The 40,672-nt window shown below is 70.7% G+C and carries 32 protein-coding genes and 5 pseudogenes; 21 read left to right on the top strand and 16 right to left on the bottom strand.

Annotation, left to right across the window (positions count from 1 at the left end; genetic code table 11):
• From ACFWN1_RS10605 to ACFWN1_RS10595, 3 genes and pseudogenes are all read left to right on the top strand, one after another.
• Positions 1-479, top strand: a pseudogene (locus tag ACFWN1_RS10605) (hypothetical protein); the annotation flags it as partial.
• Positions 480-761: 282 nt separating this feature from the next.
• Positions 762-2,252, top strand: coding sequence for a CHAT domain-containing protein (locus tag ACFWN1_RS10600; protein WP_384359739.1), 1,491 nt, complete (start codon positions 762-764; stop codon positions 2,250-2,252).
• A 66-nt stretch (positions 2,253-2,318) separates the two neighbouring features.
• A complete protein-coding gene (locus tag ACFWN1_RS10595; protein WP_384359738.1) occupies positions 2,319-3,269 on the top strand; it encodes a hypothetical protein in 951 nt (316 codons plus the stop codon).
• A gap of 216 nt (positions 3,270-3,485) precedes the next feature.
• Here ACFWN1_RS10595 and ACFWN1_RS10590 read toward each other — a convergent pair whose 3' ends face one another.
• The 7 genes from ACFWN1_RS10590 to ACFWN1_RS10560 form a co-directional block, all read right to left on the bottom strand.
• The gene (locus ACFWN1_RS10590) at positions 3,486-4,328 is read right to left on the bottom strand and encodes a tyrosine-type recombinase/integrase (protein ID WP_384359737.1); all 843 of its coding nucleotides are present in this window, start codon (positions 4,326-4,328) and stop codon (positions 3,486-3,488) included.
• Positions 4,329-4,402: 74 nt separating this feature from the next.
• Positions 4,403-5,206 carry a phosphotransferase gene (locus ACFWN1_RS10585; protein WP_384359736.1) on the bottom strand — a complete coding sequence of 268 codons (804 nt, stop codon included), beginning with the start codon at positions 5,204-5,206 and terminating at the stop codon, positions 4,403-4,405.
• Entirely contained in the window at positions 5,203-6,090 is an 888-nt protein-coding gene (locus tag ACFWN1_RS10580) for a glycosyltransferase family 8 protein (RefSeq protein WP_384359735.1), read from the bottom strand. Before ACFWN1_RS10580 ends, ACFWN1_RS10585 begins: the two co-directional genes overlap by 4 nt.
• Positions 6,091-6,155: 65 nt before the next feature.
• Positions 6,156-6,350, bottom strand: a complete 195-nt coding sequence (locus tag ACFWN1_RS10575; RefSeq protein ID WP_384359734.1) for a hypothetical protein — start codon at positions 6,348-6,350, stop codon at positions 6,156-6,158.
• The gene (locus tag ACFWN1_RS10570) at positions 6,347-6,793 is read right to left on the bottom strand and encodes a hypothetical protein (RefSeq protein ID WP_384359733.1); all 447 of its coding nucleotides are present in this window, start codon (positions 6,791-6,793) and stop codon (positions 6,347-6,349) included. The genes ACFWN1_RS10575 and ACFWN1_RS10570 overlap by 4 nt, the downstream gene beginning before the upstream one ends.
• A 194-nt stretch (positions 6,794-6,987) precedes the next feature.
• On the bottom strand, positions 6,988-8,190 hold the full coding sequence (locus ACFWN1_RS10565) for a helix-turn-helix domain-containing protein (RefSeq protein WP_384359732.1): 1,203 nt from the start codon (positions 8,188-8,190) through the stop codon (positions 6,988-6,990).
• Between the two features lie 72 nt (positions 8,191-8,262).
• Complete coding sequence (locus ACFWN1_RS10560) at positions 8,263-8,937, bottom strand: HAD-IA family hydrolase (RefSeq protein WP_384359731.1); 675 nt, start codon at positions 8,935-8,937, stop codon at positions 8,263-8,265.
• A 290-nt stretch (positions 8,938-9,227) separates the two neighbouring features.
• Between ACFWN1_RS10560 and ACFWN1_RS10555 the strand changes: the two genes are divergently transcribed.
• The 5 genes from ACFWN1_RS10555 to ACFWN1_RS10535 all read left to right on the top strand — a co-directional run bounded on the left by ACFWN1_RS10555 (position 9,228) and on the right by ACFWN1_RS10535 (position 15,985).
• A complete protein-coding gene (locus tag ACFWN1_RS10555; protein WP_384359730.1) occupies positions 9,228-11,450 on the top strand; it encodes an ATP-binding protein in 2,223 nt (740 codons plus the stop codon).
• A 76-nt stretch (positions 11,451-11,526) separates the two neighbouring features.
• Complete coding sequence (locus ACFWN1_RS10550) at positions 11,527-12,177, top strand: response regulator (RefSeq protein WP_384359729.1); 651 nt, start codon at positions 11,527-11,529, stop codon at positions 12,175-12,177.
• A complete protein-coding gene (locus ACFWN1_RS10545; RefSeq protein WP_384359728.1) occupies positions 12,174-13,289 on the top strand; it encodes a ComEC/Rec2 family competence protein in 1,116 nt (371 codons plus the stop codon). The genes ACFWN1_RS10550 and ACFWN1_RS10545 overlap by 4 nt, the downstream gene beginning before the upstream one ends.
• 153 nt (positions 13,290-13,442) lie before the next feature.
• Positions 13,443-14,786: a hypothetical protein gene (locus ACFWN1_RS10540; protein WP_384359727.1), complete on the top strand. Its 1,344-nt coding sequence runs from the start codon at positions 13,443-13,445 to the stop codon at positions 14,784-14,786.
• 632 nt (positions 14,787-15,418) lie between these two features.
• A complete protein-coding gene (locus ACFWN1_RS10535; protein ID WP_384359726.1) occupies positions 15,419-15,985 on the top strand; it encodes a Uma2 family endonuclease in 567 nt (188 codons plus the stop codon).
• A 151-nt stretch (positions 15,986-16,136) separates the two neighbouring features.
• Here the strand turns inward: ACFWN1_RS10535 and ACFWN1_RS10530 are convergent, their stop codons facing one another.
• On the bottom strand, positions 16,137-16,337 hold the full coding sequence (locus ACFWN1_RS10530; protein WP_384359725.1) for a TraR/DksA family transcriptional regulator: 201 nt from the start codon (positions 16,335-16,337) through the stop codon (positions 16,137-16,139).
• A gap of 235 nt (positions 16,338-16,572) precedes the next feature.
• Positions 16,573-17,765 (bottom strand): annotated as a pseudogene (locus tag ACFWN1_RS10525) (MFS transporter).
• Between the two features lie 70 nt (positions 17,766-17,835).
• Between ACFWN1_RS10525 and ACFWN1_RS10520 the strand changes: the two are divergent.
• The 3 genes and pseudogenes from ACFWN1_RS10520 to ACFWN1_RS10510 all read left to right on the top strand — a co-directional run bounded on the left by ACFWN1_RS10520 (position 17,836) and on the right by ACFWN1_RS10510 (position 19,954).
• Positions 17,836-18,810: pseudogene (locus ACFWN1_RS10520) on the top strand (ArsR/SmtB family transcription factor).
• Between the two features lie 10 nt (positions 18,811-18,820).
• The gene (locus tag ACFWN1_RS10515) at positions 18,821-19,327 is read left to right on the top strand and encodes a glutathione peroxidase (RefSeq protein ID WP_384359724.1); all 507 of its coding nucleotides are present in this window, start codon (positions 18,821-18,823) and stop codon (positions 19,325-19,327) included.
• Positions 19,328-19,349: 22 nt separating this feature from the next.
• Positions 19,350-19,954: pseudogene (locus ACFWN1_RS10510) on the top strand (MerR family transcriptional regulator).
• Positions 19,955-20,079: 125 nt separating this feature from the next.
• Here the strand turns inward: ACFWN1_RS10510 and ACFWN1_RS10505 are convergent.
• The 3 genes from ACFWN1_RS10505 to ACFWN1_RS10495 form a co-directional block, all read right to left on the bottom strand.
• On the bottom strand, positions 20,080-20,268 hold the full coding sequence (locus ACFWN1_RS10505) for a DUF397 domain-containing protein (protein WP_384359723.1): 189 nt from the start codon (positions 20,266-20,268) through the stop codon (positions 20,080-20,082).
• A gap of 190 nt (positions 20,269-20,458) precedes the next feature.
• Complete coding sequence (locus ACFWN1_RS10500; protein WP_384359722.1) at positions 20,459-21,316, bottom strand: helix-turn-helix domain-containing protein; 858 nt, start codon at positions 21,314-21,316, stop codon at positions 20,459-20,461.
• Positions 21,317-21,570: 254 nt separating this feature from the next.
• Positions 21,571-22,317: a GPP34 family phosphoprotein gene (locus tag ACFWN1_RS10495; protein WP_384359721.1), complete on the bottom strand. Its 747-nt coding sequence runs from the start codon at positions 22,315-22,317 to the stop codon at positions 21,571-21,573.
• A gap of 448 nt (positions 22,318-22,765) precedes the next feature.
• Between ACFWN1_RS10495 and ACFWN1_RS10490 the strand changes: the two genes are divergently transcribed.
• Both ACFWN1_RS10490 and ACFWN1_RS10485 read left to right on the top strand, forming a co-directional pair.
• Positions 22,766-25,606, top strand: coding sequence for a D-alanyl-D-alanine carboxypeptidase (locus ACFWN1_RS10490; protein ID WP_384359720.1), 2,841 nt, complete (start codon positions 22,766-22,768; stop codon positions 25,604-25,606).
• 166 nt (positions 25,607-25,772) lie between these two features.
• Positions 25,773-27,743 (top strand): MFS transporter, encoded by a 1,971-nt coding sequence (locus ACFWN1_RS10485; RefSeq protein WP_384359719.1) that lies wholly within the window; start codon positions 25,773-25,775, stop codon positions 27,741-27,743.
• A 29-nt stretch (positions 27,744-27,772) separates the two neighbouring features.
• Here ACFWN1_RS10485 and ACFWN1_RS10480 read toward each other — a convergent pair whose 3' ends face one another.
• Together ACFWN1_RS10480 and ACFWN1_RS10475 are read right to left on the bottom strand one after the other, a co-directional pair.
• On the bottom strand, positions 27,773-28,885 hold the full coding sequence (locus ACFWN1_RS10480; protein WP_384359718.1) for an ADP-ribosylglycohydrolase family protein: 1,113 nt from the start codon (positions 28,883-28,885) through the stop codon (positions 27,773-27,775).
• Positions 28,886-28,922: 37 nt separating this feature from the next.
• Complete coding sequence (locus ACFWN1_RS10475) at positions 28,923-29,390, bottom strand: ATP-binding protein (protein ID WP_384359717.1); 468 nt, start codon at positions 29,388-29,390, stop codon at positions 28,923-28,925.
• 200 nt (positions 29,391-29,590) lie between these two features.
• Here ACFWN1_RS10475 and ACFWN1_RS10470 point away from each other — a divergent pair.
• Positions 29,591-29,818, top strand: a pseudogene (locus ACFWN1_RS10470) (Scr1 family TA system antitoxin-like transcriptional regulator); the annotation flags it as partial.
• Positions 29,806-29,997, top strand: coding sequence for a DUF397 domain-containing protein (locus ACFWN1_RS10465; RefSeq protein WP_384359716.1), 192 nt, complete (start codon positions 29,806-29,808; stop codon positions 29,995-29,997). The pseudogene ACFWN1_RS10470 and the gene ACFWN1_RS10465, both read left to right, overlap by 13 nt.
• 336 nt (positions 29,998-30,333) lie before the next feature.
• Here ACFWN1_RS10465 and ACFWN1_RS10460 read toward each other — a convergent pair whose 3' ends face one another.
• Positions 30,334-30,900 carry a hypothetical protein gene (locus ACFWN1_RS10460; RefSeq protein WP_384359715.1) on the bottom strand — a complete coding sequence of 189 codons (567 nt, stop codon included), beginning with the start codon at positions 30,898-30,900 and terminating at the stop codon, positions 30,334-30,336.
• A gap of 60 nt (positions 30,901-30,960) precedes the next feature.
• A complete protein-coding gene (locus ACFWN1_RS10455; RefSeq protein WP_384359714.1) occupies positions 30,961-33,546 on the bottom strand; it encodes a bifunctional FO biosynthesis protein CofGH in 2,586 nt (861 codons plus the stop codon).
• A gap of 215 nt (positions 33,547-33,761) precedes the next feature.
• Between ACFWN1_RS10455 and ACFWN1_RS10450 the strand changes: the two genes are divergently transcribed.
• The 6 genes from ACFWN1_RS10450 to ACFWN1_RS10425 form a co-directional block, all read left to right on the top strand.
• The gene (locus tag ACFWN1_RS10450; protein WP_384359713.1) at positions 33,762-34,271 is read left to right on the top strand and encodes a hypothetical protein; all 510 of its coding nucleotides are present in this window, start codon (positions 33,762-33,764) and stop codon (positions 34,269-34,271) included.
• Positions 34,272-34,379: 108 nt separating this feature from the next.
• A complete protein-coding gene (locus ACFWN1_RS10445) occupies positions 34,380-35,267 on the top strand; it encodes a DUF4097 domain-containing protein (RefSeq protein ID WP_384359712.1) in 888 nt (295 codons plus the stop codon).
• Between the two features lie 46 nt (positions 35,268-35,313).
• Positions 35,314-36,414, top strand: a complete 1,101-nt coding sequence (locus ACFWN1_RS10440; RefSeq protein ID WP_384359711.1) for an ATP-binding cassette domain-containing protein — start codon at positions 35,314-35,316, stop codon at positions 36,412-36,414.
• Positions 36,411-37,196: an ABC transporter permease gene (locus ACFWN1_RS10435; RefSeq protein ID WP_384359710.1), complete on the top strand. Its 786-nt coding sequence runs from the start codon at positions 36,411-36,413 to the stop codon at positions 37,194-37,196. The genes ACFWN1_RS10440 and ACFWN1_RS10435 overlap by 4 nt, the downstream gene beginning before the upstream one ends.
• A gap of 125 nt (positions 37,197-37,321) precedes the next feature.
• Complete coding sequence (locus tag ACFWN1_RS10430) at positions 37,322-40,273, top strand: BTAD domain-containing putative transcriptional regulator (protein WP_384359709.1); 2,952 nt, start codon at positions 37,322-37,324, stop codon at positions 40,271-40,273.
• Positions 40,274-40,482: 209 nt separating this feature from the next.
• Positions 40,483-40,672 (top strand): hypothetical protein (locus tag ACFWN1_RS10425; RefSeq protein ID WP_384359708.1); only part of this gene is annotated, 190 nt, incomplete at its 3' end.

Genomic DNA, 40,672 nt, shown 5'->3' with positions numbered 1-40,672 from the left:
TGAACACCGCGGGCGTCACCACCAACCCCGACACCCCGACCCGGCTGGACAACCTGGCATCACACCTCAGGCCCGGAGACTTCTCCCGGCGCGCCCGCGGGATCGGAGCGAAAGGATTCCGTACCTACGACTGGGCCGTGATCACCGGACCGGAGGGGCGCCAGTACGTCGTCCGCCGCAGCATCGCGGACGGGGAGACCGCCTACTTCCACTGCTACAACCCGCGCGGGGAATCACTGTCGGACCTGGTGGCGGTCATCGGACCGCGCTGGCCGGTCGAGGAGTGTTTCGAGGCGGCCAAGCAGCAGGCCGGGCTGGACAACTACCAGGTACGCACATACAACGCCTGGTATCGCCATATCACCATGGCCATGCTGGCACTGGCGTTCCTGGCCGCGATGGCCCGAACCCCGCAAAAGGGGGCTCTCCCGGCCTGGGCGGTGACCGCGAGCCGCGAACGCGGCGGCTCGCGGCCCTGACCGTCGCCGAGGTCCGGCGGCTGTTCAACCTGATCGGCCTGACACACACCGCCATCGACCAGGGACTTCACTGGTCGACCTGGCGGCGTGCACATCAGGCGGAAGCACGACGGCACCACATCCGAAGGCGGCTACAGCTCCAGATGATCCAGATCTAGCCCTGTAGTACTAGACACCGAACTAACGGTTTACTCAGACGGGAGTGCCTCGGGGTCCAGCGTCCCTTACCGCCAACTGGCCGAGATCGTCAGGGAACAGCGCCTCCTGCCCTTGCCTGAAGGCATGCGAGAATCCTTGCGCGATGTCTTCAACGACGTTGCCTCCGTACCGACCCCGGGAGACATCTCCGAGTGGTGCGGTTCCCTCGGCATTGATGCCGTGGTGCACCTCCTGGCAGGTCGGCACTGCGGATGGGCTCTGATCGTCCACCGGAATGGGCATATCACCTCGCTGCGGCTGCCCCTCCTTCTGCTGCACGCACCCGAGTTGCTGAGCTTCACCGCAGCGCACAATGAGCAGCTACGCGTTGGCGAAGCGGTCAATCCACCGGCCGATTCGTCCTGGCGGAAGGCGCTTCACGGCGTCTGCGATTGGGCCTGGAAGGCAGCAATCAGGGAGCTCTACGAACATCTCACCGCGGTGGGGATTGAGGACACTCCACGTGTCGTTGTTATTCCGTCTGGAACCCTCGGCCTCGTCCCCTGGCACGCGGCCCGGCACCGTGCGAAGACGCCCGGAGGGTGGGAGCACCGCTTCGCGATCGAATCAGTAGCGTTCAGCTACGCGCCTTCGGCGCACGCTCTTTCCTGGTACACATTGCGCGCATTCCTGCCGCTCACGGGAAGCGGCGTGGTGGTCGTCGACCCAACCATGGATCTGCCGCATGCCCGACAGGAGGGCGAGGATCTATACCGCTGGTACTACTCAAAAGGACGGCGGTTCGGCGGGTCCGGCGAGCCCGGATCGGTCCCCGCCACACCCCGAGCGGTGCTGTCGGCACTGAGCGACCCGGTCGGTAGCCCCGCGCCCGCCTACCCCGTGGCCCACTTCGCCTGCCATGCGCGCAGTCGTGCTCTGGCCGCCGAGTCGCACCTCGTGCTGGCAAACGGACAACGTCTCAGCGTGTCCTCGGTCCTCGACCGGCTCCGCTGGGCGAGCCAGGGGCCGAGCCTCGGCCCGCTGGTCGTCCTGTCGGCCTGTGCCACGGCAGTACCTGGCGCTCACTATGACGGCGCGTTGAGTATGGCTACAGCGTTCGGATCGGCGGGCGCGGCGGCCGTGGTGGGGTCGCTGTGGGCGGTGGACGATGCCGCGACCGCCGCACTAATGCGGGACTTCCACACGCTGCTCAACTTGGAGGGGCTGCCGCCCGCCGAGGCACTGCGCACAGCGCAGCTGCGCGCTCTGAGGGAGGCCCGGGCGGGGACCCGAGGGAAGAAGACCAGGGCCAAAGCCCCGGCTGGAGACCCTTCGTACTGGGCGGCGTTTGTCCACCAGGGCCTTGGATACACAGCGCCGCCCGAGGACTCCGTGTCCTCGGCTGTCTCTACGCTGCCGGAACGCTGGGGCACGAGCTCGGACACAGAGGCGTCAACCGACGGCCCAGGGCTTCGGCTGCCGATTTTCGCGAGCCTCCCCGGTCCGGATCCATCCGCCCTCGTCTGGACGTGCCCGGTGGCCGATTGCTCCGAAGAGGCAAACGGTGACATGGACTCCCCCTTTGACGCCGACTGCTGCCCGGTCCACCCCGGCAACGCTTTCGTCCTGGGTTAGGCGGCAAAGTTGGGCGACCTGGTCAAAGGACTACTCGAGCCCATCGCGAAGCGATGGAGCGCAGTCATGGGCGGCCCTCTCCTCCTGTTCTGGCTGGCGGGCGTACTGATCATGCTGTGGATGCGCGGCTCAGGCACTCGCCTGTGCCGCACACCTGACTTCGCCGCCGACGTGCCGTGCACGATCGCCGCGCAGCGACCGTGGGGGCCTGTCGTCCTCACGGCGGCGGCAACCGCGGTCGTGGTGATGTCCGCGTGGGCGCTGACGGCATCGGCCGGCTTCGTGCTCGAGGTGCTCGCTGGCCGATGGGGCACCTCACGGATCGCGCTCGCGTACACCCGGCACCGCATGGCCCATCATCACGCCCGCCGCAGTGACCTGGCCGCCTGGCGTCATGCCCCACCAGCTGGTCTGGCCGACGAAGACCTGGATGCCTGGAACAGCCAGAACGGTTGGCGCGTCACACGAAGGCGGGCCGCGTACGCGCGGTACCCACGGGTGAGCGACCCCCAGCACCTGCTCCCTACGGCTATGGGCAACGCGCTCGTCTCGGTGTCGGCCGAAGTACGCCGCATGTACGGACTCGACCTCGCCGTCTGCTGGGACCCATTCGTCAAGGCCCTGGAGACACCCGTCCGAGACGAACTCACCGCCGCTGCAACCCGGGTGTTTGCCCGGGTGCAGGGTCTGGTGTGTGCGGCTACCGCCGCCCTCTGGGCGATCGTGATCCCGGGCGTGCTGCCACGGCTGCTGTGGGTGGCGACGTGCGCACTGCTTGTCTGGGCCTCCCATCGTTCTCTTCGGGCCGGCGTCGACACGTACTGCCGTCACGTGACTGGCCTTTTCGTTGTTCACCGTGTTCGGCTCTACCGGGCTCTGGGACTCGCCCCGCCCGCTACGGCGCAGGACGAGGTGACCTGCGGAACAACCCTGAGCGCCGTGCTGTCCCGTAGCCTCCGCGCCAGCTCGGCATCGGTGCCGTACGAGTGGGTATCTCCAGGCGACTCGGCCGCCTAGCAGAACGGATTCAGCACACATGAGGTCGGGAAACCCCGCGAACACGTGAGAACTACGGAGAGGTGTTTGCCCAGGCAGACGCCCCACAGTCGACATTTCCGCAGGTCAAGGGCCCGCCCAAGGAAAACTCCTAAAGCGGGTGTCACAGGTTCGAATCCTGCCGGGGGCACTATGCAGTAGGCCGCTGACCTGGGGTTTCCTCCCCAGGGAGGCGCTCTATTCGGCCTCGGACTCCTCGTCCGGGGCCGTTTGCGTGAGCGGTGCGTGAGCGGACGGAGAGTGGATCTCCCGAATACCGCCCAACGGATCAGCATCATCCGGCACGGACTCCGGGTCGGGATGCTTCGGGTCGTCGGGCTCTTCCGCCGCTTCGGAGGCGGTATTTTCGGAGGTCGCGCGGGCGCGCGGGACGAGCCGGGCTGCGGCCTCGGCGATCGCCAGGTCCGCTTCGGAAAGCAGGCTCGTGTACGTGTCGGCCGTGATGGTGATCGAGGAGTGGCCGAGCATCTCCTGGATGTCCTTCAGGTCGGCCCCGGCCGCATGGGCGAGGGTCGCGGCACCGTGGCGGAGGTCGTGGAGCCGGACCGGCGGGAGGCCGATCTCCTCGTACAGCTCGATGAACCGCCTTGTGACGTTGGCGGGGTGGAGCAGCTCGCCGTTTTCCTTGGTGAAGACGCGTCCGGTCTCCACCCAGGCGCTTTCCCACTCCTCACGGTCCTTGTCCTGCTGTGCCCGGTGTCGCCGCAGGGCCTGGACCGTGTCGGAGTCCAGCGCGATGGTGCGTGCGCCGGCGTCGGTCTTGGGGTCGTCCTCGTACACCTCCCAGCCGTCCACGACGAGTTGCTTGGCGACGGACTCGGTGACGATGCGAACGCCGAAGGAAGAGGCCATGTCGGCGGTGGCGTCGGTGCTGGCGTTGTCGACGACGATCACCTCTCCCGTACGGCCGGTGATCTCCTCCCAGCGGGTGAGTGAGGCGATGACCGAGGGCAGGTAGCGGGGCAGGTAGGCGGCCTCGTTGAAGGCCCGAATCACTACCGACAGGGCGGAGGTGCTCATCAGCGCGTCCTTTCCGGGCGGCGCGTACGGAAGAGGTGCGGGGTCCGTCGGCTGAGGTCGTCCAGGCGGCGGGCCTACAAGACGCGGTCGTCGCCAGGGGAGGAATGCGCCCAGGAGCGCAGGGTGTGGAAGACGACCCAGGCGCCCACCAGGTGGTGATCGAGCGCAAGGGGGTAGGCATCGGTGACCGTGCGGGCCCGGAGAGTCGAGAGGGCGTCGGTCATGACGAGCGTCTGGGCGACGTCGGATTCGCGGGAACCGGCTGCGGCGTCGGTGAAGTCGACCAGGTGGCGGATGGCTTGGGGGCCGGCGATCACTACGTTGTCGCCGTGCAGGTCGCCGAGGCACCACACGGGCGCCGTGTGGACGGCGTCGGCGATGGCGGCCAGCGCGGGCGCGATGCGGTCGAGGCTGCTGGCCGGGCAGCGGCGGCCCAGTGAAGTGACCTGCTCGTGGAGCGGCCGGCGCGGGACCCACGACCGGACGGGCGCCCGGTGCAGGCGGCCGAGCAGGCCGGCCAGGTCTTTCAGAGCTCGCTCGTCGGAGATGCGGCCGGAGCGCATGACGCTGCCGAGAGTGAGCGGGCCAAGGTCGGCGGTGACAAGGGCGGTCGCCTCGTGGCCTGGAACGTGCCCATATCCGATGAGGGCCGGTACGGAGACGTGGTCGGCCACGGCCCGGATAGCAGCGCTCTCCGTCATCGCGTTGCGGCGTGCGGTCGCCGCGTACAGCTTGATCACGACACTACGCCCGTCGGCCAGGCCCGCCCGGTACACGACGGTGCGCGTACGTGCGGACAGTCGGCGAGCGGTGCGGGCCGGTACCCCGGTCAGGGCGAGGGCAGCGCGCGAGACCGCGGGCGGTACCCCCGCGCTCACCGCACACCCGCCGGTTCCACGCCGACTGCACCCAGACGCCTGACGTGACGCATGGCCCCTTCCAGGTGCCGCCTGTATTCGACGACCTCCTCCGTGACAGGGCAGTCGGCCTGCCACGGCTTCTCAGGACCGACGAAGTGCACGAGAGCGGCAGTCGGATCGGGCTTCGGCGACCGCGTGACGACCCGACGCACCCAGTTCCCGCGTTCCAGGAATCGGCCGACCTCGAACCGGTTGAAACCACCGGCCACCGGGCGCACTCGGCCGGATCGCAGACGCCACAGGTTCAGGGCGTCCTGGTCGTTGTGGAGGATGTGGCGCCGGGCATGGGTCAGGGCCCGCTCGACGCCCCGGCGGATGCGGGGCATGTGGACGGTGTGGGTCCAGAGCACGCCCGCGTTGAAGTACGGGCGTCCGCGCAGGTGGGGCCAGCGCTCGACGGCTCCGGGCAGCGCCGGGCACTCGCCGACGGCCGGGTTGAACTCGTCCCGCACGGCACCGGTCTCGTCCGACGCGAGGGAGCCGAGCGGCTCGCTCACGTCTCCTCGTACGAGCACGTCGGCGTCCACGTAGATCAGGTAGGGACGGCGGACGAAGCTCGGCGTGAACTCGAACCTCAGATAGGTGGTGACGGTGATGTACGAGGCGTCGGCCATTCGCGAGAAGCGCAGAGGGGCGCATCGGCGAAGGTCGAAGGAGCCGAAACCGGCCCGCTTGGCGAGGTCAGCGAGGAGGAGGGCCTGCGACGGGGCCAGGTCGAGGGTGAGCACCCGTACGGCAGCTTCGCGGCGGGCCGCCGGGGTGATGCTGTCGGCCAAGCCGACGAGGGCGGCGAGGCCGGGGACGAGGTACTGCTGGTCGATGCAGAGGCCGAACGCGTACACGGGGACTTCGCCTTTCGGGCGTGGTGCGCGAGCGTGACGGAAGGGTCGGCAGCGAGCGCGGTCGCTCACTGCGTATCCCTGGCTTCGGAGCGGGCGACGATTTCGAGGCTGTCGGGGTCGTCGGTCTCCCAGTGGGGGCCACCGCCGGTCGGCGGCCGCAGCACCCACACGGTGCCGCCGGCGCGGACGTCGGTGACGATCGCCCGCCGTCCGTCGCCGTCCCGCACGAGGTCACCGACCCAGGCACGTTGAGCGCTCACGAGGCGCCCTCCTCGTACGTGTCCGGCTGCGTGAACCGGCCGGAGGCCACGTCCGCGATGTCGCGACGGCGCCGGGCCTGGCCGGGGGTTCGACGGGTCGGGGTAGCGCTCGACGCGTCCGCGAGGAACCCTCCCCGGTCGCGGAGGAGAACACCGAGAGCCGCAAACTGGGCGGCGTCGGCGGCGACTTGCGTCAGGCCGCTGACAACGACACCCCGGATCATCCCGGCGGACAGGGCACCCGTGACGGCCTGCCAGCCCGGCCGCTCCATGAGCGGCAGTGACGGGGCGGAGTCGGACCAGACGCCGGCGACGTGCCAGTGCCGGGCGTCGGCGTAACAGCGGCCACGCTCCTCGCTCTCACCGAGGGCAATGGAGGTGGTGGCGCAGGAGTAGACGGCGACGGGTACGTGCCCGAGGCCGCCGGGCGGGTTGATCGGCATGCCCACAAGGCTGCTGGGCTGCGGAGTTGGGGCCCAGGCACGGCCCGTCGCAGTGGAGAGACTCCGCATCCGGTCGGACCACCACGCCTCGTGGCAGTGGAAGCAAGGTCGCCCGAAGGTGTGCCACGCCCCGTAGCTGTCGAGCTGATGGCGCGCCCCTACCTACTACGGGCTGTGGTACTTCGGCTCGTAGGTCAACGCACTCCGAGGGGTACGCCCGCGGAGTTCGCCAGTCCTCGCCGCCGGTTGACGGACATCCCGGCGAGTCGACTGATGATGACGCCGGGAAGCATCTGGTGGCGCACCCATCCCGGGGCCATCGCGCAGACGGTCTGGAGGGTGTCGGCTGCGGCCTCCCACCGTCGGCATTCGACCTGGGTCAGCGCTACGTCCAGGCCGTAGCGGGCTCGAGTGGCCAGGGGCACGGTGTCGTCCAGGCGAACGGTGTCCACGAGCCGCAGCGCTCCAGCCGTATCACCGAGGGCCACGGCGATACTCATGGCCTGCGTTGCGGCGTACATCGGTCCGTACGGCTGGGCGTGCGCACCACGGGCATGTTCGTCCCCGATGCGGGCGGCGACGGCGTGCGCCTGGGAGAGGTATTCGCGGGCGTTGTCCGAGTTCGCACCGCCCCGGGAGGCAGCGACGGCGGCGTTCGTGACGAGCTGCCCGTACACGCTCAGCCGGTCCGGGTCGTGCTCGCTCATCCTGGGCTCGATCCGGTCGGCTTGTGCTGCAGCCAGGAGGAAGCCCTGCTTGGTCCGGCCGTCGCGGAGATTGACCCACGCGGTGGTGGCGGCAAGGTGCGCGTCACGGAGATCATCCCCGACCTGCACGGCGATCTGGCGTCCGTACGTCAGCGAAGCGTAGGCCAGATCTCGTGATCCGAGCACATTGGCGGCCATGCCCGCCGTCTGAAAGGTGTCGATCAAGACGCCGGCGGCGGCCTCCCGCTCGTCGGGGCCAACCATGTCGAACCTCGCCCGCGCCTCGGGAAGGAGCCGCCCGAGGAGAGTGCCGAGCTCGGTGTACCGGCCTCCCCAATACGCGGCGTCCGCACGGCGGACGACGGCGCGGAGCTCTTCGACGGTGCCCGGCTCGACCTCGGCGGGGATGCCGATGGCCGCGTCATGGGTAGCCGCGGAGACCAGACGCAATGCGGCCCGCTCGTCGCGGTCCATGGACCGCCGTGGCGCCTGCTGGCCGAGGAGCACGGCGATGTCCGTACCGAGCGCGTCGGCAATCGACAGCAGGGACGGCAGGGAAGCCGTTCCACCGCGTTCGAGCTTGCGGACCACGCCGACGGATACGCCGGCCGCCTCCGCCAACTGCTCCTGTGTCATGCCGCCGCGCAGCGCCTTCAAGCGCTCAGAGGTGGTGTACTCCGACCATTGCATGCTCCAGAACCTCCGCGTGATGGGCCCCACACGGACAGTACTGGCTGGAGCGGTGGAGTCGACAGCCTTTGATCAGACCGCAGTTGAGTTCATGCGGCGAGCAACCACCGCTGTGACGTCGAGGAGGGCCTCCAACTCGGTTACGGCCTCATCCTCGTCAGTGACGTGGACCGTGGCGATGCCCAGATCGACGGCCGGTGGAAGGTTCATCGCGTGATCGTCCACGAACACGCACCGTTCGGCGGGCAGCCCGATCAGCTCCAGGGCGAGTTCGTAGATCGCCGGATCGGGCTTCGCGATGCCCACCAGCTCGGAGACGACATGCACGTCGAACAAGTCCCAGATGCCGACGTGTTCGTACGGGTTGAACGGGTCGAGGCCGAAGCTGTTGGACAGCAGGGCAAGCCGGTGACCGGCGGCACGCGCAGCACGCGCGAGCGCGACCATCCGATGGGCTGCGGGCACCCCGGCCCAGGCCCGTCCCATCAGGTTCACCGGATCCACATGCGCACCCAACAGTGGCGCCGTGCCCTCGTTCCACTCGGCCTGCCCGATCTCCCCGATCTCCAGAGCCGCGTACAGACGCCGGCCCTCGGGGTGATCGTTGAGAGTGCTGCGCCATGCCCCCGGAGCCAGCCCTTCTGAGACGCACCAGGCGCGGTGGATGTCGATCGGGCTGGCGGTAAGCACCCCGGCGAAGTCGAGGATCAGGCCGCGCCTGTCGGCGACATCAGTCCTGTGCGGCATCCGGTGATCGTTCCTTCCCTGATGGGTTCTCTCGGCGACGCTACCGCGCACTCGGGGCCCAGCCTCGGTGCGCGTCCGGCGGAACGTGACGGCTACGGTGCATTTAGGCATGCAGGGACGGCTCGGCGCCCACGATCCCCGGCACATACGGCGCCGGTGAGGTCAGAGCCGCATCAAGGGAGGCATCGTCGGCCTACTGCTCGTACGCCATCAATACCAGCCCGCCGGGCTACCATGCGGGCCAGGGGTAGTGGACTGGCCCCAGCATCGTTTATACCGGGGAGGCTCGCTTGATCGACCATCGACTCCGCTTCGCCCCAGAGATCCTTGCCCGTCTCGGAGAAGAGCTGGTTCCACACCCTGATTTGGGGATCATGGAGCTGGTCCGCAATGCCTACGATGCTGACGCGACACTGTGCACGATCAAGCTGAGTGGCGCTTCCAAAGCTGGCGGCACACTGACCGTTTCCGACAATGGCGACGGGATGACGGAGGCAGAACTAGCGTCAGGTTTCCTCCTGATCGGAAAATCCGGCAAGGCGTCATCCACACACTCCCGCCTCAAAAGACGCAAGGTTGGCGAGAAGGGTCTTGGTCGACTCGCCGCGCTACGGCTCGGGACCACGATGACAGTGACTACGCGATCCCGGACCGAGCCCGGTATCGAGCATGTCCTGAGCATTGAATGGGATCGGATCGACGCCGCCCAGGCTGTCGAGGATGTGCCCCTGCGGATAGTGACCCGGGAATTTGACCCGACAGCCTCCGACGGGCCCGTCGAATGGCGACAGGGGACTACAGTCGCTGTCACGGGTCTCCGGCACAGCATCTCCGAGCATGCGGCGGAGCAGCTGGCGCGATCGCTGCTGCTGCTCAGCGGGCCGTTTGCCGACAGTACGGCCTTTCAAGTGGAGTGTGATGCACCGGAGTTCGCAGAGCTCTCACGGTTGGTGAACTCCAAACTGTTGCGGCACTTCGAATATCGACTCGTAGCGGAACTGGACGGCGACGGGCAGGCATCGGCGACGCTGTATAACTGGCGTGACGAACCGGAATTCACGGGCGGTCACACTGATGTGGGTCATCGCCAGGGAACCCGTCGCAGAAAGAAGAACCCCACTCCACCGATGGCTTTCGACGCACCTGCGGCGACCTTCGAGCTCTGGATGTTCAACCTAAATCCTTCAGCAACCAAGAAGGAGGTCAGGCTGGCAGAGCAGCCAACGCGGGAGATTCGCGACTGGCTTCGACAAGTCGGCGGGGTTCATCTCTACCATCGGGGACTGCGAGTGCAGCCCTATGGCGACAAGGGAAATGACTGGCTGAACATCAACCTTCGCCGCGCTGGCAACCCCGAGTTGCGGCCGTCGACGGCTACTGCGCTGGGCCGACTTCTGGTTGCCGACAAGAAAGACATTCTGCGTCCTAAGACCGACCGAAGCGGCTTTGTCGAGACGTTCCAGTTCAGCCAGCTTCAGGAGTTCGCCAAGTGCGCCATGGACTGGGCCGCTGACCAGCGTCTCGGTAAGCGCGAGCAGGCCCGGGTGGGAGCTGCAACCAAAGCCCATGACGAGGCGGAGGAAGCCGGAGCCCGCTTCCAGCAGATCCTCGCCGCCATAGCACCTCCCGATGAGGGGATGCTTCCCATCGGTCCTCCCAGCGACCAGGCCACTTTGCAGTCGCTCGCCGACAGCGCGACCCGTGTGGTCGACATCCAGAAGCAGGAGATCGAAGCCCTTCGCGAAGACCTGCTGCTTTATCGGTCTCTGGCCACGGTCGGGACAAGTACTGCGGTCTTCGCTCATGAAGCACTTCGTCCAGCTGCAAGGATCGGTAGCGAGCTGAAGACCCTGCGGCGCAGGATCGAACCACGTGTGAGTGCTGAAGTCTACGAGGAGTCGTTCAAGAGCCCCATCGAGTCGTCTATCGACAGTGCGAAGACCCTGGAGACATTCGCCCGGCTCCCGCTCAGCCTGCTGGAGAAGGGCAAGCGCGAGGTCGGGGATATCGACATCGATACCACCTGTCGTTCGGTGGTGAAGCTGTTCGAGGGCTACCTCGATGAGCGGAACATCAAGGTCCTCTTCGATCTGCAGGCCGGGAATGCGGCGATCCGCACCACGACGGCCGACATCGAGTCCGTCCTGTCCAACCTGCTGGCCAATGCCGCTCATGCGTTCACCCGCACAGACGCCCCGATGGGACCCGAGCGCATCGTCCGCATCCAGACTCGGCTGGTGGCCCGAGAGGACGCGACCGGCCATGACGTTGTGCTCTGCGTTGACGACTCGGGGCCTGGCATCGTCGGCATCGCGCTGAAGTCGATCTGGCTGCCTGGAAAGACGACCTTTGATAACGGCACTGGGCTCGGCCTGACCATTGTCCGTGACATCGTCGGGGACCTGAAGGGACGGCAGGAGGCACGCAAAAATGGGGAGTTGGGCGGAGCGCGTATCCTGGTGCAACTGCCGGCTCGCACGGGCGCGGTCACTGACGTTGGGCAGTTTGACTGATGGGGGCTGTAGGGGAGTGCTAACGCTATCCAGGGGGGCCTCGGTCGTTATCGCTGATGACGACCGAAGAGACGCCATGGCGGTGGAGAACCGGCTCAAGGACGCCGGGTACCAGACCACCATCATCACCGAGTTCGATCCGGACTCGGATGCGGACGCCTTCCTGGCGTCTCTGATCGGGCAGTACGACGCCTTCATCTGCGACCACGTCCTGAGCGGTCACGGCCGGGTCGGCTTCACTGGGGCCGAAGTGGTCAGCAAGGCCAACCTGCAGACCGTTGCCCCACTTCCGGCCGTGCTGATCAGTAGCCATATCAACACTGCTCAACAAGGCTCGATCAGCCGCTGGCGTATGGGCATCCCCCAGGTTGTTGGGAAGTCTGATCTCGACGAAGAGATCCTGCCGGCTATGGCCTGCGCGGTGGCTGAGTGGAACGGCGACTTCGCCCGAGAACGCCGTGCCTTCCCTACCCCGATCGAGGTACTCGGAGTCGAGCCCAAGGGGGAGGTGCGTCGGGCCCAGGTCGTTGTCGTTGGGTGGGACATCAAGTCTCCGATCTGGATGCCGTTGGATCCGATCGTGGAGGCAACCGGCCGACGACCCGAGAGCCTGGTCGGACAGTGGTTGGAGGCTGAGGTCAACTGCTACGCGCAGAAGCCCGAGGACCTCTACTACCGCAATATCGTGCTGTCGCCCGATCAGCCGAGCGAGTGGACGTTTGCGTGAGTGACAATCCCACCGTCGGTGGCCGCGTACCGGGCAGCGGCACTGACTCTCTCGGCATCACCATCCTCGATGTTGGCCACGGCAACTCGGCAGTGGTCCACGACGGAACTCTGTGCGCGGTCATCGACGCCGGGCGTTCAGGCACGGTTCCGCAGGCGGAGCTGGAGCGTCGGAAAGTCACAAGGATGGTCCACCTGGTGCTCTCCCACGGAGATGAGGACCACATCGGCGGATCACCTGCTCTCCTGCTCGACGACGCGTTCACCATCGGCACCGTCTGGGTCAATCCGGACTGGCGCAAGGACACAGAGATCTGGAAGCGCCTACAGATGGCCGTCAGGATGCGCAAGCGTCGGGGCGGGTTGGACGGTCAGCAGATGATCACCACTGAGACAGGCCAAGTACTTCGCTGCGGACGGGCCAGGCTTGAGGTGCTGCACCCAGACTTCACTATGGTGATCGGTGGTAGTGCGAGTCAGCCGTCCCAGCACGGTCCCTTGACCAGCAATTCGACTTCCGTGGTGATCCGAGTCCACCTAGACGAGCAGCCGGTCGCCCTGCTCGCCGCTGACGTCGATGCTGCCGGGCTGGCGCACATCGTGGGTTCCGAGCAGGAATTGTCGGCACCGGTCCTGGTCTTCCCGCATCACGGTGGCCTGCCCGGGAGCAGCCGTGCGCCACGAGAGTTCGCCAGAGCGCTCACGCAGCTGGTCTCACCGGATCTTGTGATCTTCTCCATCGGTGGAGGTCTTCGGCCTCGAAACCCCAACGAGGAGATTCTGGCCGGCGTCCGGGAGGCTGCCCCCGAGGCACATGTCGCCTGCACGCAGCTGTCCGCTCAGTGCCACGACAAGGACCAGCGGGTTACGGGTCACCACTTGGCCGAGCGGCCCGCTGCCGGTCGGGGCGGTGGGCGCTGTTGCGCTGGAACAATCTCTGTCACCGCGAACGCCGGTGAGTTGTCCTTCGACCCGCCGCTGAAGAATCACCGTGATTTCGTGACGGCATCGGTGACCTCGGCGCAGTGTCGCGTCGTACTGCCATTGCCGCGCCAACGGCCCGCCGTACGTGCGGTGACGTGGCCCATCTCTTCAAAGGCACCCAAGACGTAGGGTCCTCATCAGGCTAGTAGCAGCAGGAAGACCGATCGGCTGTCGCCATCCTTCATCCTGCTGCAGAATGCTGTTGACCTTGGAGCGTTGAAGCACACTGATTCCCGGAACTTCACCTCCTGGATCACGAGGAGGGGGAGCGCTGTGGGAGCCATGCCGTACGACACCTACGCCCGTCAGCTCGGGCTGCTGGCTGCCGAGGCGTCGCGTGGCCGCTGGGAGCGGATCGCCGACGACGTCCATGCGGCGCTTAACGGCCAGGCCGCGTCAATGTTGCGGACGCTGGTGCCCAGGCAGGTTCGACGGGAGACTGGGTCCTTCTTCACCACCGGTGCGGTCCGTGAAGCTTTCGAGCAGTCGTTGCTGCCGATCGGTGCCCAACGGTACAGGCAGACGTTCTGGGACCCTACCTGCGGCGCCGGTGACCTACTCCTCGCCGCCGCCGCCCGACTGCCTCTAGCGGCAACGCCTGCCAGAACCCTAACCGATTGGAGCAGGCGACTGCGAGGCCACGACCTACAGGAGCCGTACGTTGCGGCGGCCCGAATGCGGTTGCTTCTCGCTCTGTTGGAGCGGCACCGGCAGGCCGGAAGTGATGCTCCGATCGCACCAGGCCGAGTAGTCGGGGCGTTTCCACTGATCCAAGGTGGAAACGGTTTGCAGGAGCTGCAATCCCGTGGGACCTCGGCACGGTTCCGCGGCCACATCCTGCTCAACCCTCCCTACGGTACGGCCGAAGTCGCTCCCTCGTGTCATTGGTCCTCCGGCAGCACCTCCCTGGCGGCGACGTTCACCGCCGCGGCAGCAGCAGCACTGCGCGGCGGCGGCAGGCTCACGGCGGTCCTGCCCGATGTGCTGCGCAGCGGAAGTAGGTACCGTGCGTGGCGCGAGGAGCTAACCGGACTTCTCGCAGTGGAGCAGATCAAGCCGCACGGCATGTTCGACATTCACACCGATGTGGACGTCTTCCTATTCTCCGCCGTACGACGCCACCGGGGGCATGCGGGCGCAGTCTCCTGGTGGCCGGAGCCGCAGGCAACCACAGAGCGAACCTTGGAGGATCTCTTCGACATCCGGGTCGGCCCCGTCGTCGACAATCGTGACCCTCGAACAGGGCCGCAGGTCCCTTACCTCACCGCTCGGGATCTCCCCGCTGAGGGCGAGATGGGTCTACCTCAACGTGTCCGGAACTTTCCCAAGCGGCTGATCGTGCCTCCTTTCGTCGTCATGCGTCGTACCTCACGCCCCGGTCAGGGCAGTAAGGGCGGGAGCAGAGGGGCAGGGGTGCTCGTGGTCGGCGACGAGCCCGTGGCCGTGGACAACCATCTGATCGTGGCCAGCCCCAAGTCCGCAGGCATTGATAGCTGCCGGGAACTGCTCAAGGTTCTGGAACGACCCGAGACAGCGAAGTGGTTGGACGAGCGCATCCGTTGCCGGCATCTCACCGTCACGGCCATCCGGGCGTTGCCGTGGGGCCCCAAGGACGATCCGAGATGACCGAGCTGTGCCACATCTGGGGCCGGCGGCGGCCACGCGGTCGGCGCGGATCATCGTGACGTCCAGGTTGAGGGGAACCGCCCCGGTCGGCATGGACCCATGAACGAGAGCGCGCCGGGCGACGGCCGCCATAGATCTGCCACCTGTGTGGAACGAAGTGGGCGGGAGGCCGCACCCTTCTCGTGCCTCACGAGGACCTGCGGAAGCGCTGAGCGCTCGGGCTTGCGTCGCGTGAGCGATGCGTGAGCGGACGGGTCAGCATGAGGTAGATCCGGCCATCATGTTCGAGAGGGCAATAACTGCCTGAACAGGCAGAATGGCACCACGCAGAACACCCAGTCATCCCCCGGCAAGGATCCAATCCCACTCCTAAAGCGGGTGTCGCAGGTTCGAATCCTGCCGGGGGCACAACGCGTTACCGCTCTGACCTGGGGTTTCTACTCCGGGCAGGCACGCCATTCGGCCTCGGACTCCGCGTCCGGGGCCGCTTCGCGTGAGTGACGGGCACCACTCACCGGCCAGACCGGCCGGCCGAGAGGGAGGGGGTGTGAATCAGCGTGCCGGACATACGGCGGACAGTACGCTGAATCCAGCGGGATCGGGCCCGCGGCACAGTGTCCGGGAGGTGCTTCGTGACAGCCGAGATGGTGGCCCCGGCATGGATGCATGAGCAGATCACGGCGGAGGAGTACGAGTCCTGGTCCGAGGAGCAGTGCGCCGGTATCGAGATCGTGGACGGGATGGTGGTCGTGAGTCCGAGTGCGTCCAAGCGGTACAACCGGCTGGCACGGATCGTGGCGAACGCCCTGGATGCCGCCGCGGGCCCGGAGTGGAACGCTGACACGGACTTCGACGTCCGGCTTCAGGACGTCCCGCTCACCAATCGCCGCCCAGACGTCGCCGTGTACCGCGCAGACACGGTCGACATCACCCCCACCCGCCCCGAGCACATGCTGCTGGTCGTGGAAGTGGTGTCGCCGGGCTCGGAGACCACTGACCGGATCGTGAAGGTCGACCAGTACGCCAAGGCAGGCATCGGCTTCTACTGGCGGATCGAGCAAGCCGCGACAGGCGTTCCTCTCGTGTACACCTACGTTCTCGACCCCGCGACGAAGACTTACCGGGACGGAGATATGTTCACGGGCGTCCTCAAAGCAGCGGCCCCTTTCCCGGTGGAGATCGACCTCGGCCAGATCTGACCACGCGCCGCTCAGCAGTCGGCGGCGCGTGAGCGATGCGCGAGCGGACGGTCCGACACCGGGCGGCACGAGCCGGGTCAAGCGGCTCGCCGTGCCGTCCCGATATGGATTCCACATCCCCGGCGGCCGGAAGGGCGGTCAGGGGCGAAGGTCATGGCACGGCTCGCGGCGGGGTCGAGCCGGGCGGCTTCTTAGCATGATCGACGGGCCCCCGCCGGACCGCCTGGTGGGCGCCGGCCTCCGCGCATCCCACGCACTGTGTGGTCGTCGGCCGTATCTCCAGCCGTTCCGGGGGGATCGTCGCGCCGCAGGTCTCGCAGATGCCGTAGCCGCCCTTCGCGAGCCGGGCCAAGGCCTCGTCCAGGTTCTCCAGATGCGCTCGGGCCTGGGTGAGAGGGAAGCGACGTGGGCGCGTTCGAAGGCGGTGCCGGAGCCGTCGGGGTCGTGTTCGTCGTCAACGGCGACGAGGGTGTTCGCGTCGACGATGGACTGGAATTCACTGGTCAGGGCATCGATCTGGGTCAGGGTGGCAGGGCGCGCCGCCGCGAGGCGTTGCTCGACGGCGGCTTTTCTGGCATGTCTGTCATCTATGCCTCAGCGTCCACCTGGACGGCCCTGCTCCGGGCCGGGGCGCGGCAGGCCAGCGCCAGCCACAAGGTCACGCCCACCGACGCCCCGGCCATCACCGTCATCCCCGTCGCCGGAGACGTGACCTGGGCCAGCGACCCCGCCAGCCCCGCACTCACCCCCTGCAGGGTCAGCATGCCCGCCGAGTGCAGCCCCAGGGCGTGCCCCGACAGGGCGTCCGGGGTCAAGGACATCAGCCGCTCTGCTGGACCAGACTCGCGCCGAACCCCACAGAGGCGATCGTCACGCACAGTAGCGAAACCGGCAGCGGAGGATGGGCCGCGAAGACGAGGTACGGCACGGCCAGCAGAAGCAGCAGCGATGTGGCCAGGCGGGCGCGGACCGGCGGAGGGAGGAGGCGGCCCACCGTCACGTCGCCCGCCAGCATCCCCACCGCCCCGCAGGCGAACAGCGTGCCCGCCCAGTCGGGCGCGTACGAGACGTACAGCGACTCGCAGCCGACGACCAGGCCGTTGGGTACCCACAGGCCCAGGTAGGTGAGGCGGCGGGGGCGGGAGGACCACAGGACGGCGTTGGTGTGCCAGGTCGCCGCCACGGAGGGGCGGCCGGTGGTGCGGGGCGGGCGGGCGGTGAGGCCGAGGCGGAGGGTGAGGGCGGCGGTCAGGTACAGGGCGGCGGCGAGCAGCAGGCACACACGCGGGGAGATCGCGGCCAGGAGCAGCCCGCCGGTGGCGTAACCGGCAGTCTGTGTCAGGCCGTTCATGATGTTGAAGAGGGAACGCCCGGACAGATAGCCGTCCTTGGTGAGGATCTCGTTCAGCAGGCCCCAGCGGACGCCGCCGCCCAGCGCGGCGACCAGGCCCGACAGAACGACCACGGCGAGGAGTGCGCCGGGCGGCAGGCCCGGTACCGCCAGGAAAGCCGTGGCCACCGCGAAGGCAGCCGCGATGGCGGACAGTGCCGTGCGCGGGGGCAGGCGGTCGGAGCCGGAGAGGAGGAGGGTCGCGCCGACGACCTGGGCCAGGGCGGGGCCGAACATGCTCAGCGCCGAGAGCAGCGGGGAGCCGGTGGCCCGGTAGACGAGGGTGCCGAGCGCGAGTCCGCCCATCGTCTGGGCGGCGGTCTGCGCGGCGGCGGCGAGGAAGAGCGGGGTGAACTCCGGGGTGCGGAACAGGGATCGGTAGCTGGGCATGCGGAGAGTCTCGGCCGCACACCAGGGGGCTCGTTATTGTTTCGCCGGGCGGCGAAAGGTGGGGCGGGGCATGGGCTGGTGGCTGCTCGACGCGGACACGCTGGCCCGCAGCCGGTTCGTCATCTCCCCGCTCGCCGAGACCTTCGCGGGCCTGAAGCTGCTGCACGCGGCCACGGCCGCGCACGCCGGTGAGCGGGACTGGCTGCGGGCCCATCTGCCCGCCTACCGGGCCCGGTTGGCGGCGGACCCCGTCACCGCCCGGCTGGTCCGCGCCGGGCTCGGCCGCGACTGGATCGCCGACTTCCTCACGCCCACCCCGCGCGACGGCGAGACCTTCGCCGAGGAGATCGGCCGGGTACGGGCCGCCCGCGCCGCCGACGCCCGTGCCCACCTGCTGCGCTCCCTCGCCGGCCCGCTGCCCGCCGTGCTGGAGCGGGACGACCTGCCCGAGCGGGCGGCCATGCTGCTGGAGTGGGTGTGGGAGGAGACGGTACGGCCGTACTGGGCGCGGCGCAGGCGGGTGCTGGAGGCGGACGTGCTGGCGCGGACCGCGCGGATGGGGCGGGGCGGGTGAGCCGGGGTGCTGGACTCGCTGCGGCCGGGGACTCGGTGGCTCGGGGAGAGCCGGTTACAGGTGAACCCGCACACCTATCCGCCCCGCGAGATCTCCGGCGCCGAACTCGTCCTCGTCCCGGTGACCCCGCAGCGGCAGGGCTGGGTGGCGTGGGAGGGGCGGGAGCGGTACGCGGTGGTCTACCCGTGCGCCGGTGCCCTCACCGGGTCGGCCGAGCGTCCGGTGCCCGCGAGCCTGGGCGCGCTGCTCGGGCCGGCCCGCGCGGCCGTGCTCACCCTGCTGGACACCCCCTTGAGCACCACCCAGCTCACCGCCCTCACCGGCCAGACACTCGGTTCGGTCGGGCGCCATCTGAGGGTGCTGCGTGAGTCCGCCCTGATCACCCGGCGCCGCGCGGGCCGCTCGGTGCTGTACACGCGTACGGCGGCTGGGGAGGTACTGGTGGAGGCCGCCCGGTCGGGCCCTGGTTAGGCTGCCCTCCATGACGACCAGCGAATACACCCCTTCCCCCCTCGACATCGAGATCGGTGCCCTCAAGGGCGGTTCCGCCGAGCTCTCCCGGTACGCCGGGCAGGCCGTGCTCGTCGTGAACGTGGCCTCCAAGTGCGGGCTGACCCCGCAGTACACGGGCCTGGAGCGGCTCCAGGAGCGGTTCGGCCCGCGCGGCTTCACCGTGCTCGGCGTGCCGTGCAACCAGTTCATGGGCCAGGAGCCGGGTTCCGCCGACGAGATCGCGGAGTTCTGCTCGGCGACGTACGGCGTGACCTTCCCGCTGACCGAGAAGGTCGACGTGAACGGCGACGGCCGTCACCCCCTCTACGACCGCCTCACCGGCTTCGCCGACGCCGAGGGCCACACCGGCGACATCCGCTGGAACTTCGAGAAGTTCCTGATCGGCCGCGACGGCCAGGTCGTCGCCCGCTTCGCCCCGCAGACCGAGCCGGACTCGGCGGAGGTCGTCTCCGCGATCGAGGCACAGCTCGGCTGACCTTGCCCCTGGGGCAGGCCCCGTGGAACCCCGGCCCCTGCTGACCATCGGCGCGTTCGCCGTCCGGTCCCGGCTCTCACCGAAGGCACTGCGCCTGTACGACCGCCTCGGCCCGCTCACCCCGGCCGAGGTGGACGGGGCCGGCGGCTACCGGTACTACCGGGCCGACCAGGTGGAGCGGGCCCGGCTGGTGGCCCTGCTGCGGCAGCTGGACATGCCGCTGGCGCGGATCGCCGGGGTGGTCGGGGCCGGGGGCGCGGCGGCGGCCGGGCTGCTGGACGCCTACTGGGCGGACGTGGAGGCCCGGATCGCCTTGCAGCGCACCCTCGCCGCCCACCTCCGTGGACGACTTTCGGGAAGGACTTCCGAGATGGACGAGATGTTCGCGGTGGACGTGGTGGAGGTGCCCGGACAGGTGGTGCTCACCGAGTCCCGGCACACGCCGGCCGACGGGCTGCCCGCCTGGACCGGCGCCTCGCTGGACCGGCGCCTCGCTGGACCGCCGCCTCGCTGGACCGCCGCCGAGGGGCTGACGGTGACCGGTCCCTGCCGCGAGGTGCACTTCGCCGACTCGGCGGCCGCCGTCCCGGTGACCCGGTGTGCGACGTGTCGCTGCCCGTGCGCTGACACGACGAAGCCCCCTCGGCAAGGACGGCGACCGGTCGAGGGGGCTTCAGGCGTGGTGCTTGTGCGGTTGTGTGCGGCGAAGCATCGGTCAGGTGCTTCCGCGCGGTGGGACCGGGACCGGTCCCTTACTTGACCGAGGCCACGAAGGTGTTCCACGCCGTGGCGGGGAACGCCAGGACGGGGCCCTCGATGTCCTTGGAGTCGCGTACGGCGAGTGCGGCGGCGGTCGGCGACTTGACCTCGACGCAGGCGCCGTTGCCCGCGGAATAGGAGGACTTCATCCACGTCTCCGTCGCGCCCTGAATCAGTGCCATGTCCACTCCTGTTGCGAGTTGCGATGGTGCGGTTCGCGCCGACCCAGGTGATCGGTCGGCGTGATCGACGCTAGCCGGTCCACCGGCCTGTCCGCAGGGCCCGTTCACTCGCGAGAGTGGCATGTTCCCAGTGAGCCACCATGGGGTGGGGCGACGGTGTATCCTTCTCCGCCCCACATACCACCGGGTGCTACTGGGCGAACTTCTTGGCCGCGTCCTGGATGAACTGCTGGGACCGCTCCACCGGGAGTGCCTGGGCGCGCAGGTGCTCGTACATCACGGCGTACTTCTGCACGTCAGGCGCCTTCTCCAGGTAGAGGTCGCTGGTGACGCCCTCCAGGTAGACCACGCTGGAGTCGGCGGCGTCGGCGAACTCCAGGATGGCGTACTGGCCGTTGAGCCCCGGATGCGCGCCGACCTCGAAGGGGAGCACCTGCACGGTGACGTGCGGGAGCTGGGACAGCTCGATCAGGTGCTCCAGCTGCTCGCGCATGATGAGCTTGCTGCCGACGACCCGGTGCAGCGCTGCCTCGTCGAGCACGACCCACAGACGCAGCGGGTTGCCGGCGTCGGTGACGCGATCCTGGCGGCGCATCCGGACCTTGACGCGCTTCTCGATCTCGGCGGTCGAGGTCTCCGGCAGCGCGCCCCGCACCAGCGCCTCGGCGTACGCGCGGGTCTGCAACAGGCCGGTCACCAGCTGGGGTTCGTACACCCGCAGCGACTGCGCGTCGGTCTCCAGGCCGATGTAGACGCTGTACGGGATGTCGCCGAAGGTGTGCCACCAGCCCTGCTGGCGGGAGTCGCGGGCCATCTCCATCAGCGAGTCCACCACCCTCTGGTCCTCGACCTCGTACACCCCGCACAGATCGCGGACGTCGCGCTGGCTGATGCTGCGACGGCCGTTCTCCAGCCTGCTGATCTTCGACTGCGACACCAGCAGGCGGTCGGCGACCTCTTCGGCCGTCATGCCTTTGAGCTCACGGAGCTTGCGCAGCTCCTGGCCCAGTCGACGCCGCCTGACGGTGGGATTGACATTGGACGCCACGGGACGCGCACCTCCGGCTGGCTGCCTGTATCTGACACTTTGTGTATCTGCTGTTGAGCAGACTGCCACCAAGGGGGTTTCTACCGCTGGGAAACGTCAGATATGCGGCGGCTACCCGGCAGTTCGGGGGACGGACCGGTCGGCTGCCTGGTATACGCGCAAAGCGGTGGAGCGGGGCGGGGGACTCCGTCGGTCCGCCCGTCCCGCTCCTCAACTCGTCTTCGGCCGATGAGGGTTGCTCCCGGCCGGGCCGTTCAGTGGGCCGCCACCCGGGCCATCGGGCCGTGCTGCGGCTGCATCGGGACCCCGCGCGCGGGTTCCCCGGCTCCCGGTCCGGCCGGCCGGCCGGGGGCGGCCTGACCGCGCCTCGGCTGCGCGGCCACGCCGTTCTGCACGTCCATAACGGCGTGCGCGACCATGCCGCCCATCGGGTCGTGCCGGATCAGGTCCCTGAGCCGGGACCGGGACGAGCGTCCCTCGTTCCCCGGGTACAGGTGCTTGCCCAGGCCGACCGCGTGGGCCAGCGCGGCGAGCGCGGCGGTCCGCGGGTCCGGTGGCACGCCGGTGCGGATCGCGGAGTCGAGCCTCCCGCGGATCTCCCGGCTGATGGTGGTGTCCGACGCCTGGTACCGCGTGGTCGGCAGCACGCCGCACATCTGGCCCGGTACGGCGGCCACCATGCCGCACCTTTCCAGGTGCGACAGATAGGTCTGGCGCAGGCCCAGCCGGGGCCCGCCTATCCAGTGGACGGCCCGTACCGGAGCGCCGCGCCTTCGCAGCAACTCCAACGCGCAGTCCAGAGTCGGATCTCCTGTCGGCCGTGGCACCACCACGGCGATACGATCCCCGTCTGGGGCTATCCGTCCGGCCAGCGCCAGCTCCACAAGCTGCGCGCCGGCCAGACCGAGGTCGAGCGACTGCGGCTGCGCGGTGGTACCCGTGGCCGGGTCCAGTGCGAGCATCAGAAGCTCTTCCGGAAGTGTTCTGCGGCTCATGCCCATCCATGCCTCCCCGCGTGGATGAATGACAGGGTGACGCCTCTCACATTCATCTGTCGAGGGCGCCTGCCCGGTTCATGGGGGAACCGGCAAGTATGTCGTTCTCGTCTACCACTGAGGGCGAACCCCCACACAGGACACTGGTACATGGTTCGGACAGGGCGCGCGAGTGCGCGTGCGGCGCATGGAGGAGGCATCGGTGGCGGGCGAGTCCCCCGACAGGTCGAAGCAGCACGAAGACTCCGTCGGTTCAGCGGGTTCCGTGGAGGACGAGGAACTCCGCGAGGCGGTCTCAGCGTGGGTACGGCCTCCCGCCGGGGGTTCGGCGAGGGCCAAGTCTGCTTTCTCCGGGACGGGTTCGGCCGGCGCCGGGACTTCCCGTGCGTCGGGGGAGGGCGCCACGAAGGAGGGTGCTGGCACCGCCGAGGGTGCCGAGGGTGCTGCCGCCGTCGTGCCTGACGACACGTTCCAGGACTCCCGCGCGGACGGCACTGGCGATGCGTCCGAGAACCCCGAGGGGGATGCCCCCGCCGAGGACTCCGCCGGGCACCCGGAAGGGGGCGACGCCCCGGCCGCGAAGGAAGGCCCCGACTCGCCCGACGACGCCCCCGCGGGTGCCCCGGGCTTCGCCGAGGGCGCCGAGAAGGCTTCCTCCGGCTCCTCGGACGGCTCCGGAGCGGGCACCGGCACGCCTGCCGCCGAGACCGACGACACCCCGGGGGCGCCCGGGGCGGACGCCCCTGCCGCTGAGGGCACCGCCGAGGGCGCGGGCAAGACCGCCGCCGAGGGGGCCGCCGACGGGGCCGCCGGGGACACCCCGGGTCCCGCCGGGGACGCCGAGGGAGACACTTCCCTCCCGCCGACGGGCGCCGATGCCCCCTCCGAGGGTGCCTCCGACGCGGACTCCAACGGCACTCCCGGCCCCGCCCGGGACGCCGAGGAAGACACCTCCGTCCCGGCCACCGAGGCCACCGCTGAGGGCACGGGCGAGACCGCCGCCGAGGGCTACGCCGACGCGGCCACCAAGGACACCCCGGGTCCCGCCCGGGACGCCGAGGGAGACACTTTCCGCCTGTCCGCCGACGACGATGCCGAGGCCGCCGCCCGGGAGGGCGCGGGCAAGGGCACCGCCGACGAGGCCGCCGAGGTTGATGCCGGGGCCGCCGCTGAGGGCGCGGCCGTCACAGCCGCCAAGGACAGCCCGGGTCCCGCCGGGGACGCCCACGGAGGCGCCTCCGTACCGGCCGCCGACGACAAGGCAGAGTCGGCCCCAGAGGGCGCCGCCGGCGCGGACCCCAAGGGCACTCCCGGCCCCGCCGGAGGCACCTCCGTCCCGGCCACCGCCGACGAGGCCGAGGCAGCCCACAAGAGCGCGGGCAAGGCATCCGCCGAGGGCACCGGCGGCGTGGCCGCCAAGGACACCCCGGCCCCCTCTCGGGACGCCCAGGGAGACGCCTCCGTACCGGCCGCCGACGGTGACGCCGAAGCCACCGCCAAGGGCGCGGGCAAGGACGCCCCTGGAGGCGCCGCCGTCAAGGAGACCCCGGGCCCCGCCCGGGAAGCCGAGGGAGACACCTTCGTCCCGCCCGCCGAGGACGATGCCGAGTCGGCCTCCGAGGGCGCGGGCAAGGGCGCTGCGGCAGGCGCCGTAGTCGCGGCCGCCAAGGACACCCCCGGCTCGACCGAGGACACCTCCGGCTCCGCCGAGGACACCTCCCGCACCCCCGAGGACACCTCCGGCTCCGCCAAGGACACCCCCACCACCGCTCTCAAGGCGCCCGGCGCCGAGAAGCCGCAGCCGGAGCCGGAGGTGGACCAGCCGACGACCATGCTCAAGGTGGGCGGCAAGGGCAAGGCCGCTCCCGTCGAGCGGGAGGCCGAGCGGACCAGCAAGTTCGTCGCGCTGAAGCCCGACCTCAAGGGGCTGTCGCCGAGGGTCGAGGAGACGCGGGCCGTCCCGCGGGTCGGGCCGGAGCGGACGACGCAGCAGCCGTTGCCGCCGAGGCCCCCGCTTGACCTGCTGGCGGAGCTGACGAACACGCCTCCCCCGCCGGAGACCTCGGTCCGCACGCTGGTGCGGCGGGTGAAGGTCTGGACGCCGCTGGTGATCCTGCTGGTGGTGATCCTGGGCGTCGTCCAGGCGAAGCGCCCGCTGCCGCAGCCCACCCTCGCGCTGACCGCGCGGAACAGCTTCACCTTCGACGGCGGCAAGCCGGACATCCCGTGGCCCGCCGACGGCCAGGCGGCGCTGGACGTGCAGGGCATCGGCTCGTTCGGCTCGTCCGGCTCCGGCAAGCCCGTGCCGATCGCCAGTGTGGCGAAGGTGATGACCGCGTACCTGATCCTGCGCGACCACCCGCTGGACAGCGGCGCCAAGGGCCCGGAGATCCCGATCGACAGGGCGGCGCAGGACCAGTCGAAGGCGGGCCAGGAGTCGACCGTCAATGTGACGGAGGGCGACAAGATCACCCAGCGGGAGGCCCTGGAGGGCGTGCTGATCGCGTCCGCGAACAACGTGGCGCGCCTGCTCGCCCGCTGGGACGCCGGCTCGGAGAAGGCGTTCGTGGCGAAGATGAACGCCGCCGCCAAGGGCCTCGGCATGACCGGGACGACGTACACCGACCCCTCGGGGCTGACGAACTCCACCGTGAGCACCGCCGTGGACCAGGTGAAGCTGGCGAAGGCGGCGATGCGGCAGCCCGCGTTCCGGGAGGTCGCGGCGATGATGTCGTACACCGACTACAAGGACACGAACCACTCCAACTGGAACCATCTCGTCGGGCACAACAACGTCGTCGGCATCAAGACCGGCACCACCACCTCCGCGCTCGGCAACCTGGTCTTCGCCGCGAAGCAGGACGTCGGCGGCGAGACCCGGATGATCATCGGCGCGGTGCTGCGGCAACCGCCGAGCAAGCGGGACAACAGCATTCTCACCGCCGCCATGGACAGCAGCGACGTGCTGATCCGGGCCGCGCAGGGCACGCTGAAGCAGGAGACGGTGCTGAAGAAGGGCACGGTCGTCGGGTACGTGGACGACGGGCTCGGCGGCAGGACCCCGGTCGAGGTCACCAGGGACGTGAAGGCGGCCGGCTGGGCGGGGCTGAAGGTCAGGCTCTCCTTCTCCAAGGACGCGCCGGGCACGATCCCGCACACCGCGAAGGCCGGTACCGAGGTCGGTTCGCTGACCGTGGGCGACGGCTCGTCGGCCGGTGCCGTGAAGGTGCCGGTGGCGCTGCGCGCCGGCCTGGCCGAGCCGGGCCTCGGGGCCAGGCTGACCCGCGTCGGCTGACGTCCGCGCCCCGCGCCGCGTCCGCACCCCGGCGTCCGCGCTCCCACCACGGGAGCCGGGCGGCGGGGTGCGTGCTAGCGTCACGAAACGGGGCAGGTCACCGACGGACCGCACCCGGCCGCGCAGGGGGCCGAGAACGGAAGACGGGACACGGGGAGTGCCTGAGGTGGCGACAACGGAGCCGAAGCGAGCCGAGAACGCCGATCCGGGCCCGGCGTCCGGCCCCCGGATACCCGGCCCGCGCGCCGGAAGCGCCCCGGACTCCTTGCTCACGCGGGTGCGCGAGCACCCCGTGCTGTCGGTGACGCTGCTCGCCGGCGTCCTGCACATCATCTGGTTCTTCACGTTCGCCAACAGCGGCGGCGACCTCGCGGCGCAGGACGCGTGGGCGGAGTTCGTCGGCCGGCACCCCGGCTCGGCGTACAACCTCGCCTGGTACGGCGGCATGCACCCGGTGTCGTACAGCGTGGTCTCGCCGTATCTGATGTCCGTGCTCGGGGTGCGGACGACGATGATGATCGTCGGTACCGGCTCGGCGGCCCTGCTGACGGTGATCCTGGTGCGCAGCCGCGCGGTGCGCAATCCGCTCATGGCGGCGCTGGCCGGGCTGCTGGCGCTGTTCGCCAACGCGGTGTCGGGGCGGGTGACGTTCGGGCTCGGCATGCTGTTCGCGCTGAGCGCGGTCGCGACGGTGTTCTGCTGGCCGTACGACGGGCGGTACGCGCGCTGGGCGACGCCGCTGGCCGCAGCGCCGCTGGCCGCGCTCGCCGGGATCTTCGCGCTGCTCGGCGGGGTCGCCGGGTGGGTGGCGTACGGGCTCGCGGGGCTGTTCGCGGCGGGCGCGGTGGCGGTGGGCCTCCGCTGGCCGTACCGGGGGCGGTACAAGCGCTGGGCGAAGGCGCTGACGGCGGCGCCGCTGGCCGCGCTGGCCACGATGGGGTCGCCGGTGGCGGGGCTGTTCGTGGGGCTGGTCGCGGTCGCGCTGTTCCTGCAGAAGCGGCGGCCGGGCGCGTACGCGCTGGGGATGGCGCCGGCGGTGGTGGTGGCCGCTTCGGCGTGGCTGTTCCCGTTCTCCGGGACGCAGCCGATGACGTTCGGCTCGGTGGTCATGCCGCTGCTGTACGGGCTGCTGTGCCTGTTCCTGGTGCCCAAGGAGTGGGTCACGGTACGGCTGACGGCGGGTGTGTACAGCCTGGGCGTGGTCATGGTGTGGCTGATCAGTTCACAGATCGGCTCGAACATCTCGCGGCTGCCCATGCTGTTCGCGGGGGTGGCGCTGGTGGCCGCGCTGCCGTTCACGGCGCCGCGCTCGCGCCGCTGGTACGTGACGGTGCTGGCGTTCGCCGGGTTCGTGGGCTGGATCGGTTTCAAGTCGGTGGACGACGTGATCCACACGACCCCGGCCGCGTCCTGGGCGCGGGAGCTGGCGCCGCTGGTGCACCAGTTGCAGCGCGGGGACGCGGAGAAGGGCCGGGTGGAGGTCATCCCGGTGCGCTCCCACCGGGAGGCGTCCGCGCTCGCGCCGTACGTGAACCTGGCGCGCGGCTGGAACCGGCAGGCCGACATCGAGCGCAACCCGCTCTTCTACGACGACTCGCTCAACTCGGCCAACTACCACGAGTGGCTCCGGCGGTGGGCGGTGCGCTACGTGGTGCTGCCAGCGGTGGACGACCCGGACGGGGACGGCGGGGTGCGCGAGCGGCAGCTGGTGCTGCGCGGCATGCCGTATCTGGAGCGGGTCTGGACCGACTCCAACTGGCAGCTGTACCGGGTGACGGACCCGGCGCCGATGGCCGGGCCGGACGCGGTGGTGCGGCGGGCGGAGCAGGGCGAGATGACGCTGGACGTACGGAAGCCGGGCCGGGTCCTGGTCCGGGTGCCGTACTCGCCGTGGCTGAGCGTGGTGGACGGGCGCGGCAAGAGCCTGGCGCCGCCGCGGGAGACCGAGGAGTCCAAGCGCCGGCCGGACGGTTCGCCTAAGTCGTACGTGAACGTCAACGGCTGTCTGCGGGAGACCCCGGTGGACGCGGCGGGCGACCGCTGGACGGTGCTGCTGGCGCCCAGGGCGGGCACGTACCACCTGGCGGCGCCGTACCAGCTGCCGCGCGGGACGCCCTGCCCGGACGAGCTGAAGTGAAGCCGGGCGGCGTCGCGTAGGGCGCGCGCCTACCGGGGGTAGCGGGCCAGCCAGCCCGGGGCCGAGCCCGCCGGGGTGTGCAGGGAGGGGCCCTGGGTCATCTCCATGGCGAAGTCGTCGGCGAGTTCGAGGATGGTGGGGCGGCCCTGCAGTTCCGGGAGCCAGGCCGGGGGCAGGGCGGTCTCGCCGTGCAGGGCGCCGAGGAGGCCGCCGGTGAGGGCGCCCGCGGCGGCGGAGGGGCCGGGCTGGTTGACGGCGAGGCAGAGTCCGTGGCGTACGTCCTCGCCGGCCAGGGCGCAGTACACGGCGGCGGACAGCAGGCCGTCGGCCGTGCCCTGACCGGTCAGTTCCGCCACGCGCGCCGGACTCGGCAGCCCCTGCCCCACGGCGTCCAGGGCACGCTGGAGGGCTCCGGTGACGGGCTCGTGGCCGGGGCGGGCGGTCAGCAGCCCGAGGGCGCTCTGTACGGCGCCGTCGAGGCTCTCGCCGCGCGCGAGGGCGTGCACGACGACCGCGTACGCGCCCGCCGAGAGGACCGCCACCGGGTGGCCGTGGGTCTGCGCGGCGCACTCCAGCGCCAGCTGGACGACGAGCTGCGGCTCCCAGCCGACCAGCAGGCCGAAGGGCGCCGACCGGGCTACGGCCTCCGGGCCCGCCTCGCCGGGGTTCTTGGGGTGCTCCAGTGTGCCCATCACGTCGTCGCCGAGGCCCAGCAGCAGGGCCCGGGTGGGGGCCCGGCGGGCGTACAGCCACTCCTCGCGGGCCAGCCAGCCGTCCTCCGCCCGGCGCTCGTCCGGACCCCAGTCCCGCTGGGTCGCCGCCCAGCGCAGGTACGCCCGGTGCAGGTCGGTCGGCGGGTGCCAGGCGCCGGTGTCGCGGCGGACCTGGGCGCGGATCAGGCCGTCCACGGTGAAGAGGGTGAGCTGGGTGTGGTGGGAGACGGTGCCGCGTCCGCCCTGGCCGGGCGCGAGGTCGGTCAGGCCCTCGGGGCCGTGCGCGGTACGGATCGCGTCCAGGTCCAGCGAGTCGACCGGTGCGCCGAGGGCGTCCCCGATCGCGGCACCCAGCAGGGTCCCGCGTACCCGGCCGCGGAAGTCCTGCTGCTCGGCACGACCCCAGACGGCGCCGCTCGCCGCACCCATCCAGCCCTCCTCGCGCCACCGTCCGCCCGCACGACGGTCAGCACTGTAATGGACCCGGAACGGCCGGATCAGCACGCCGAACGATCTCCACCGGGCCGGTACCGGTCAGATACGGACGCTTCAGCTCGGCCCACACGGTCTTGGCCCCGGCGGGCGCGTCGACCACGCCCCACCGGTGCGCGTAGGCGGCGACGATGCGCAACCCTCCTCCGCCGTCGCTGAGTTCAGCCGCCTCCTCCGGCACCCGGGGGCTCCGCTCACCGCGCGCGTCGGTCACCTCGACACGCAGGGTGCCGTCGTCCTCCCGCCCCAACTCCAGCCGGAAGTCCCGCCCGGGGACCCGCCCGTGCAGCACGGCATTGGCCGCCAGCTCGGCCACGACCTGCGTAGCCGCCTCGAACGGCAGCCCCCACTCGTCGAGTTGCCGCTCGGTGAGCAGCCGGGCGAGCCGCGCACCCCTCCGCGTCGCGGACAGCTGAATCCGCAGCTGTGATTTCTCGTTCATGTCACCCAGCGTGGCCGCCTGAACCTACTCCGAACAGCGACGCCCATGGTACGCAGGGTGACTGTACGGGTGGTTGGGGCGGCGGTACGGCTGGTACGAGGCGGAGAGGGGCGCGGATGGAGGACGAGGAGGCGGAGGCCGTCCTGAGGGCGGTCGGCCGGCAGATCAAGGCGTGGCGTGAAGCGGCGGGCATGACCCATCCCACGGACTGCGACGACCGCGCGGCGATGATGGGCTCGTTCCGGATACTGAAACTCCGGGACGGCAAGACCCTTGGCCACACAGAAGGACAGCTCTACAGCCGAGTGATCAGCGACCCCAGGGAGGCCCAAATCCTTGAGATGCGCTATGGAATGATCCGGTCGCAGGCCCTCAGACCCCGAGAGTCACTGGCCTTCATCGAGAAAGTGCTGAAATGCGAGACATGAGCACCCTGGATTGGTTCAAGAGCAGCTACAGCGGCAACGACGGCCCTGACTGCGTCGAAGTCGCCCTTACACCGGATGAGATCCACATCCGCGACTCCAAGACCGCCGACGGCGCTCAACTGACCCTCTCCACCGACACTTGGACCACCTTCCTCAGCCACGCATTGCCCCTCGCCTGAGAGACGTCGCCCGGCCGGCCCGCGAAGAGCGGTAACTGGCGACCCTGGCGTCGGCCCAGGGACCGTGCGATGGACGTAGGACGATGTCCCGGCCTCAACTGTCCAGCGAGCAGGCTGCCCGCGAAGCGCGTGGTGCCGGGCACGCGACGCGCAGACCGAGGCCGCCGACCTGATCGCTGCCTCGCGCACCGCGGACTCGATGTACCGGGAGTGGAGGCGCGTTCACCGCGAGGGCCCTCCACGTTCACCTCGACAAGATCGACCTGGGCGACCTCGTCCCCGTCCTGCGCGAGACCGCGAGAACCGAGTTGGAGTACCGGACTCAGAGCCGCCCCGCTACTGGACCACCGACACCTTCGTCCCCAGGTCACCGAAGGACCACAGCGCCGCTCCGTCCTGCTTGGGGAGGCGGATGCCGCCGGTCTGGGTGCCGTTGGCGGGCGGGGGCGGGGAGGAGCCGTCGAGGGCGTTGGAGAAGCCTATGTTCGTGCCCGACACGGCCGTGAAGTACATGATGTGCTCGACCTGCACCCCGTCCGAGCCGGTCGTGGCGTCCGTCCGCTTGATGATCGAGTACCGGCCCGGCTGCGGGTCCAGCGTGCCCGGCCATACCGTGAACGTCCGGGAAGACGTCCCCGTCGCGTCCACCAGCCACACCCGCCGCGCCTGGACCGAGTAGACGATCCGCCGCCCCACCCCCGACGCCTCCGGCAGCGCGGGCGGGCCGGAGGGGGTCGGGGCGGTGGACGGGGTCGGGGAGGCCGTGGCCGTGGGGCGGGCGTGGGCCGCCGGGGCCGCGGGGCGCGGGCCGTGGTCGGCCTGGACGGCGAGGGCGACGACGGCGGCGGTCGCCGCGGCCGTCAGTCCGGAGACCCAGGCCCAGGAGGGCAGTAGGGCAGCCACGGGTACGCATCTCCTCCGCTGTGGGACCCCCTTCTCAGAGCCGGGGTCGGATCATCGTACTCAGTCCACGAGGGGGAGCAGTTCCGGCAGGTGCCCGTCCGAGGCGCGGGCCGCCGACACCCGCTCCTCCGGCACCTCGCCGTACAGCGTGGTACGCGGTTTCGCCGGGCGCCCGGCCGCCTCCGCGACCGCCTCCAGGTCCCGTACGGACTTGTACGAGCCGTACGACGAGCCCGCCATCCGGGAGATCGTCTCCTCCATCAGCGTGCCGCCCACGTCGTTCGCGCCGGAGCGCAGCATCTCGGCCGCGCCCTCGGTGCCGAGCTTGACCCAGCTGGTCTGGATGTTGGGGATCAGGCCGTGCAACAACAGCCTGGCCATCGCCGTCACCGCGCGGTTGTCCCGCATGGTCGGGCCGGGGCGTGCGATGCCCGCGAGGTAGACCGGCGCGTTGGTGTGGATGAAGGGGAGGGTCACGAACTCCGTGAAGCCGCCCGTCCGTTCCTGGATTCCGGCCAGAGTGCGCAGGTGGCCGAGCCAGTGCCGGGGCTGGTCGACATGGCCGTACATCATCGTGGACGAGGAGCGGATGCCCAGCTCGTGGGCGGTGGTGATGACCTCGGTCCAGGTGGCCGTGGGCAGCTTGCCCTTGGTCAGCACCCAGCGGACCTCGTCGTCCAGGATCTCCGCCGCCGTGCCCGGTACCGAGTCGAGCCCGGCCTCCTTGGCCGCCGTCAGCCACTCGCGGACGGACAGCCCCGTACGGGTCGCCCCGTTGACGACCTCCATCGGGGAGAAGGCGTGCACATGCATGCCGGGGACACGTTCCTTGACCGCCTTCGCGATGTCGAAGTACGCGGTGCCGGGCAGGTCCGGGTGGATGCCGCCCTGCATGCAGACCTCCACCGCGCCCACGTCCCACGCCTGCTGGGCGCGGTCGGCGACCTGGTCCAGGGAGAGGGTGTAGGCGTCGGCGTCGGTGCGCCGCTGGGCGAAGGCGCAGAAACGGCAGCCGGTGTAGCAGACGTTGGTGAAGTTGATGTTGCGCGTGACGATGTACGTGACGTCGTCCCCGACCACCGACCTGCGCACGTCGTCCGCGATCCGGCACACCGCGTCCAGCGCCGGGCCGTCCGCGTGGAGCAGGGCGAGGGCCTCGGCGTCGGTGAGCTTCGTCGGGTCGTCGGCGGCGGTGCGCAGGGCCGCGCGGACGTCGGTGTCGATGCGCTCGGGTGCCATGCCGGGGGCGGCGGCCTCGCGCAGGGCGGCCCAGTCGCCGTACACCTCGTCGAAGTCGTCGCGCCGGTCGGAGGTGCGGCCCTCGGTGTCGATGGCGGTGTGCAGGTCGGTGCGGCCGGTGGCGGTGAAGACCTCCTCGGGCTCCTGCCAGGGCAGGCCCACGGGGAGCACTCCGGGGCGGGCGAGGCCGGTCTCCGGGTCGGCCAGGGCGGCGACGTGCGGGCGCAGCCGGGGGTCCAGCCAGGGTTCTCCCCTACGGACGAACTCCGGGTACACACAGAGCCGTTCACGCAGCTCGAAGCCGGCCGCGCGGGACCGTTCGGTCAGCTCCTCGATCTGCGGCCAGGGGCGCTCGGGGTTGACGTGGTCGATGGTGAGCGGCGAGACCCCGCCCCAGTCGTCGATCCCGGCGCCGATCAGCCGCTCGTACTCGCTGTCGACCAGGTTGGGCGGGGCCTGGAGGCAGGCGGCGGGGCCCATGATGTGCCGGGCGACGGCGACGGTGGCGATCAGCTCGTCCAGTTCGGCGTCGGGCATGCCGCGCATCGCGGTGTCCGGCTTGGCGCGGAAGTTCTGGATGATCAGCTCTTGCACGCCGTGGTAGGCGCGCGCGACCTTCCGCAGCGCGAACAGGGACTCCGCGCGCTCCTGGTGGTTCTCCCCGATGCCGATGAGGAGTCCGGAGGTGAAGGGCACGGAGGAGCGGCCGGCGTCCTCCAGCACCCGCAGCCGTACGGCGGGTTCCTTGTCCGGGGAGCCGTGGTGCGGGCCGCCGGGCTCGGACCAGAGGCGCTCGGCGGTGGTCTCCAGCATCATGCCCATGCTCGGCGCGACCGGCTTGAGCCGCTGGAAGTCGGTCCAGCTCATGACGCCGGGGTTGAGGTGGGGCAGCAGGCCGGTCTCCTCCAGGACGCGGATGGAGATGGCGCGTACGTAGGCGATCGTGTCGTCGTAGCCGTGCGCGTCCAGCCATTCGCGCGCCTCGGGCCAGCGGTCCTCGGGTTTGTCGCCGAGGGTGATGAGGGCTTCCTTGCAGCCGAGCGCGGCTCCCTTGCGGGCGATGTCCAGCACCTCGTCCGGCGACATGAACATCCCCCGGCCCGCGCGGCGCAGCTTGCCGGGGACGGTGACGAAGGTGCAGTAGTGGCACTTGTCGCGGCACAGCCGGGTCAGCGGGATGAAGACGCTTTTCGAGTACGTGATGACTCCGGGCCGCCCCGCCGCGTCGAGTCCCGCGTCCCGTACGCGTGCCGCGGACGCGGTGAGGTCGTCGAGGGCCTCGCCGCGGGCCTGGAGCAGCACCGCCGCCTCGGACACGTCGAGGGCGACACCGTCGCGGGCACGTTTGAGGGCGCGACGCATGGAGTTCTCGGTGGGGCCGGTTCCGGGGGTCGCGGAAGTCGTCATTCCCAGAGCATACGTTCGGCGTGATCGTGAGCTACGGGCGCTTTTCGGGCGGGTGGCCGGCACCGGACCGGACCGACGGGAGACCGACGTGACACCACGTGCGCCATCCGAGTGGCGCCATGTGCGCCACCCTATTGGCACCACATGACGCCACTCAGCGCCATTCGGTGCCAATAGGGGTTGCCATGGCGCCACAATGGTGCCAAGCTAATGCCATGGACCTCACCCCGTATGTCGACACCCTCCGCCGGGAACTCGCGGTGGCCGCCGAGGCCGGCGGCGAGGAGGCGCGCGAGCTGGCGGAGCGGCTGACCGCCCCGCTGGAGTCGGCGACCCGCCTGACCATGCTCCACGTGCTCTCCGCCGCGATGGACGAGATCACCCGCGAGCTGGCCCCCGGCTCGGTCGACGTACGGCTGCGGGGACTCGACCCCGAGTTCGTGGTCACGGCAGCACCGGCCGAGTCCGCTCCGGCGGAGGCGGCCCCCGCGCCGGCCGCGCCCCAGCCGGCCGCCGAGGCCGACGAGGGCGGCACCGCCCGCGTCAACCTCCGGCTCCCGGCGCACCTCAAGACGCGCGCCGAGGAGGCGGCGGGCCGCGAGGGGCTTTCGGTCAACGCCTGGCTGGTGCGCGCCGTCTCGGCCGCGGTGGACGGCGGCGGCCGGCCGCGCCCGGCGGAGAAGACCCGCACGATCGGCCAGAGCTTCACGGGCTGGGTGCGCTAGCCCCAGCGCCCCGCGCCCCAGCGCCACCTCTCCACCTCTCCACCTCTCACCCACCTTCACGCCCCCACCTGCGGGGACGACCTGACGAGCCAAGAGGACGGGACAGCCATGCCTTCTTTCGACACCCCTCAGCCCATCGCGGTCACCGCACACGTCGGCGCCGGTTCGCTCCGGTTCGTCGCGGACGACCGCACGGACACCGTGGTCGAGGTCGCGCCGCACGACCCGAAGCGGGACAAGGACGTACGGGCCGCCGAGCAGACCGAGGTCGGCTTCGCCGCCGGCACCCTGACCGTCCGGACGCGGGAGCGCCTGCTCATCGGCCCCTCCGGCCTGGTGGACGTGACGGTCCACCTGCCCGCCGGCTCCTCCGCCGAGGTCACCGGCTCCTGGACCCAGATCCTCGGCGAGGGCCGCCTGGGCGAGGTCCGGGTCAAGACCTCCACCGGCGACGTACGCCTGGACGCCACCGGCCCGCTGAGGCTGACCGTGGCACACGGCTCGGTCACCGTGGACCACGTCGTGGGCGCCGCCGAGATCAGCAGCAGCAGCGGCAGCATCCGGGTCGGCACCATCGACGGCCCGGCCGTGCTGAAGAACACCAACGGCACCACCGTCCTGGCCGCCGTCACCGGCGACCTCCGCGTGAGCGGCGCCAACGGCGGCATCGACATCGGCCGCACTGAGGCGTCCGTCACCGGCACCACGAGCAACGGCCCTCTGCGCGTCGCCGAAGTCGCGCGCGGTGAGGTCCGGTTGGAGACCGCCCACGGCTCCATCGAGATCGGCGTCCGCGAGGGCACCGCCGCCTGGCTCGACGTCAGCTCCACCCACGGCCAGGTGCGCAACGCGCTCGCATCCGCCGGGGCGCCGGAGGACGCCGAGGACCGCGAGGACGCCGGGGACGCCGGGGACGCCGGGGACGCCGAGGACATCGTCAAGATCCATGCCCGCACCAACTGGGGCAACGTCGACATCCTCCGCGCCCGCGTCTGAGCCGGCCTCCCCCCCTTCTTCCCACTCCAGCCCTCAGGAGGGCCCCATGCCTTCATCTGTCATGCCCACGCCCAGAAAAGCGACCGACGGGACCGACGGGACCCCCGCCGTCTCCGTCACCGGCCTGCGCAAGTCGTACGGCGACAAGACCGTGCTGGACGGCATCGACCTGCGCATCCCCGCCGGAACCGTGTTCGCCCTGCTCGGCCCGAACGGCGCCGGGAAGACCACCACCGTCCAGATCCTCTCCACGCTCGTCGCGGCCGACGGCGGCACGGCCCGGATCGCGGGCCACGACATCTCCGCCGCCCCGGACGGCGTACGCTCAGCGATCGGTGTCACCGGCCAGTTCGCCGCGCTGGACGACCTCCTCACCGCCGAGGAGAACCTGCTCCTCATGGCCGACCTGCTCCGCCTCGGCAAGCGCGAAGGGCGGGCCCGTACGGCGGAGTTGCTGGAGCGGTTCGAGATCGCGGACGTGGCGGGCAAGCGGGCCGCGACCTTCTCCGGCGGCATGCGCAGGCGGCTCGACCTCGCCATGACCCTGGTCGGCGACCCCCAGGTGATCTTCCTGGACGAACCGACCACCGGGCTCGACCCGCGCAGCCGCCGCACCATGTGGGACACCGTCCGCTCGCTGGTCGCGGGTGGCACCACGGTCTTCCTCACCACCCAGTACCTGGAGGAGGCCGACCAGCTGGCCGACCGGATCGCCGTCCTCGACGGCGGCCGGATCGTCGCCGAGGGCACCGCCGACGAACTGAAGGCCCGCATCCCCGGCGCCCACGTCCGGCTGCGGTTCTCCGGCCCCGACGCGTACGAGCGCGCGGCGGCGGCCTTCCCCGGCGCCGCCCGGGACGACGAGAACCTCGCCCTCCGGGTGGCCGGCGACGGCGGCCTGGACGCGCTGCGCGCCCTGCTCGACCGGCTCGACGCGGCCGGGGCCGAGGCGTCCGGCTTCTCCGTGCACACCCCCGACCTGGACGACGTGTTCCTCGCGCTCACCGGCCAGGGCGCCACCGGCACCCCGCTCGCCGTCACCCCCGGCACCACCGGCACCACCGTCACCCCCGGCACCACCGGCACCACCGACACCCCCGGCACCCCCGGCACCACCCACGCCCGCGCCAAGGAGACCCAGCGATGAGCAGCACTCTCACCTACGCCGTGCACGACTCCCTGACGATGCTGCGGCGCAACGTCAAGCACGCCGTCCGCTATCCGGCCGTCTCGCTCGGCAGCTCGATGCTGCCGATCCTGATGCTGCTGCTGTTCGTGTACGCCTTCGGGGACGCGATCGGCAGCGGCATGGGCGGCGGGCGCGGCGACTACCTGGAGTACCTGGTCCCCGGTGTGATCGTCATGGGGGTGGCGGCCGGGGCCATGTCGACCTCGATCGCGGTGTGTTCGGACATGACCGAGGGCATCATCAACCGCTTCCGCACCATGAACATCACCCGCTCGTCGTTCATGACCGGGCATGTCATCGGCAGCGTCCTCCAGACGATGGTGAGCCTCGTCCTGGTGATGGGGGTCGCGCTCGCCCTCGGGTTCCGGCCCGACGCGAACCCGCTGGAGTGGCTGGCGGCTGCCGGGTTCCTCGCGGCCGTCGCGTTCGCGGTGACCTGGCTCTCGGTGGCGCTCGGCCTGATCTCCAAGACCGTGGAGTCCGCGAGCAACAAGCCGCTGCTGGTGCAGTTCCTGCCGTTCCTCGGCTCCGCGTTCGTGCCGGCCGGGTCCATGGCGCCGGGGCTGCGCTGGTTCGCCGAGCACCAGCCGTTCACCCCGATGACCGAGACCCTGCGCGGCCTGCTCACCGGCTCCGCCATCGGTGACGACGGCTGGATCTCGCTCGCCTGGTGCGCCGGGATCGCCCTGGTCGGCTATCTCTGGTCCCGCTCGCTGTTCAACAGCACCACCAAGCGCTGAGCCGGCGCGTGTGAACACGTCGTGAAGTCCCCCGCGCCGCCTTGTGATCGGTGTCCGCACGGCTGACGCGAGTGCCGGGAAGAAGGCAGACTGGCCGCGGAAGCCGGATTGCCCAGGGGGTACGCATGGACGGTGGGACGGGGATGCCTGAGCAGCGGGCCTCCGGTCCCGCCGTGCTGCGGTTCGGGGTACTCGGGCCGGTGCGGGCCTGGCGCGGTGAAGCGCCGGTCCCCACCGGCTCACCGCAGCAACGGGCCCTGTTAGCAGCCCTGTTACTGCGGGACGGCCGTACCGCCACGGCGGCCGAACTGATCGACGCGCTCTGGGGGACCGAACCGCCCCCCAGGGCGCTCGCGGCCGTCCGGACCTACGCGTCCCGGCTGCGCAAGGTGCTCGAACCCGGCGTCCTGGTCAGCGAGTCCAGCGGGTACGCCATCCGGACCGCCGCCCCGCTGGACCTCGTCGTCGCCCAGGAACTCGCCGCACAGGCCGAGAAGGCGCGCGGCGCGGGCGAGTCGGGCGCGGCACGGGAGACGCTGAACCGGGCGCTGGCACTGTGGGACGGCGAGCCGCTGGCGGGCGTACCCGGACCGTACGCCGAGGCGCAGCGGGTGCGGCTGGAGGAGTGGCGGCTCGGGCTCCTCGAATCCCGGCTGGAGCTGGACCTGGAGCAGGGCAGCCACGCCGAGGCCGTCTCGGAGCTGACCGCGCTGACCGCCGAGCACCCGCTGCGCGAACGTTTCCGCGAGCTGCTGATGCTGGCCCTGTACCGCGGCGGCCGGCAGGCGGAGGCGCTGGCGGTGTACGCGGACACCCGGCGGCTGCTCGCGGAGGAGCTGGGCGTGGACCCGCGTGCGGGGCTCAGCGACCTCCAGCAGCGCATCCTGCGGGCCGACCCGGCGCTCACGGAGCCCGGCCCGGCCGAAGGATCTCCCGCGGTCCTCGTACGTCCCGCCCAACTTCCGGCCGCCGTGCCCGACTTCACCGGCCGGGCGGGGTTCGTGACCGAGCTGGGTGAGGTGCTGGCGTCGGCCTCGGAGGCGGAGGACCGGGTGATGGCGGTGTCCGCGCTGGCCGGCATCGGCGGCGTCGGCAAGACCACCCTCGCGGTGCACGTGGCACACCGGGCGCGGGCCGCGTTCCCGGACGGGCAGCTGTACGTCGACCTCCAGGGGGCGGGCCCGCGTCCGGCGGAGCCGCAGACGGTGCTCGGCGCGTTCCTGCGGGCGCTCGGCACGGCGGACTCGGCGGTGCCGGACTCGCCGGAGGAGCGGGCCGCGCTGTACCGCTCGGTGCTGGACGGGCGCCGGGTGCTGGTGCTGCTAGACAACGCCAAGGACGCGGCGCAGATCAGGCCGCTGCTGCCCGGCACCGGGGGGTGCGCGGCGCTGGTGACCTCGCGGGTGCGGATGACCGGGCTCGCGGGGGCGCGTCTGGTGGACCTGGACGTGCTGTCGCCCGAGGAGGCGCTGTCGCTGTTCACGAAGATCGTGGGCAAGGAGCGGGTCGCGGCCGAGAAGGAGGCCGCGCTGGACGTGGTGGCCGCGTGCGGGTTCCTGCCGCTGGCCATCAGGATCGCCGCCTCCCGGCTCGCCGCCCGCCGCACCTGGACCACCTCGGTGCTGGCGGCCAAGCTGGCGGACGAGCGGCGTCGGCTGGACGAGCTGCGGGCCGGCGACCTCGCGGTCAAGGCCACCTTCGAGCTGGGCTACGGCCAGCTCGAACCGGCCCAGGCGCGGGCGTTCAGGCTGCTGGGCCTGGCCGACGGCCCCGACCTGTCGCTGGCGGCCGCCGCCGCGCTGCTGGACCTCGGCCCGCAGGACACCGAGGACCTGCTGGAGTCGCTGGTCGACACCTCGCTGCTGGAGTCGGCCGCACCCGCCCGCTACCGCCTCCACGACCTCGTACGGCTCTACGCGCGTCTCCGTGCCGAGCGGGACGAGCGCGAGCCCGGTGAGCGGGCCGCCGCGCTCTCCCGGCTGCTGGACTTCTACCTGGCCACGGCCGCGCGGGTGTACGCCATCGAGCGCCCCGGCGACCGGACCGTGGAGCATCTGCACCCCTACGACCACGAGGGGCTGTCCTTCGCCGGGCACCGGGACGCGCTGGACTGGCTGTACGTGGAGGCCGACTGCCTGCTGGCCTGCGTACGGCAGTCGGTGGCCGAGGGCAGCCTGCGGCGGGCGGTGGATCTGCTGCTCGTCGTCAAGGATCTCGCCGAATCCGGCGCCAATGCCCGCCAGTTCGGCGCGGCGGCGACCGTCGTACGGGACGCGGCGGCCGGGGCCGGGGACGCGCTGGTGGAGGGCCGGGCCCGCACCACACTGGCCCAAGTGCACCTGAACGCGGGCCGGTTCGACGAGGCGGAGGCGGAGGCCGAGCGGGCGGTGCAGCTGGCCGGGCCGGCCGGTGACCCGTGGATCGACTGCAACGCGCCCAGTGAGCGCGGGATCGTGGCCGCCTACCGGGGCCGGCCCGCCGAGGCGGAGAGCTACCTCCAGCGCACCCTGACCGCCTACCGCGCGGACGGCAACCTGCCGGGCGAGGCGAGCGCGCTGTGCAATCTGTCGCGGGTGCACCTGTCGATGGGCCGGGTCGACAGCGCGGTGGAGCTGGCCGGGTCCGGCGTCGCCGTCTACCGGCACCTGGGCCTCACCGTCCGCCTGGCGAACGGGAGTTACGCGCTCGGGCTGGCGCTTGCCGAGGCGGGGCGCGCGGAGGAGGCGGAGGCCCGGCTCACCGAGGCGCTGACCATCTTCCGGGACAGCAGGCAGCGGCTGTGGGAGGGCATGACCCTCTTCCGGCTCGCCGAACTCCAGCTCGCCGAACGCCCCGCCGCGGCAGCGGCACTGGCCGAGCAGTCGCTCTCGGTCCTGCTCCACGTGGGCGGCGACTGGCGCCGCGCGGGCGTCCTCACCGTGCTCGGCAGGTCCCTGGCCGCGCTGGGCGCCTCGGACCGGGCACGGGCCTGCTGGACGGACGCGCTGAGCGTCTACGACCGGCTGGGCTCGGCGGAGGCGGTCGCCCTGCGGGAACTGCTGTCACCTGCGACGACGGGATGTGCGGGGCCCGCGTGAGCGCGCGGGAGCCGGCGTTCATCGTTCGTTTATCGTGCCCGTGCAGTCTTCTCACAACCGATCCGCCGCACGGGGGCGGGCGGATCGGCAGTGCCGTCGGCCACCCGCCCGGCGGCCGACGGGTGACCGGGTCCGTCCGGACGCCCTCGGGGGAGCGGCCCGGCCGGTCCCGGCCACCACAGCACGTCTCAGAGCAACGGAGCACGCCGATGAGCGACGCCAGGAAGTCCGACGAAGTCACCACGCAGGAGAGCCACATCACCGGTGAGGGCGCCAAGGCGGCCGCCGCGCCGGAGATCACCCCGCAGGAGAGCCACATCACCGGTGACGAGAAGGCCAGGAGCGAACTGGACGACATCACCACACTGGAGAGCCACATCACGGTGGGCGACCCGCGCT

This window comes from Streptomyces sp. NPDC058459, assembly GCF_042721685.1.
Taxonomy (GTDB): Bacteria; Actinomycetota; Actinomycetes; order Streptomycetales; family Streptomycetaceae; genus Streptomyces.
This window is presented reverse-complemented; position numbering and strand designations above follow the sequence as displayed.

What these genes read in the sequence shown, in the direction of transcription:
- ACFWN1_RS10600 (WP_384359739.1), top strand. Translation starts at nt 762, where the DNA reads ATGCGAGAATCCTTGCGCGATGTCTTCAACGACGTTGCCTCCGTACCG.
- ACFWN1_RS10595 (WP_384359738.1), top strand. Translation starts at nt 2,319, where the DNA reads ATGGGCGGCCCTCTCCTCCTGTTCTGGCTGGCGGGCGTACTGATCATG.
- ACFWN1_RS10590 (WP_384359737.1), bottom strand. Translation starts at nt 4,328, where the DNA reads ATGAGCACCTCCGCCCTGTCGGTAGTGATTCGGGCCTTCAACGAGGCC.
- ACFWN1_RS10570 (WP_384359733.1), bottom strand. Translation starts at nt 6,793, where the DNA reads ATGCCGATCAACCCGCCCGGCGGCCTCGGGCACGTACCCGTCGCCGTC.
- ACFWN1_RS10565 (WP_384359732.1), bottom strand. Translation starts at nt 8,190, where the DNA reads ATGCAATGGTCGGAGTACACCACCTCTGAGCGCTTGAAGGCGCTGCGC.
- ACFWN1_RS10560 (WP_384359731.1), bottom strand. Translation starts at nt 8,937, where the DNA reads ATGCCGCACAGGACTGATGTCGCCGACAGGCGCGGCCTGATCCTCGAC.
- ACFWN1_RS10550 (WP_384359729.1), top strand. Translation starts at nt 11,527, where the DNA reads ATGGCGGTGGAGAACCGGCTCAAGGACGCCGGGTACCAGACCACCATC.
- ACFWN1_RS10540 (WP_384359727.1), top strand. Translation starts at nt 13,443, where the DNA reads ATGCCGTACGACACCTACGCCCGTCAGCTCGGGCTGCTGGCTGCCGAG.
- ACFWN1_RS10515 (WP_384359724.1), top strand. Translation starts at nt 18,821, where the DNA reads ATGACGACCAGCGAATACACCCCTTCCCCCCTCGACATCGAGATCGGT.
- ACFWN1_RS10505 (WP_384359723.1), bottom strand. Translation starts at nt 20,268, where the DNA reads ATGGCACTGATTCAGGGCGCGACGGAGACGTGGATGAAGTCCTCCTAT.
- ACFWN1_RS10495 (WP_384359721.1), bottom strand. Translation starts at nt 22,317, where the DNA reads ATGGGCATGAGCCGCAGAACACTTCCGGAAGAGCTTCTGATGCTCGCA.
- ACFWN1_RS10480 (WP_384359718.1), bottom strand. Translation starts at nt 28,885, where the DNA reads ATGGGTGCGGCGAGCGGCGCCGTCTGGGGTCGTGCCGAGCAGCAGGAC.
- ACFWN1_RS10475 (WP_384359717.1), bottom strand. Translation starts at nt 29,390, where the DNA reads ATGAACGAGAAATCACAGCTGCGGATTCAGCTGTCCGCGACGCGGAGG.
- ACFWN1_RS10465 (WP_384359716.1), top strand. Translation starts at nt 29,806, where the DNA reads ATGCGAGACATGAGCACCCTGGATTGGTTCAAGAGCAGCTACAGCGGC.
- ACFWN1_RS10455 (WP_384359714.1), bottom strand. Translation starts at nt 33,546, where the DNA reads ATGACGACTTCCGCGACCCCCGGAACCGGCCCCACCGAGAACTCCATG.
- ACFWN1_RS10450 (WP_384359713.1), top strand. Translation starts at nt 33,762, where the DNA reads ATGGACCTCACCCCGTATGTCGACACCCTCCGCCGGGAACTCGCGGTG.
- ACFWN1_RS10445 (WP_384359712.1), top strand. Translation starts at nt 34,380, where the DNA reads ATGCCTTCTTTCGACACCCCTCAGCCCATCGCGGTCACCGCACACGTC.
- ACFWN1_RS10440 (WP_384359711.1), top strand. Translation starts at nt 35,314, where the DNA reads ATGCCTTCATCTGTCATGCCCACGCCCAGAAAAGCGACCGACGGGACC.
- ACFWN1_RS10435 (WP_384359710.1), top strand. Translation starts at nt 36,411, where the DNA reads ATGAGCAGCACTCTCACCTACGCCGTGCACGACTCCCTGACGATGCTG.
- ACFWN1_RS10430 (WP_384359709.1), top strand. Translation starts at nt 37,322, where the DNA reads ATGGACGGTGGGACGGGGATGCCTGAGCAGCGGGCCTCCGGTCCCGCC.